This is a genomic window from Chryseobacterium sp. Marseille-Q3244 (assembly GCF_940807095.1).
GTDB lineage: Bacteria > Bacteroidota > Bacteroidia > Flavobacteriales > Weeksellaceae > Chryseobacterium.
In genome coordinates this window covers 1-57,671 of the sequence record NZ_CALNWX010000015.1, presented here as the reverse complement: position 1 = coordinate 57,671, position 57,671 = coordinate 1, and the positions used below count along the sequence as shown (strand labels likewise).

Below are 57,671 nucleotides of genomic sequence, written 5' to 3'. Positions count from 1 at the left end.
AGCTGCACCAAAGCTGTTTTTTCCATCGGATAATGTCCACCATTTTCTAATAATTTTACTGTAAAAGGAGCTTTAATGCCTTTCATCGATCGTTGACTCAAATGCAGTGGTGTCCATCGGTCTTTATCAGGTTGTGTCAGCAGAATAGGACATTTGTTAAACTCTGTTACAGGAATAGGCAAATGGTAATTCATATATTCATATAAAAACTGCATCTGAACGTTAGCACCGGCTGATGCATCATCATTCAGAAAGATTTTCAAAGCCTTTTCATTATTGGTAAGAAAATTCATTTTGGAAACTGCTTTCATCGGCAACTGAAATCTTTTAAAACCTATTGTATTCAGGAGATTCATCATGGGAAACATAAACCCATTAGCCCATCCGAACTTTGCTGTTTCTTTTCCAACGGTTTTATCATCATTTTTCAGGAAACACATTCCGATAATGCCATGTACTTCATTCATAAAACATGCCGAGTTATAGCACACCATTCCTCCGGCGCTTAATCCGTAAAGAACAGGCTTTTTATAATCACGCTTCGTTTCAGAATTTACAAAATCTGCGAAACAATGTACCCAATCATTATAAGTAATATCTTTTTGATTAACTTCCGTCATCCCATACCCAAGATTATCAATAGCAACTACTTCATATCCAAGTGCAGCCATCTGGTGACCGAAGATCATATTCATCTGCCGGCCGTTGGTTCCTACCCCGTGATGCAGAAAAATCCTGTATTCAGCAGTAGGATTAGGGTAGCGGTCAAGGTGAATGTTGTTGCCTTTCCATTGCCATACTTCTTCAAGGGGAAGATTGTGGTCTGTAATCTGAAAATCAACAGGAAGCAATTCGTTCAATTGTTTCCAAGCTTTATTGGTTTGATACGTTTTCATTTTTTACTGATTTAAATTAACACCACAAAGTTCAGAATCAGAAAAAAGAATTCGTTTAAAGTAATTTAAAAAGTGATCTTGGCTTTCAGATTGCTGAGCCATACATTCGTGATTCCCATAAAACTGGCGATATTTTGACCTGAAAAGCGAAGAAACAGAAAATTGTAATGCTCATAAAGCCATTTTAGGTACTCCTCACTGGTCAATCCCAATTGGAAATTCCGGAAAAGGTCAATGGCCAGAAAAAGTTCCTCAGTTTTATGAGTATAAAAACGAAGGAGCTCTATATCATTTTGAATAAGATTAAAAAAGAAATCATAGTCCACCGCAATCACTACCGATTTTTCATTCGCTTTTATTTCATAATTGGTTTTTTGATGAAAATACACCGAATCATAAGATTTGAAGAATTCGCAGAAAGATTCAGTATGGAACATAACCGTTTTCTCTTCCCCTCTCGAAGTAATGATATTTCGGATAAAACTTCCCTGTAGAATACAATATATTTTCCTGTTGTTAGACTGAAAAGCAATTAAAGGTTCCCCTTTCTCAAGATTAATAACCTCATATTGGTTTTCTAAGGTATTTAAAATAGCCTTATCATTAATGGGAGGAAGTTTGCTAATCAGGATGTCAAAATATTGATGGGTGTCCATTACAGTGTATTTACTACTAATATACAAACTTCCTTTATGAAAAAATAGTACTTTTATACTTTAAGAAATAGCATATGCCGGATCGTTTAAGAACCCATATCGAAAAAATACTTCCTCTCAGTGAAGAAGAGTTTGAATATATATCTTCCTGTTTTATCTATAAAAAATACAAGAAGCATCAGTTTTTAATACAAGAAGGAGAGTGGGTTTCCTATAATTATTTTGTGTTGAAAGGACTTTTGAAATTAGTCTATACGGATGAAGCCGGAAAGGAGCATATCGTAGGGTTTGCCATGGAAGATTGGTGGGAAACCGATTTCCCTGCCTATTATCTGAGTCAGAAAGCCACCATGTCATTGGAGTGTGTGGAAGATACGGAAATATTGTGCCTTAGCCTTGAAAATTATAGGAAGATCTGTAGTATCCATCCTAAAATGGAGCATTTCTTTCTGGAAAAAGCCTATATGGGATTTATTTCAGCACAACAGCGCATTATTTCTACCATGACAACCGGAATAAAAGAACGATATGAACAACTCCTGGAAAAATATCCGTCTCTTGTTCAGCGTGTTCCCAAATCATTGCTTGCCGCTTATCTGGGCGTTTCCCGCGAAACACTCAGCCGTTTATCTTTATAAGTTGTGATTTCGGTCACTGAATAATCGTGATTCCGGTCACAGAGTTTTGAGATGCCTATTCTGCAATTTTGCAGAGTAATGTATAACAAAATTCAACAATGGAAAAAAGAATTGTAAACCCATGGAAATGGCAGGAAGCACGCAGTTATTCACAAGCTGTGGAAGTCAAAAACACAGCAGCAACTTTATACTGTTCAGGACAGGCTGCTATTGATCCGGATGGTACCTCGAGTAATAAGGATATGAAAAGCCAGCTGGAGCAAGCCATCGCTAATCTTGAACAAGTGATTACCACAGCAGGGTATGCGTGTAAAGGAGTTGTAAGATTAAATATCTATACCACTTCAACCCAGGAATTATGGCCTCATTTTCCTATTCTTCAGGAATGGATTGCAAAACACAATATTGAGCAGGCGGTTACTATGCTTGAGGTGAATGGTTTATTTGAAACCTTAAAAGTAGAGTTAGAAGCCACGGTTGTAAAGTAATTTTCACAACAGGGTTAAAAATGTTGCCTCCAATGTATTTTGGAGGTTTTTTTCTTACCTTTATATAAGATAATTTGTAATCAGATAGAGTGTATGAATATTCAACTTTTTTCAAAAAATGCTCTGGTAGGAGGGGCTACGCAGGGAATAGGAGCAGGAATTGCCATTGAACTGGCAAAATGTGGGGCTAATGTGACTATAATGGCTAGAAATGAAGCAAAACTTAAAGATTTTATGGCTTCATTACCGACTGTTCATCCGGATCAGAAACATGAATATCTGGTTGCTGATTTTTCTGATTTTGAAAGCTATAAACAAATCATCGCAGGATATTTTAAAACCCATTCCATAGATATTTTGGTGAATAATACCAATGGTCCGGAACCGGGGCTTGCCCTTGAAAAAAATGTTGAAGATTATCAGAAAGCTTTTGACCTTCTGTTTAAAACGGTTTGTGAAACAACTTTATTGGCTTTACCTTATATGATTGAGCAGAAAAACGGCCGTATTATCAATGTTTCTTCACTCTCTGTAAAAGAACCCATCGGAAATCTGGCGCTTTCCAATTCTATCCGTTCGGCAGTAATGGCTTGGGCCAAAACCTTATCCATCGAAGTTGCCCAGCATCATATTACAGTGAACAATATCTTAACAGGATATTTTGATACAGCACGCATTCAGAATTTAATCAGTCATGATGCTCAAAAAATGAACTCATCTGTAGAAGAAATTAAAAAGACCAGGGAAAGTAAAATCCCAATGAAACGATTCGGAAAACCGGAAGAGTATGGTCATCTGGTGGCTTTTCTGGCTTCAGAATATGCTTCTTATCTTACCGGGGCTAATATTCCTTTGGATGGGGGATTGAATAATACATATTAAACTATTTTAAGTTTTCATCCTGATTCATCATTTTATGGAAAAATTCACAGGTTGATGTAATATTCCTTTCCTGCCAATTGTCATATTAATATTGGAAAATATTAATATGAAAAACTGGTCTTTTAAAAAATGGAACACCGTACTGGGATGGTTCCTTTTTGCTATTGCATTAATTACTTATTTCTCCACCATGGAGCATTTTCTGAGCTTTTGGGATTGCGGGGAATATATCTCTTCAGCGGCGAAACTTGAAGTAACACATGCTCCTGGAGCTGCTTTATTCCAAATTGTAGGAGCTGTGGCGAGTATTTTTGCATTGGGAAACAGCAGCAATTATTCTATTGTGATTAATGCGATGTCAGCGCTTTTCAGTGCATTGACGATTTTGTTTCTGTTTTGGACTATTACCCATTTTTTAAGAAGACTTTTACATAAGGATTTTGAAGATATTACGAAGCATCAGGAAATTTCCATTCTGTTTGCCGGAACTATAGGTGCTTTATGTTTTATGTTTTCAGATACGTTTTGGTTTTCAGCGGTAGAAGGAGAAGTCTATTCAATGGCTTCTTTATTTATCGCAATTTTAGTATGGCTGATTACCAAATGGGAAAACGAATATAAAGCAGCAGATAATGAAAGATGGATTGTTCTTATCTTCTTTATTGTAGGGCTTTCAGTAGGAGTTCATATGATGTGTATGCTGGCCATTCCTGCAATATGCCTGGTGTATTATGCCAGAACCTATACGTTTACCTGGAAGAGTTTTATTTTGGCCAATCTGATAACGCTTGGAGTGTTAGCATTTGTCTTTAAAATTATTTTTCCGTTGATTATGACGATGTTCGGACAGCTGGAAATCTTCTTTGTCAATGGGTTAGGGCTTCCTTTTCATTCCGGGACGATCGTCGCTTTTATTTTGATGGCAGTACTTTGTTATCTGATGATTACGTATGCGAGAAAAACAAAAAAAAATATCTATCAGACCATCGTTTTATCTGTAGTGTATATGGTAATAGGCTTTTCATGCTGGCTGGTAATTCCCATCAGGGCAAATGCCAATCCGCCTATGAATCTTAATGATCCTGATACAGCTATCGGGATGAAGGATTATTACAACAGGGAACAGTATGGGGATTGGCCTACAGTCTACGGACAAAATTACACTGCAGCTCTTGATAAAAAAGGGCTTGAAAAGAATGAAGACGGAAGCTATAAAAGGAAAATAACCGGAGATATCTACGAAAAAGATGAAAAAACTAAGACTTATAGAAAAACAGGGGAAAGGTTTAATTATGTATACAATAAATCTCATATAAGCTTTATGCCCAGAATGTTTAGTGAGGACAAGGAGGTGATGGCCAATTACATTTCGATGTACGGAGCTCCTGATTTTACATTCAACTATGATAATGAGGATGTGGCAGATAATCCGCAGGCTAAACAGATTTTTGATGAACTAAGAGCCAAATATGAAGATGATTCCATTACGGTTGAAGATTATATGAAGGTAAAACCCTATGATCTTATTAATGTGCAAAGACCTTCATTGGGCCAGAATATGAATTATTTCTTTTCTTTTCAGAACGGATATTATTTTGTAAGATATCTGATGTGGAACTTTGTAGGAAGACAGAATGATTTTCAGGGTCACCTGGAAAATACTCATGGAAACTGGATTTCAGGTTTTTCTTTTATTGACAAAGCTTTATTGGGGAATCAGGATAATATTCCTGCAAAATTTAAAAATGAGAGCACTGTGAAATTCTTTTTCCTGCCATTGATCTTGGGATTGATTGGTTTCTTCTTTCAGTTAAACAGAGATTTTGGAAGGTTCTATGCTCTTCTTTCCCTGTTTATTGTCACCAGTATCGGAATTGTTTTCTATACAGGCGTTAAACCGTTTGAACCCAGAGAAAGAGATTATGCAATGGTAGGGTCATTCTATGCCTTTGCCATCTGGATTGGGTTGGGAGCCGGATCTGTTCTATGGTTTATTCAGTCCAAAGTAAAATCTAATGCAGTAAATATGATATTCGGGATAGTTTTGTTAGGAATTCCTTTTATGATGGGGTTTCAGAATTATGTTCCACATGATCGGAGCCAGAAGTCAGCGGCTTATGATTCGGCCTATTCCTTCCTGGTGTCATTGCCTAAAAACGGAATTATTTTTACCTATGCTGATAATGATACGTATCCGGTTTGGGGAATTCAGGAAACAGAAAGGGTAAGGGATGATGTGAAAACCGTGAATTTCACTATGCTTGCCACTCCGTGGAATATCGATCAGGTAAAAAGAAAAACTTATAATGCCATGGGAGTTCCGGGTGAATTAACCCATGAGGATTACAGAGACGGCGTCAACGATCAGGTTTATCTGATGAAAAAAGAAGACTGGGAAGGATTGTTTGCTATGTTAAAAGAGCAGGCAGCTCCTGAAACTGAATTTCAGGAATTCAGAAAATTTCTGACTCAGGATTCAATGACCTTAAAAGATGCGATTAAATTTCTGAAATATAAATCTCCGGCAAAAGATGAGTTACTGAAAATGTATTTCGGGGAAAAAGAATATGAAAAATACAATATCATTCCGGTACATCAATTCATTCTTCCTGTCAATAAGGAAAATGCAGTGAAGTCTGGAATTATTAATCAGGCTGATCTCCCAAATACAGTAGATCAGATTATGATTAAATATGAAGCCAATACTCTTTATAAAAGCCATCTTATTATGCTGGATATTCTGGCTAATTTTGATTGGAAGCGTCCGATCAACTTCTCTTCAGGAGGAATATATGATAGCGAAAATATTTTTTACCTTGATGATTACCTGCAGTTCGATGGTTTTAGTTACAGGCTGATTCCTATCCATACTCCTCAAAGCCCGGATGGGGATAAAGGCAGAGTGGATGCTGATTCTCTTTATCAAGTGGTGAAAAATTATAAATGGGGTAACTTTAAGGACCTGAATGTTTATTATGATGAAACGGCTACTTCCAATATTATAAATTACAGGACGTCTGTAAGCAGAGCTGTTTTAGCTTTAGCAGCAAATGGACAGAAAGAAAAAGCATTGGAATTACTGAATCTGGCAGCCAAAGAAATACCTGCGGAGAAATACAATGATCCACGTTCATTAAGTGCTCTTGTTACAGCTTATATCGTGGCAGGGCAGGAACAGAAAGGAATTCAATTGGCAGAAAATCTGAAAAAAGAAATTTTTAGTGAATATGATTATTATCTGAATCTTTCTTCTAAGTTTAGGGCTGTCGCCAGAAGACAAATGAGATCCAAACCTATGGAATATGCTTTTGTTGTTTCCGGAGTAACAGAAGCCTACAGAACATTAGGCCAAAATGGAAAAGCTCAGAACTATCTGTTGAAATCGGTGGAACCGGTGGATAAAAAGTTTAATGTTTTTGTGAAAAATTTGCAACAGATGGATAAAGAAAGAGCGATGAAAGAATCTGAAAACGTTCAGCAGATCACTCCTTTTTATCAGTATTTATTCAATGTCATGGAGCCTTTTGATTCTACTTATGCAAAAAAGAAAGAGGAACAGATTACTGCAGCAATCATTAAAGCAACACAATAGTAAAAATATAACCATTAAGATGAGGTAAGGCTTTCAGAATAAAGGGATTTGTTTTTATAGTTTCGTTTTTAAAATCTTTGATTTTACCTGTACATTCTGAAAACTTATCTCCTTAATGGGTTTTATTAAAAAATACTGTTTCAAAAGTGCTGTTTCTTCGAATGTTGAAACAGTATTTTTGTTTTGATATGTATAGAAACTATTTCCAGAATTCATCATGATACATTTCTTTTTTCTCAACATGAATATGATCCAGGTCTTTTCCAATCTTATTCAGGTCGGAACTCTCTAGCTTTTTTTCTAAATGAGGAAACCAATTCCGTTCTTCAAAGCGGATATGCTGCTCAAGAAGGTCTGCAAAATCAGAAAATAAATAAGGCGCTCCTGAATCTTTAATTTGAGAAATCAATATCTTTATCTGTTGGTGTTCTGATCGGATACGCTCTGTATATTCATCCTCAAAAGAAGGACAAAGAATTTCTTCTTCCTCTCTGAAATGATCTTCCAGATGATGTTCAAAAAAATAAATAATGTACTTTTTAATTCGCTCAGATTCAATTTCTTTCTTTATTCCTTGCCTGATCTTCCAGCTGCAAAGCAGTCCGGAATGATGATCTCTTGAAAGGAGTACTATATTTTCATTGCGTTTCATGACTTTTTAATTTGAGAAGAAATAAAAATATTAAACCTTATAGATTTTCAGGTCCATAAGGTTTAATGAAGATGGGTTAACGTTTTTCTTTCAATGACCATCCAAATTTTAACCCGATGATGAAAATAACAAGTAACAGCTCTCCGGCAGCTAATAAAATATCGCCCGGAACTCTCATCCATCGTAAGAAATGCATAATATCTGTTTGCATAAACTCTGCGGAACGCGCATACCAATATCCTTCTTTAATAGAAGCTACAGATTGCATAATTCCTATAGGAAGAAGACTAATGGTAACCATCACCAGCAATCCGATATTGGTTAACCAGAAAGCCCAGCCTATTAATTTGTCATTCCATTCACGATCAGGATAAAGCCCCCGGAGTACAAACATCATCAATCCGATTCCTAAAATTCCATATACTCCAAACAGAGCGGCATGACCGTGCACAGCAGTAGTGTTTAATCCCTGAATATAATATAAGGCAATAGGAGGGTTGATGGCGAATCCAAAGATTCCGGCTCCCAGAAAATTCCAGAAACACATGGCAATAAAACAGTAGATGGGCCATTTGTAAGCTTTGATCCATTGGGTAGATTTACTCAGCTGGTAGTTCTGATAAGCTTCATACCCAATCAATACAAGAGGTACAATTTCCAACGCACTGAAAGTAGCTCCTAATGCAAGTACAGCGGTAGGCGTTGCACTGAAATACAAGTGATGGAATGTTCCCAGAATACCTCCTGCCAGGAAAATAATAGTGGAAAATAACACTGCATTAGTTGCCGATTTTAATCGTAATAAACCTAATCTGGTAAACAGGAAAGCAGCAACTACTGTGGCAAAAACTTCAAAGAACCCTTCTACCCAAAGGTGAACTACCCACCATCTCCAATATTCTGCAATCGCCATGTGGGTTTGTCTTCCATACATAAGTCCGGCACCATAAAACATAGCAATAGCAACAGAAGAAAGCGTAAATAAAAGCAATAAATGACGATCACCATCTTTACGTTTTAAGGCAGGAAGGAGGGCTCTTACCATTAAAACCAACCAAAGGATCAATCCGATAAGCAATAAAATCTGCCAGATTCTTCCCAGTTCTACATATTCATATCCCTGATGGCCCCATAGGAAGTTATTTACCAGTCCCAATTTTTGCATGACCCCAAGCCATTGCCCGGTTAAAGATCCTAATACAACAATTAATAATGCTCCAAACAAGAGATTGACCCCTAATTTTTGATATTTCGGTTCATGTCCGGATACCGCTGGAGCTATGTAAAGTCCTGTAGCCAACCAGGAGGTAGCAATCCAGAATATGGCTAATTGTACATGCCAGCTTCTGGAAACCGACTGGGGAAGAAACTCATCCAGAGGAATTCCATAGAATCCGCTTCCTTCAACTCCATAATGAGCGGTAATGACTCCGGCAAGCATCTGCACCAGTATCAGTAATGCGACTACCCAGATATATTTCAGCGTAGCTTTCATAGAGGGAGTGGGTTTCATATTTCGTAATGGGTCTTCAAGAGGAAGAGCCTCACTGATTTCTTCTTCTTTATTTCTGGCATGATAGAATACCAACAACCCCACGGAAGCCAGTAGTAATAATACACTGAATCCTGACCATAAGTGTAAAGAAGGTGGTGGAACATTGCCTACAGACTCATCGTGCGGCCAGTTATTGGTATAGGTAACAGTATCCCCGGGACGCTCTGTAATGCATACCCATGTACTCCAGGCGAAAAAAGCACTCATTTGAGACATTCTTCCACTATCTTTGACTGTATTTTTGGGAATAGCATACTGATCACGAAGCTGCGCCATGGAAGGATCATTCATGAATAATTTTGAGTAATATTGAGAAAGCTGCTTCTGTACTTTTGCTCTTTCCGGGGAGAATATGATTGCATTTTTTCCTTCATCAAAAGTATTGGTGCGAAGTTCCTTTTTCAGCAATACCTGATATTTTGCCTGTTCGTCATCAGATAATTCTTTATAGATTTTATTATCTTTTTTAGCCAACTCATCAAGCAGAAGAAGAGATTCTCTGTGGAGGTAATCAGCAGTCCAGTCAGGGGCAATATAGGCACCATGTCCCCATATACTTCCCACGGTTTGACCTCCAATAGACTGCCAAACATTCTGACCGTCTTTAATGTCCTGTCCGGTAGCAAGCACGGTACCATCGGTACTTACGACCTGATTAGGAATAGGAGGGATTTTCCTGTAAATTTCAGTTCCGTAAAATATAAGGACAGCAAACGAAGCAACCATTACTACAGCAAGCCATCTCCAAAGTTTTTTAGGTGTCATTTGGAATCAGTTTTTAAGGTTCAAGACTAAATTCTTTTTCCAATTGGATGGCTTTCGGGAAAAGAATATTATTTTCAAGATGAATATGTTTGTGAAGGTCATTTTCAAAATCCTGGAGCATAGCAAAAGCCACTTTATACGTATTGCACGCATCAGCAGGAGGAGTGTATTCATGTGTAATCTCTGCTATTTTTCTGAAACGGTCTCCTTCTACTGTATGTTCATGCTGCATCATATGCACCGGATTTTCTACTGTTCCGAATGGCGGTTGTAGCAGGGTGTTTTCGGATGTTTTGGATTTTTTTATATTTTTTACAAAAGGAAACAGGATCAGTTTTTCTTTTTTTATGTGAGCTGCCAGATCGTGAGCAGATTCATTAAATATGGCGTTGATCTCAAATAATTCCGGATGTCTGCCTCCGTGAACTTTGCATAATTTATCAAGAAAAGCCTGTAAAACGGAAGTTTTTTCCTCCACATACCGATGGTGTGTTTTCTCGATATAATCTGCCAGAAGATCCAGTGACCAGCTATTGAAGTCGATAGAAGTGCCTTCATTTTTTGGGAGAGCTTCCAGCTCTTCATAAATTTTTTCCGGATCAAGTTTTTTATTGTTACATGCTTCTTCTATTGTTCTTCCGCCTTTACAGCAGAAATCGATTCCGTGTCTTTTAAAAATAGCAGCAGTTCTGAAGTCTTCAGCTACCATATTTCCTATAAAATCTGTTTTTGTGTTCATAATATAATACTTTTTTGTCTTTTATTATTTTAAATTTTTTTTACTTCTTTAATGAAAGAATATACTTCACCATAAGTTTTGCGTTGTCTTTACTCAAGCCATTATGAGGAGCCATTGGGATATCACCCCAATTTCCTTTTCCGCCTTCAATGATTTTCTGAGCCAGCCTATCAATATCTGCTTCAGTATATTTTGCAGCGACTTCCTGATAGGATGGACCTATTAATTTTGAATCTGTTTTATGACAGGTAAGACAATCCATTCCTTCAATTAGTTTCAGACCTTCCTCTACAGAAACTGTACTTGCAATGGGTGGTGCCGGGGCTGTCTCTACAGGTTGGGAAGATTGCTGTGCAGAATATGGATCTGCTTGTGGAATCGGTGTGGTTTCAGGCTTTGAGCAGGATAAGAGAATAGAGGCTAAGGTCAGAATGATTCCGGTATTAAAAAGTTGTATTTTCATAATGCATATCATTTAAAATTATTTTTTCTGAGCAAGAATAGCTACGGCACAGAGGTAGTCATCATATTTTTTAAAAGCCTTCCTGATCTGTTTGATCCGGGATCGGATTTTAGGCTGCGTTATGATATTCCCTGCAATTTTCAGGATTCCGGAAAATCCTTCATCACTGATGATTCTTTGAGGCTTTAAAAGATGCATGGGAGCAGTTTCTATTTTTATCACCTGGAAGCCTTTCTTTTCTAGTAAACAGGTCCATTCCGAGACAGTTAATGGTCTTGTGTTTACTTTTAGGGGTAAGGCAAGTTCTTTCTGTATCTGTAATTTTACATTTTCATCGAGGTTGTCAGGAGTTAAAGCAAGTTCATGAATCGCATAAAATCCCTGAGGTACTAAAATCCTGGAAGCTTCCTGAATAATTTCAGATTTTCTGTGATCCGCATGCATGCTCAGCATGGCTTCTCCGTATACTTTATCTGCAGACTGTTCAGGTAGAGCGCTTAGTGCTGCGTTTCCCAATCGGAATACTGCAGGACTTTGTTCAAACTTACTGTTCAAATAACTTATGGCATTTTCGTCTGCATCAATCCCTGTGTAAGATTTTGGTCTTTTTTTCAAAGTTATTTCTGCTGTCAGCCCAAGGCCGGGAGCAAATTCCACTACATCATCATTGATTGTTATATTTAACATTGATAACATTTTATGAGTAAGAGCAATACCCCCTGGGCGAAGTACTTTTTTGCCAATTTTAGCTAATAGCCAATGGGCGGACATTTTTTCAATAGGATCTGTTTTCATGAGACTGAATTTTAAATTGTAATATAATGGCAAGCATCAGAAGGGCAGCTTTTCCTGCTTCAGCATAAATAAAATAATCATGCAGTGGAGTAGGTGATAAAGGTTTGCCGGATGAAAGTAAATCAACTCTTGAATTCAGAACCGGTAACATCCAAAGATGTTCTGAAGCAAGTATAGTGACTAAGGCTATGAGAATCATAAAGTCGGTTTTGGTGTAGTTCTTATAGCTAACTATCATAAGTATCAGAATTAAGATCAGAAATATCCATTGTATGTTAGTAGAGATTCCAAACATAATTTTTCCCAACCCTAAAGCTGTTGTTAAGGTCATTCCCTGTACCTGAAACTTCAATGGAGTTTCTAAAAAACTGACCGTTATAAACATTCCTGCCATAAGGCTGAATAACATCAGTACGAAAGGGTTTTTGAGATGAATCTTCATTTTTTTTAATTTAAATATATTAAGACCTTTTTATCTTTTATTATTTTAAAATTTTTTTTACGTTTTAAGATAAGTCAATTCTAAATCAAGGTTATCTACAAACATCTGTATTTTAGAGGTTTCAAGCATAATGCGAAGGTTCTGTCTGATGCTTTTGAATTGTTCATGAAGCGGACAGGGATGAGTTTCTGAGCATTGCTTAAGTCCAAGCCCACAGCCTGAAAATAATTTATCACCATCTATTTCCCTTACAATATCTGCAATGCTGGTATTCAGATTTCTAGAATCCATATAAAATCCTCCGTTTGGACCTTTTGCAGATTGTACAAATCCTTTTCTGCTCAGATCCTGTAGAATTTTTGCAATAAAATGTTCGGGGGAATTGATGCTTTTGGCAATATCCTTAATACCGACCCTGCTGTCATTTTTAGATTGCTGGGCAATGTAAATTAGTGCTCTTAAGGCATATTCGCAGGTTTTTGAAAACATTTTAGCTGAATTTTATAGGACAAAGGTATAAATTTATTTTTAATAAAAGATAAAATAGTCTTTTATTTTAAGTGGGTTTGATAAAGATCATAAATTGAGGTTTTCTTTAACAGCAAAAGACACAAAAGATTTTTACTTCATAAATTTCTGAAAACACATAATTTTCATATGTATTACTGACGAAGTGCTACATATTTCAATTCTTCAGAGTGGTGGTGAAAATTCAAAAAAATTGAGGAGCGGTTTTAGCAACTCTTAAATTTTATTTGTCATTGAACCCAAATTTATTTTATTCAATAGTTAGTGATTAAATTTTAAATTGTCGTAGTTTTACTACAATGTATTTCAAAAAACTTTTCTATTTTTATTATAATAAAAATACAACATAATGAAAAATAGAAATAAGAAAAAATATTCTTTATTCCAGTTTCGGAACATTGATAGTCTATGTAATATTTCTAAAAATCACATCATAGCATTATTTAGAATGGTAATTATTAGATGTAATATGCAAATCAATGAGGAAAAGAATACGATATGAGTAGGACAAGAATTGTAAAAGGAGTTTACACTAAAATTTCTGGGGAAGGTCACAGTATGTACTCGAAAGGAAGTATCATTACTACTGCCGAAAAAGCTATTACAGAAAATGGTGAGAAAGACGGAGTTAGTTATGGTAATCCGAAAGCAGCACCTATAATAAAGGTTAAGTTAACTAACACCTTTAAAGGAGAAGCAATTTTTAAATTAATAAATCCTCTTCCTACATTGGTTGCTCAGGATTATAATAAAGCATCTAAAACTTTTTCTAACGTAAATAGGCAATATCTGCCTTATGGATTTGATTGGTATAGAGATGATTGGGGGGATTTTGTGAAGGCTGAATTAGAAACTGCAAATTTAAACGTTGCTGATTTTACAAGAACTTTGGTTTCTGGCCATTCAGCCTCAGATCCTAAGCCACAATATAATGTAATATCTCCTAGTCATGTAAAAGTAAATTTTAAAATTACACATAGAATCATTGATGGAGTAGAAAAACTCATAGAATATTCGATATGGGTTAAAATATCAGGGACAGTATCCATATCTCCATCAGATATTTTTTTTGATGATCCCGAAGCATCTTTATTACCCATTGCTGGAGAATCGCAACGACATCAATTTGAAGAACTTGATCTAATCACTGGTCGTGGAATAGGTGTTGTGTATAAATCTGACGATGTAGACTTGACAAACTTTAATCGTATTAAAAGTGCTTTAGGTAGTTTTGGCTCATTGCAAACAATGAAGCTGCTTTCCAGTTTACAAGAAATGAAAAAGGAATATTCTCCAGTATTTCTGTATTCTTCTGTAAGCGAGAAAGGAAGCGTGAAATCTATGGTGAACTCAACAAAAAAACTTTTAGAGATTAATGAAAAAGAATATTTAACAACATGGTATGCTGCTTTTAATACTACTGAAAATGAAGTATTATTAGACATTGTTTTAGATGCAGATCATTCTGCTACAGGAAGAGTGAAAGTAATGCTTCTTACAGAAGATATGGATAAGATTTTACTTTCGGGAGATGTTGAAACACAGGTGAGTGAAATCAATAAAGGTACGACACTTAATAAAAAAATCAAAATTAAGTTTGTTAAGCCTATTAGTAACCATTCGGTGATTGAGGTTCGTTTTTTTGACGACACCAAAACAACTACTACTAATTATGTTGGAGAGATTATTGGATTGTTGAATATTTATAAAAATGATATTGAATACAAATTGAATGTTCAATATATAAATGTGAAATTTAAAGGAAAAATAGATAATTTACCTTGCAACATGACATTGAGTACTGGAATTACAAAACTAAATACATTAATAAATTTTAATACTAAATCCGTAACATTAACAAACCCTAATGTCGTCAATGGAATTGCAACGATAAATAAAACAAATATTTTGAGTAACACTTTTTTAGAAACATATGTAAAAGGGAATATAGGGCTGTTTAATAATACATTAAATCAGAGTCTTATTAAAACAAATATTTTACCTAGCAATAAAACTTTAGAAATTGATTTTCTTAATTATAATTTTAATAGTCCACCTTCTTCAATAACAAATGGGGTAGATCTAATTAAGAGATCACTACTTCAATATAGTGAATATAATGATTTTACTTTAAGAGTGAATTCTGATGAGCTTATCAATGGTTTAATAAGAGAATATATTAGATCAAACGGGCAAGATGAAAGAGGAATTTTGATTTTTTTAATTCCTTTTACTATAGTTGAATATAATGGTTTAGATAGTTCAGGAATGGAAATTTACAATAATTTTAAAGGAAGAGTAGATCAAGTTTCTTATGATAGTAAATATTTAATTTTAGCAAGGTCATTACTGGAAGAAAATGCAAAAGAAGTCCCTGCTCATGAGGTAGGACATTCATTAGCTTTGCATCATCCATTTGTAGACTTTACTGAAAATAGTAATAGGCATCATTTTATTAAAAGTGAAACTCTTAATGTAATGGATTACCCAAAAGATTCTAGTATTGTAACTATTCCTGTAGATTTTGGAATATATTTGTATAAATATCAGTGGGATATTATGCTTGGAGATGTAAGAACATCTTCTCAAAGAGGAGATTTAATTAAAATAAACGCAACTAATGGTACAGAGATTTCTTAATTATATTCTTTTATTAGCATTATTTGTTTCGTGTAAAGCAAACTCAAACATTAATGTTAAAGTAGATTCAATCCCTCAATTGAGTTCCTCTGAAATATATTGGGGAAATTGTATGCGTTATAATGAATCATTTTCTGATGGAGTGACTGTAATTAAAGCAGTAAAGGATAAAAAATCATTCAATTTTGAAGGTCCAATTTATATTAAACCTAATTGTAATGATAAATTACTGCTAAGGAGTAATCAGACGCCCATAAATGGAACTTATAAGATCGTAAATATTAATGAATCATGGAGCGAGTATAGTCCATATAGCATAGTTGCAGTATTTAAAAATGGAATGAAAGATGGAGTTTGGAAATATTATAGGAATGAAGATTTCTATTCTACAGAAAACATGGACGCTATAAAATCGTTGTCAGGAGATAAAAAATATAAACAAACTATTAATCCCATTAAAATAGAAATATATGAGAATGGTCTACCTCATGGGGAATGGTGGCAGAAGTCAGGAAGCAGAATTGATTATTTTATCTATAAAAATGGAGAATTAATTCACAGCAGAACAGAGTTCGTTAAAAACTAAAAAAGGTGGAAATTCATATGGAAGGATATCAAAAATTTTTTGAATTTTTGATATGGTGGTTCTATCCTACTATTCAAAAGATTAAAAAGTCTTACTGCTTTTTCTAAGATCAGAAGGTCTGGATTGGGTAAACTCATGAAAGGTATCACTAAATGCACTAATTGAGCTGTAACCAACATCATCAGCAATTTCGTTAATAGGTTTATCTGTATTGAGAAGCAGTTCAATAGCTTTAATGATTCTTAATGTTTTCAGGTATTGAAGAAAAGAAATATCGATATCTGCTTTAAACAATCGGGACATAGAACGCTCACTCAATCCAAATCGGGCGCTTACATTAGCAAGAGTCAATTTTTCTCCCATATTCCATTCAAGATAAGAGACTATTTTCATCATTTGTTTATTGTGGGTCGCTGGAAGAATTATAGGTAGAGGCTGTTTATGAGTTTTAGGCAGGATCTTTTTTAATGCGACCAAGAACTCAAAATTTTCATCTTTATCAGTGACATGTTTCTCATCCCACATCTCCGTATATTTAATCATCTGGATCAAAAGTTCCGAAGCAGGATATATTCCCAGTCTGCTATAAAAAGCATCTGAAACATCATCATGAGCATAAAAATAAAGAGAACGCAGAACAGTGGCAGTATGCCCAATTTCCAGAATATGTTCCATACCCTGTGGAATCCAAAAGAAATGTCTTGCAGGTACCACATATGTCCTGTTATCAATGGTGATATAAGCAATACCGCCTTCTACATAGCTTAATTGCCCTTTTGTATGTTTATGAAACGGAATCAGTTTCTCTGATTTTTCATGCATGACGAATACACTTTTCTCATGTTTGTCGATGTCCGGAAGTGCTGCAATTAATCCCATATCAAAACTAAAATACTGATGAAAATGCAAATATAATCATTTGGCCGGAATCATGTAAAAGTTGACTATTTTAGATAAAAATAATTTCAGGATTGCCAATAAATTTGCAGTGCAATAATTCGAAAAATTCAAATGAAAATTTATGTCACCGGACTGCTGATGTTGGGAGCTTCCTACACTTTATCAGCTCAGACAGGCAGTCCACGAAATGATACCATCCGAATCTCCCTAAAAGACGCATGGCAAAGAGCTGAAGAAAACAGCCGTCATATTAAAATCAATACCATCAGTGTAGACATTGCCGAAACAGAAGTAAAAGATGCCAAACGAGAACGGCTCCCGGAAATACAAGTCAAAGGATCTGCTGAAAAAGCTTCCAACATCCCTATCTATGAAAACGGAATTTTTTCCAAACCTACCCAACACGAGGTGATCCACACCCTTTACAGAGTCGGAGCCGATTTTTATCTGAATATTTACAACGGAAATAAGCTCAATCTTAAAATCAAGGAAAACCAAACTTTGCAGAAAGTCAAAGAAATTAAGAAAGAACAGGCGATTTCCGATATCCATTACAAAACAGCAACCCTTTATCTTGAACTTCAGAAAACATTAATCTTCAGGGATCTTATCAAACAGGATATAAAAGATCAGGAGGTACAGCTTAAAGAAATTAAGTCTTTATATAAAAACGGAGTAGTTCTAAAAAGTGATGTTTTAAGAATAGAACTTGAACTTTCGAAACGTAAAATGACCTTGGTGACTATTGAAAATGATATTCTGATTGCCATGCAGAAACTGAATATTATTTTAGGAGTTCCTGATGAGGAGATCGTTATTCCGGAAAACCCTTCTAATCAATGGGATGCCAATACTACCTATGCAGATTATCTGAAATTGGCGCTGGATCATTCATTCGATTATCATGTTTCTGAAAAGCAGACTGAATTAAGCAAGCTCAGACTGAAACAGGTTAAAGCCAATGTAAGCCCTAAAGTCGGGATGTATGGTGAGTTTTATTACGCCAATCCGCAGATCTTCCTTTACCCATACAATCCATATTGGTATTCATTGGGAATTGTTGGGATAAAGGCTTCATTTTCGATCTCATCACTGTATCACAATACTAATAAAGTAAAGGCGGCTAAGCTTGAATTTGAAAAAGAAGAGGAAGTTCATAAAGATACTGAAGACAAGGTAAGACAACAGGTAAAAGAAGCTTATTTGAGATATCAGGAAGCGCTTGAACAGATCAAGGTTGCTGAAACCAATGTTGCGCAGGCTAAGGAGAATGCACGTATTATTAAAAATACTTACTTCAATCAGACTTCCCTTATTACAGAACTTTTAGATGCGGATATCCAGCTACTTCAGACAAAATTTGAATTGGAAGCGGCAAAAATCATGGCACAGAACAATTATTATTTACTACAAAATATTACAGGCGTTTTATAATACAATGAAAAAAAAATATACCCCTACCGATAGGTTGATCACAAAGATCACAGGATGGATTTCAGTTTTAATCGTTGCCGCACTTGCTGTTTGGGGCGGTTTTACCCTAAAAAATTATTACAGATATGAGCAGACCAATGACGCTCAGATTCAGGAATATGTGAATCCGGTTATTTCAAGGGCTGGCGGTTTCATCGTGGCTGTAAAATTTGAGGAAAATCAGGAAGTTAAAAAAGGAGATACTCTTTTATTGATTGATAACCGTGAGTATGTTCTTCAGCAAAAACAAACTCAGGCAGCTCTTCAGAAAGCCCGTGCACAGCTAAAAGTTTTACAGAGTAATACGGGTACCACAGAGAAAGAAGCTGCAGCTGCACAGGCACAGGTAGATGCCAGTAAGGCAAAAGTCTGGAAACAACAGCTTGATTACAACCGTTATAAAAAGCTTTACGATGAAGAATCGGCTACAAAACAGAGACTTGAAGATGTGAAATCAACCCTGGATGTGAATGAAAGTGATTATCAATCGTCTAAGGATAATTATGCGGCTTCTGTATCTAAAATTAATGATATTCAGGCTGAAAAAACAGTGGTACAGGCTGAAATTGCAAGACTGGAAGCTTTATTAGACCGTCATAAATTAGATGTAAGCTATACCGCAGTAGTTGCTTCTTATGATGGAAGAATGGGAAGACGAACCGTTGAAGTAGGGCAGATGATTGATGCGGGAGAAACGCTGGCATTCATTGTTAATAATGAAACCGATAAATGGGTGGTTGCGAATTACAAGGAAACCCAAATCAAGGATATGAAAATTGGAGATCAGGTGAAAATTGTTGCAGACTCTTATCCTGACAAAGAATTTCAAGGAACTATTATTTCATTATCACCGGCTACAGGCTCCAGTTTTTCATTATTGCCGCCTGATAACTCCACGGGGAACTATGTGAAAATTGTGCAGCGTATTCCTGTGAGAATCAGAGTAGATGGGAAAAGAAGAGATATAGATATTCTCAAAATGGGAATGAATGTGAACGTGTATGCCCATAAAAAGCATTCCTAATGACTAAAAGACAAATGCCTTTTTTTAAAAGATGGGTGCCGGAATGGCTGGTGAAAATTATTCTTTTCTCTATGACTTTACCGGGAATTATCATCTTCTTCCTACCGCTGACCAATATTAATGCCGCAGCAGGATATTACGGAAGCGAACCTGCTGATATTCAGTTTTCAGTGGCATTATTCTATGCCGGATATGTTGGGTTTTACTGTCTGGAAAGAAGATTTTTTAGTTTTCTGGCGGCGAAGGAGTATTTTCTTTTATTTACCACTTTACAGATTATAGCTTGTCTTATATGTTACTTTACCCGCGAAGTTTACGTTCTTTTTCCTACACGTTTTATCCAGGGAATGTTGTTTGCGGGGAATGTCAACCTTTCATTAACTCTCATTTTTACGCGATTGAGCGGTGAAAGAGGGCGGGAAATCAGTTTTTCCGTATTTTTTGGAATTCTGATCTGTGCTTTACCCTTTAATAATCTGATTACAACAGACCTTATAGACTCTTATAATTTTAATATCGTTTATAAAACTGCCATCTTTTCATATCTGCCAGGTCTTATTTTTCTAACATTGGCCATGACGAATTACAGACCTAATGTGAGATTCCATTTGTATAAACTGGATTGGCAGAGCTTTGTGGTTTTCAGTATTATTTTGGTGTTGGTAGGATATATAACCATTTTCGGACAGGAATATTATTGGCTGGAAGATAGCCGGATTTTAGGAAGTATAATAGGCATCATTGTATTGGTAGGAATATCGATTTTCCGTCAGCGTTCGATTAAAAGACCTTATATAGACCTCCGGATTTTCAAATACAGAAATTTTAAAGTAGGATTGTTGATTCTCTTCGTCATGTACATTTGCCGTTTCGCATCAGGAATTACAAACAGCTTTTTTGCATCAGAACTGCATTTGGATCCGTTTTATATCTCTTATATTAATGTTTTTAATCTTTCTGGATTAATCGTTGGAGTTATCATTGCCTGTTGTATGGTTTTACAGAAAAAAAGAATACAATATATCTGGGGACCGGGCTTTTTGATGTTGCTTCTGTTTCATGCATTGATGTATTATTCCTTTGATGTACAGGCTGATGAATTCAATTATTATATACCATTATTTCTTCAAGGATTAGGGGTAGGATTAATTATGGTTCCAACGATTATTTTCATTATATCATCAGTTCCTGCTTCTATTGGCCCATCTGCTGCTGCAACAGCATTAGCGATCCGTTATTTTGGCTTCTGTGCCAGTATCGCATTGATCAATTTTTTTGAACTTTTCGAAAAAAGCCGTCACTACAATGCCTTTCAGGATCATGTAACGGCGGTTGATCCTTTTGTAAAAGACTTCCTTCATAAACAAACCTCTAAACTTACTGCGAAAGGTATGCTTGAGGACCATGCGGTAAAAGCTTCCAATAAATTATTGGTAGGAAGATTAAATGTTCAGAATCATGTACGTTTTGCTATGGATTATTACGAAATGATGGTCTGGCTGTTAGCAGGTGTTTTACTGTTGATTATTCTTTTTCCCTATCTGAACCGTACCGCACTTTATTTGAAATCCCGCAGGTTATCTCCTGCATAAATATTTAGTTTAAAAGTATAGCTTATTAGCTAATTTTATAGTGAGAGTGCTGAGACTGTCTTTTAAGGCAGTCTCTTTTTTTGTTCAGGAAGGTAAAAACATAAAATGGCCGAAATTGTCTGTTATTTGTCATTGCAGCCATGTATCATTCTCAGTACATTTGTAATATACAGATTGATACATGGAAAATACAGGAAAATATTCAGGAATAAAAAATATAGCAATTTTGGTCTTGCCCCAGGTCCAGTTGTTGGATGTTGCCGGTCCCTGCGATGTATTCACAGCTGCCAATTTCTTTTTGACGGATACCCAATATGGTTTGAAATATCAGGTCCATCTGATATCCGGCACTTCAGATAAAATAATTTATTCTGGTTCGGGAATTCCTTTAATCTGCAGTTATACCATTTATGATATAGATTTTCTGATAGATACTTTGTTGGTTGCGGGTACTGATTTGAGCACATTAGATGCCGTTAATCCTGAAATTTATGGTTATTTACAAAATATAATGGGAGAAGTAAGACGGTTAGGATCAGTATGTGTAGGTGCATTTATTTTAGCGAAAGCTGGGTTGCTGACGGGAAAACAAGTGACAACCCACTGGAAATATGCTGATATTCTACAGCGGACTTATCCTGATCTGAACGTCAATATCAATCCTTTTTTTATCTGTGATCAGGGAATATACACTTCAGGAGGCGTTTCTTCCGGAATAGATCTGGCACTAGCTTTATTGGAAGAAGATTTTGGAAAACCAATAGCTTCTGAGGTGGCAAAACATCTCGTTTTGCATTTAAAAAGACCTGGAGTGCAGTCTCAGTTTGGAAATGCTATTTCCGATTATGGAATATTGTCTCCGTTCACCAAGGAAATCATGGATTTGCTTAAAGATAAGCTCGGGCAGGTCATCAGTATAGAATTTATGGCAGAATCTGTACATATGAGTGTCCGTAATTTCTCCAGAGTATTTTTGAAAGAATCAGGAATGACTCCCGGTAAGTTTCTTGAAAAAATGAGACTGGATCAGGCTAAAAATATGTTGGAATATACAGAAATGAGTATCGATATGATTGCTGAAAAGTGTGGTTTTGGTACTGTAGTTTCTCTTCGGCGGTTATTTTTGAAATACCTCTTTATTTCTCCGTCACAATACCGGAAAACATCTAAAGGAACAATATAATTCTTTTACTTTTTTAATTTTTAAAGCTGATAATCAATGGTCAGCGAGGAAAACTATGCCCTTATTTAAACTATTAATTTTTTAGAATATTATATGAATCAACAAAAGAACAAGACAATGAATGTAGCATTTCTGATTTATGATCAGGTAGAAGCCCTTGATCTGAATGGTCCATTGGATGTATTTATTAAGGCGAATGTAATCGCTGAAGGAAGCTATAACTGTTATACTGTTGGAAAAACTAAAGACGCTGTATTTATGGAAGCAAATACGATGGCGATCATTCCAACATATACTATACAAACAGCTCTTCAACCGGATATGATTGTCATACCGGGTGCCAATCCGGACCGTGTGATGGAATATCTGCAGGATGATGGCTTTCAGAAAACGGTGATGCAATGGGTAAAAGATTTGTATCATCAGGGAACTACTGTTTTCACTGTCTGTACAGGGAGTATGCATTTATCTAAAACGGGCATTTTAGATCATCATGAAATTACGACCCATTCTATGTTGCTGGATACTTTAGAGCAACATAATCCGAAGAGTACGGTGAAAAGAAATGTACGTTTTGTAGATCAGGGCCAGTTGATTACTACAGCGGGAATAACAGCAGGAATAGACACGGCTTTATATTTGGTTGAAAAACATCATGGAAAAGAATTGGCAGATACTATTGTGTCGCTTTTTGAATATCAGCAGAAGGAGTTTAGGCACTAATGTTACAAATTATTAGGTATTTTATTATTTAAAAATGATTTGGATAATAATAGAATATAAACCTATCATGTAATGAAGATTAAAAATCTGCGTAATCTGTGAAATCTGCGTGAGATTTTAGATTAAGAAGTTTCGGCGGGCCTTTGGCCCGCCGAAACTGTTTTATAAAAAATAAGCCTTTACAGAACTCCGCTTTCCAATATAGAAAAAGTCTTATCTACACAATTAATTTCTGCCAATCTTCCATAAGGAATGGTAAAAGTAGGGCAGGTGTGGCCAAAATCCATTTGTGTAATGACGGGTAAATCATATAAGCCCTCTTCATCTAATACTTTTAATAATTCTATTTCATATTCTTCAGCATACAGATTGTCATAAGGTCTTCCGAAAATAATTCCTTTGGCATTTTTCAGAATTCCGGTTGCGGCATAATTCCGAAGCCAGTATCTGAAATAATCAGGGTGTGGTTTCCCTTCTGATGTTTCAAAAAACAGGATGCAGTTTTTCCAGACTTCGACATCTGGCCAATATTCGGTTCCTTTAAGCATTTCCAGTACTTCCATACAACCACCAATCAATGGTCCCTGAACGATAGAATTTCCTCTGATAAAACGCCAGCCTGATGGTGGGGTCAGTTTTCTTTTTATATCCTGTAAGGAAACATCAAACCAATCGAGGAATTCAGTAGTCCAGCCTTCTGGGTTCGGATGAATTTGTCCAATAATAGAAGGAGAGAACAGTGTTTGTCTGATATCATTGATTTGGTAATCATGCATCACTACATTTTCTGCAAAACCAACCAATAGGGAAGTGCCGTAAAATGAACTTAGACCTGCTTTGAGGCATATAAAATGGGTAATAGTACTGTCGGAAAACCCAAGAAATATTTTAGGATTATTTTTAATGATATCAAGATCAATGTATTTCAGCATCCGGATACTGTCATCTCCACCAATATTTGAGATAATGGCTTTTATGGCAGGATCTGAAAATGCTTCCATAAGGTCATTAGCTCTCGCTTCCGGATTTTTATAGATCCATTGTGCAGATTGTAGTGCATGTTTAGTTTCGGTAACTTCCAGATTAAAAACCTGATTCAGTCGTTTTTTACCTTTTGAATATCGGTGTGGCAGTTCGCCGGCAGCACCCCATGACATGGAAATGCTTGCCACTTTATCACCATCAACTAATCTTTTGGGAGTAATTAATTTCATAAATATTGACTTATAAAGCAGAAAGCTATGATTGATAAAGGTTTATTTTGTTGGAAAACTAAACCCATCATGAATCTATATGACCATTTTGTTCAAAAATAGAACATCTTTATAAGAAATCCAATGAACAGTAATAGAAAAGAGAATAAAGTGGATTTTATTAGGGGCTTAATCGATACAGATCCTAAGAGAAATTGCCTGCGATTTCAATAAGCAGTACCATATTGTATTTTTTTGAAAAAAAATAATTTTCATAATTAATTTATAAACAGATATTTGCCGATTAGGAGCGAAATTTTATGATAAAAAAGCGTTATAAATCTTGGATTTAAAAGAGATTTTTCTATCTTTGCAGTCCCTTAAACAAAGGGATTTACTTAAAAAAGTAAGTGGCCGACTCGGTAGCTCAGCTGGTAGAGCAATACACTTTTAATGTATGGGTCCTGGGTTCGAATCCCAGCCGGGTCACAAACAAAAAAACTTCTGTTTTAGTGGTTTTTATTTAAGAAAAATATTTACTTGAAAAAGTAAGTGGCCGACTCGGTAGCTCAGCTGGTAGAGCAATACACTTTTAATGTATGGGTCCTGGGTTCGAATCCCAGCCGGGTCACAAACAAAAGAACTACTGTTTTAGTAGTTTTTATTTAAGAAAAATATTTACTTGAAAAAGTAAGTGACCGACTCGGTAGCTCAGCTGGTAGAGCAATACACTTTTAATGTATGGGTCCTGGGTTCGAATCCCAGCCGGGTCACCAATACAAAGAACTACTGTTTCAGTAGTTCTTTTTTTGTTTGGTCAATTATTTTTGGTGAACATATACATTCTTACTCCCTCTTATTATTTGTTTTTATCTCTTTATATGTACCATCCTGAATACAGACAGATGCTTTGGAGCATATTTCAAGAGTTTAGAGTGCTATTTTCAATAAGAATTCCTATTCATTAATATCTACAATTAATACTAGTATATTTATATCCATAAAAATTACTAGAAGTCCATGAAAATAAGTTTGTGCTTAATTGTTAAAAATGAGGAAAAAGTTTTAAGCAGATGTTTGGAAAATGCAGTAAGATTTGCAGATGAAATTATTGTTGTAGATACGGGATCTACTGATAAAACTAAAGAAATTGCTGGAAAATTTACAGATAAAATTTTTGATTTTGAGTGGATTAATGATTTTTCGGCTGCACGTAATTTTGCATTCTCTAAAGCGGTTATGGACTATCAGATGTGGCTAGACGCAGATGATGTTATACCTGAAAAATCAGTTAAGGAAATTAATGAATTGAAGAAAAGACTGAATGGTGATGTTGAGATTGTTACTATGAAATACGTTTTGTCATTTGATCAAAATGGTCATCCAGCTTTTTATTCCACCCGTGAAAGATTATTCAAAAAAAACAAAAATTATCAATGGATTGACCCTGTTCACGAATGCATACCTTTAGTGGGCAATATACACTATACTGATATTGAAATTTGGCATAAAAAAGCAGAATTCGGAGTCATATCAACAAGAAATATTGATATATATAGAGCTTTAGAGCAGAGTGGAAAAGAGTTTTCTGCAAGACAGCTGTATTACTATGCAAGAGAATTGAAAGACCACAATGAAACAGCTAAAGCAATAACTTTTTTTGAAAAATTTTTAGCATCCGGAGCAGGCTGGATAGAAGATATGATTAGCTGTTGCCATCAATTAGCCATTGAATATAAAAATAATAACATCAAAGAAAAAGTTCTGCCCACTTTACTAAAAAGTTTTGAATATGATATTCCTAGACCGGAAATCTGTTGTGAATTAGACTATTATTATAAAGATAAGCAAGATTATCATCAGGCTTTTAAATGGTTTGATATGGCGACAAGATTACCAATATCTCATTCAGTAGGTTTTGTATTTTCTGATTACTTTGGATATATTCCTAATGTTGAAGCTTGTGTCTGTTTATCTTTTTTAGGAGAATATAAAAAAGCTAATGAATACAATGAAAAAGCAGCTCTTTCAAGACCAGACTGTCCTTCTGTAAGGCAAAATAGAGATTATTTAAAAGAACTTATATAGCTGTTTTAAGAACTAAAAATAAAATGTAGAAACTATAAATGATAGAATGAGTAAAGAATAGGCTATATCACTATTGGTATATTTATATTTTTAATCATATATTAATATAGTTGTCATAATATAGTTATATATTTGAATAATTAATAAACATATACATCAATGTGATATGAAAACTACATTTTTTACACTTTCATTATTTCTTATTAGCTTCTCTATTCAGATTTCTGCACAGGAAACTTTAAATACCAGTGGTAATAATATGTCTGGTGGTACGGGCAATGTCACAGCTACTGTTGGTCAAAACTTTTATGAAACAATATCTTCTCCTGCAGGAAGTATTGCCGCTGGTGTTCAGCAGTCTTATGAAATTGTGCCTACATTAGGAGTTGATATTACTGAAATCAATTTGAGTCTCAATATTTTCCCCAATCCGACAACAGATATTCTTAATTTGAAAGTAGGATTTAAAGATTACAATAAATATCGCTATGAGCTTTTTGATAGCAGTGGTAAATTACTGACAAGTCAGCCTATCACTCAACCACAAACTCAAATTACAATGACGTCTTATCCTGCTTCGGTTTATTTATTAAAAATATCAAGAGAGGGAAAAAATATCAAAATTTTTAAGGTTATAAAAAACAAATAAACTATAAAACTAATTACCTATGAAAAAGCTTTCCATTCTAGCAGCCTCTTTAGCTTCTGCTGTAATGTTCTCGCAAGTGCAGGATGCAATGAGCTACCAGGCTATTATTAGAAATTCAAGTAATCAATTGGTAAGTAACCAGAATGTAGGAATGAAGTTTTCTATATTGAAAGGCTCAACAACTGGAACTGTAGTATACTCAGAAACTCAAACTCAATCTACCAATATTAATGGTTTAGTAACTGTAAAAATTGGTGCAGGTACCTTGGTTAGTGGCTCGTATTCCACAATTAATTGGGGATCCGATATTTACTTTATAAAAATAGAAACAGATCCTAATGGGGCAAATAATTATACCATAACAGGAATATCTCAATTATTAAGTGTTCCTTATGCTTTATATGCGAAAACTTCAGGAAGTTCTATTCCTGGCCCTCAAGGTATTCAGGGAGTTACCGGTCCAACAGGACCTGTAGGTGCTCAAGGATTAATAGGTGCTACTGGTGCCACAGGTGCTCAGGGAATACAAGGTATTCAGGGAGTTACCGGCCCAACGGGTCCTGTAGGTGCTCAAGGATTAATAGGTGCTACTGGTGCCACAGGTGCTCAGGGGATACAAGGTATTCAGGGAGTTACCGGCCCAACGGGTCCTGTAGGTGCTCAGGGATTAATAGGTGCTACTGGTGCCACAGGTACTCAGGGGATACAAGGTATTCAGGGAATTACGGGTCCAGCAGGAGCTGTAGGAGCCCAGGGATTAATTGGAGTTACCGGCCCAACAGGACCTGTAGGTGCTCAGGGATTAATAGGTGCTACTGGTGCTACAGGTACTCAGGGGATACAAGGTATTCAGGGAATTACGGGTCCAACAGGAGCTGTAGGAGCCCAGGGATTAATAGGAGTTACTGGGGCTGGTTTTTCTAATGGAACAGCCGGCGGACAAATTATTTTGACTAATTCAGCTGCACCTTTTGCACCGGGAACTCCTGTAAATATGAGTGGGGACGCCACAATAAATACTTCCGGAGTATTAACTATTGGAGCTAATAAAATAACTACAACTAAGATTGCAGATGCCTCTGTTACAGTCGCCAAGATATCTACAACTTCAGGTACTGCAAGTTCTTCGACTTATCTTAGAGGTGATGGAACCTGGGCTGCACCAAGTAGTGGCGGGGCACAACTGTTAACAGGAACTGCGACTGCAACAATGCCGGCTGCGGGTAATGCTGGGTCATTTACAATTACAGTCAATGGAGCTGCGGTAGGAGATGCTGTTATTGTAACCCCAACAGGTAATATTCCAGCAGGAGATTATCCGCCAATCTTTACCCCTAAAGTAACTTCTGCAAATACCATAACAGTTTATGTATATGACGCCGGCTCTGCTGGGGGTTCTTCTTTTTCTTTCAAAGCTACAGTGATTAAATAATGTGATATTAAATCTTTTATCAATAATAAAGAACTATTGTTTCAGTAGTTCTTTATTGTTTTATTCCAATCTTGTAGTCCCGTATATTTGTATAACATTATAAATTGAACGCGGATATGAAATTCATTCATCAGATCGATCCATCGAAATTTACCTTTTTTGAATTCCAAAACTGCCCGGATACCTATATGGAGAGTTCTCAACGGACCCATCTTTTTGAAATGATGTGGTTTAGAAATGATCGCAATTCGATAAATAATGGTCACTGTATATATCTTATTCCTCTATATCGTTCTGAAAAAATAAATTTTGAAGGAAAGAAGGGATGTGTGATTGCTTTCAAAAGGGACTATCTGGAAGAAGACAATAAAGAATTTGCACTGGATGTTTTCAATCTTTTCAATATACATGGGCAGTATACCAGCCTTCATTTGGATGAGGATGTTGTAGAAATACTTCAGTACCTCAGTATATTGATTGAAAAAGAATACCAGAATTCAATGGGTAGTTATTTGGTTTTAAAATCCTTACTGAAAGTCTTTCTCCTGAATTTAATCCGTGCCAGTCAACACTATTTTTTAAACCAGGATATCCATCAGAAAAGAGTTTATCAGTTCATTATGCTGATGGATGAACATTACAAAATTGAACGGAAGGCAGAATTTTACGCTTCAAAAATAGGGGTGAGCGAAAAAAGAATCAACCAGATTCTAAAGGAAAAAATGAATAAGACCCTTACTCAACTACTGCATGAACGAGTAGTTGTAGAGGCAGATAGGATGTTGATTTCCGGAGAGCTCACAATAAAAGAAATTGCATTTGATCTTCATTTTGATGATCCGGCTTATTTTTCCCGATTTTATAAAAAACAAACAGGACAAACTCCTGAGGAATTCAAGAAACGTAATGCCTGTCTGTAAAAGCAGTTAGATTTTCATCTTTTTAAATTCATTTTATACTTTATACTTTATACTTTATACATGAGATAGGTAATCTTATGACAAAACATTTCCAAATTGTACAGATCGATTAGAAAATAGTACAATAACCTGAGAATCTTACTGAGTTAAATTTGTACAACAATCAAAGGGTTAAGAAGTGCATGGTGAAAGAATCAAAATAATTTCAACCTGCTTCCCGGCTGTTCGATTGAAAGTTCAGATAATGTAATTAAAATATCAAGTATGAAACCAACAAAGGAAACTGAAGAATTAATGTTCAGGGATATTAATACACTTTTATCTCCTAAACCCATAGCCCTTGAAGCTGGGATCAGGAGACTCGAGAACGGAATGCTCCATATTGCAATGAGAAATGTTCTGCATAACTGCAAAGGAAAAATGCTGGATTGGTGGTTCAAGTATTTTGAAACAACAGCAGATCTTAAACTATGGCATCCTCATGACCATGTGGAACATGGCGGTTGGGACAGTAAATGGATCAAAAATGAAAATTATATTGGGGCTACCATACATGCTACAGAATCTTTGGGGGATATTCCACCTGTACCTGCGACGATAAAATTCCACGATCCGGCAGAGATTTTTGATGCTGATATTTTAAAGCAAGCCTATGCTGATAAAGCAGTGAGTGCGGTGGTTTATGCTAGAATAGGTTTTGGTAAAGATACTCTTATAAATACCAATGGTGATCCTATTGATGGTTATATGTTCCATGTAGTCAGAGATACGGGACAAGGATGTACATTGAGAAGTCATTTTTATCTTGGAGCATTAATAGCAGACAGTGAAAACCCGTTATCGGATGAAGTAGGATTCGGACTGATGGAACATTGCTATAGTGAATTTACCTATCTTGCTCAGGTTCTTCCTTCTCTTTATTACGCTGAAAATAAAAATGGAGACAAAGCCCCGCTTCTTTGGTAATCATGGTAAAAACATGTTCCTAATATGTTAAAACAGTAAAATTATTAAAATGCGACATGAAAAATTTTCATGTCGCATTTTATTGATAAACATTTATTTATCAGTCTCTTGTATGGTAGGCTTTATTTAAGACAGTACAAACAGTATTGGTCCTTCTAATGGAGAATAGCGAAATTTTAGATAAAAAAGCTTTAGAAGACTTGGATTCAAAGGATATTTTTCTATCTTTGCAGTCCCTTAAATAAAGGGATTTACTTGAAAAAGTAAGGGGCCGACTCGGTAGCTCAGCTGGTAGAGCAATACACTTTTAATGTATGGGTCCTGGGTTCGAATCCCAGCCGGGTCACCAATAAAAAGAACTACATTTTTGTAGTTCTTTTTTGTTTTATACAATGTATTTCATGACAATAATATGAGAAGTGTTCGTATCATTTTTATCATTAATTTCTTTAAACCCATTCTTTTTGTATAGCTGGTAAGCAGAGTGATTTTTAGGAGCGACTTCTAAGGCTATTTCAGTGATGGTAAATTTCTTTTTGGCTTCCTGAATAACTGATTGTACTAAGCCGGAACCTATGCTTTTTCCCTGAAACCCCTTTTTTACATACATCTGGTAGATATTTCCGGAATTGTCTTCATTTTTAACAAAAGTACAAAGGCCAATAAGGGTATGATCTGCAAAAGCTCCAAAGACAAACTTTTCAGGAGTTTGATTTTCAATATCAATTTCCATTCTGAGTTTCTTTGTATTCAGCGCTTCCTGATAACTGGTTTCAAAAGAGTCGGGGAACTGTTCTAGGCTTTCCAGCCGGATGTTTCGGTATAGGGTGCTCTCATGGGATAAAAGTTTTCGATATATTATATTCATGATTAATTTTTTGGATGATAAAGGTAGAGTTAATTTTCTTTAACTGCATAAATTGATTAGAGTGAGATTATATTGGTTTTAAATAAAAATGGAATAAAATTCATCATTTAAGTGGAATTAAAGTGTAAAATATTTCGTTTTAACCTGTCTTATAGTAAGAAATAAATCGGTATTATTTTTCACCTTAGGATCTGTAGGAGATTATGATTTTATATGAAAATTGATGATATAAATTATGTATATTTATAAAATGGATTGGTAAAAATATCAATTTGAAGATCGTTTTATGAATCCATTAAGTGATGGGTAAATATGGGAATTGAAGTGGGCAGAAAGAGAGAAATTAAAAATCGATCGTTATTAAAAAAAATAAAACATATACAATAATCTTACGAAAGATGATGATTTGTGTTATAAGCATAAGTCTGCTGTTGTATATGGTTTCCTGTAGTACAGATCCGCAGGATAAAGAGAAGGAAGCCTTTGATGTGGCTTTGATCAATAAAAGTTCAGATCTGCAGCTTTCTGGAGAATATGAAGCACTTATTGAACTCAATATTGAATATTTGAAAAAGGCCACCAAAATGGGGTATAAAGAAGGAATAGGCCTTTGTTACCTTAATATGGCAGAGGTAAATGTATCTGCAGGAAACTATGAAAATGCACTGTTTTTTTTTAATAAAGCGAAAAAAGACCTGGAAAATTCCCCCAATAGTTTCCATAAAGCTGCATTTTATGATGATTATAGCCAATATTATTCTCATCTTAAATTATATGATAAAGCTATAGCATGTAATAACAAAGCATTCTTATACCTGAAAGAAGCAAAGGATTCTGAGCTTAAAAAAAAGCTTTTTTCCAGACTATTCATCAATAAAGGGATTCAATATGCATGGAAAGGCTGGTATGGAACATCACTGAAATCTTTTCTGAAAGGGAATGAATTAGAAAACTCAGCATATAGCAACTGTATGGTAGCTCAGTATTATCTGTTCAGACATCAGCCGGATTCTGCGGGAGTTTATATTATAAGGTCAGAAGAAAAAATGTTCAGTCAAAAAACAAGCGATGCAGAATCTCTCTGGGTATACTATACCATGGGATATTATTATAATGAAATTAATAATAATGACCAGGCAGAAAAAGCGCTTAAAAAAGCACTGGAAATTAATATAAAAACACGACGTACTTATTCTTCGCATATCAATAATGTGTACAAATCTCTCGCAGAACTTTATAAAAAGAAAGATGATGGCGGTAAAGCTTATTATTACCTTAAAAAGTATATGGAAGAGGAGGGACGTCTGGATGTAGCCCGATTAAATACCATGAATAAAGCAACAGAAAGCTTCATCTCGGAAATGAAGCCAGAAACCGACTGGCATAGAAGTGATTTACCTTTAGCCATTGCCTTATCCATCACGATACTTACAGTCTCAGGAATATTTGTTCAGAAAACTATTCAGTCACAGAAATTAAAAAAGAAAGCTTTAAAGGAAGAAACCGAGGAATTGAAAAACCATGTTAAAATAAAAATGCTGGAAGATGTTAATGAGCTTGCCAGAAGAAATGATTCCTCATTTCTGATGAAGTTTAAAGAACTGTATCCGGATTTTATAAACACCCTTTTAAAGATCAATCCAGATCTTGAGAATTCTGAACTGTCATTTTGTGCCATGCTGAAACTTCATTTTTCATCTAAAGAAATTGCAGATTATACCTTTGTTCAACACAGATCTGTTCAACAAAAAAAATACAGGATTAGGAAAAGACTGAATATTCCGGGAGAAGAGGATATTTATGATTTTTTCGATAAAATAGGTAATTAAAGAATCATGATGAGTTTATATTGAAAGATGATTTAAAGAAAATGTAATATTGTAAATTCGGGAAGCTCCGTTTTAAATCTTACTTTATACAAAAATTCAGTTAAAGGGAAAAAGCATTATGATACGCGCTCTTCTTTTTATGTTTTTGCTTCTTTTCATTTCCTGTAGCCCTGATTCCAGTAAATATGAAAAGAGTTTTGATATTCCCCTGATGAAGCAGAATGAAGAATTTCGGCTTGCGGGTGAATATGACTCCTTGGTTAACCTCAATAAAAAATACTACAAAAAAGCACAGGAAATAGGATATGAAGACGGTAAGGCGTTATGTTATATTAACTTAGCCAGAGTTAATATGTCGCTGGAGAATTACCGGAAATCCAATATTCTTTTTAATAGTGCTAAAGAAATTTTGAAAGACTCAGACAATCCTTTACACAAGGCTATGTTTTATAATATTTATAGCAGATTCAATGCAGAACTGAGAAGAGTAGATAAAGCATTTGAGTACAATAATGAGGCATTAAGTAATATTGAAAAAAGCAAAAAGTCTGAATTAAAAAAGACGGTTCTTTATTATATTTATCTACAGCAGGGAGACTATTATATACAAAAAAAGAAGCCTAAAGAAGCTTTGGAATATTTTCATAAAGCAAGAATGCTGGATAACACCGGAATTGCAGATTGTGTAATAAGTGATTATGTTTACAATCATAAGAATAAAGACTCGGCTTATAAGTACATAACAAGAGCTTATCATACCATGAGTATGAACAAAAAAGATGATGCTATAGCGCTTAATATTCACACGGTTATGGGTGAGTATTATGTTGCTTATGGTGAATATGATAAGGCAGAAAAAGAATTTTTGAAGGCTTTGGAAATCGATAAGAAGACCCGGCGCATTTTTGCACAGTATACCAAATATATTTACAATGATCTTAGGTCTTTATATGCATCTACAGGAGATCAAGAAAAAGCTTATTTTTATCTGAAAGCCTATACAGAGGCTAAAAATAAGACCAATACAGCTTTGCTAGCTAGCATTAACCACGATATGAAATCTTTTATTTCAGAGGACAAAAATGATACTGAAAATCATAGAAGTAAGATGCAGTGGGTTGTTTTTCTGTCTTTTGCCGGACTCTCGTTGTTGGCTATGTATGCATGGAGAATCATCAATACATTAAGAAAAAGAAAAGCGGATCTGAAATCAGAGGCTGAAAATCTGAAGATCAGGATTAATGATAACAGACAGGAGGAAATTATGGAGATGGCCAAGAGGAATGATCCTGAGTTTCTTTCTTGTTTTAAAGAAGTTTATCCGGGATATATAGATCAGCTTTTAGCTATTAATCCCAACCTTGAAAACTCAGAATTGATTTTTTGTGCTATGTTGAAACTGCATTTCAGTTCTAAAGAAATTGCGAATTATACCCTTGTTCAGCATAGAACTATTCAGCAGAAGAAATACAGAATCCGAAAAAAAATGAATATCCCTACAGAAACAGATATTTATGTTTTCTTTGATAATATCAAATGATCGCTAAATGTTCCCTTATTTATAAGGTATTTCAGTAGTAAGAAAGTATTTATCCTGACCTTGAAGATTTTGAGGTGGAGTTCTATGTTCTGTTTAAGCTATTTCTTACGAGGTAATTATATTTTTATTCAGTGTCCTACAATTTGGCGAAAAATATAAAATCCGGAAAAGATTCAATATTATCATCAGTACTTAATACTTACCTTTTTTGATCATGTTAATGCATAAAAAACTGCCTGATTCATCATATCAGACAGTATTCGAAATATTTTTTTTCGCCACTCAGGTTTCTTTGTGGTCTCTTGATTCAAATTTGAATAAATTTCGTTAAATAATAAAAAATAGGTCTACTACATGAATACTACAGTTAATTATTTTGAATTTAATGCGTTGATAATTAATGTTTTGTATTTTATCGCTAATATTTGTGAATTTGAATACCATCAGCAACATGTAGTCTTATATAGACCCTATATTGAGAGTATTTAAGAAATGTTTTATATGTATTTTTTACACTTTTTTTCTGCATATTCTGATTTTAAGCAATAGACTTCTTTTTTCTGGGTGTATTTAATTTATTGATTTTTAATATTTTGTTTTGGTGATGTATTTGTGTAGTAGGTTAATTTTTTACTTTTTTAGATTTAAAATATAGATTTGTAGGTAAGTTAGATAAGAGATTATTTCATCTCAATTGATGAGGGAAGAACGTGAATAACATTTACAGTGTAGAGGTACAAATTTTTTATAAAATTCTTAAATCATTTCTTTACTCTGTGAACATGACAATCATAATGAATACTAAAAAATAAACACCAATATATGAATCCAAAAAACACAGATGAATCTCCGAAATCAGGATCTTAAGGAGAGAGAAAATATTTATTTTTTAGAGGGAAAAATGGCTGTTTCAAATGAAGCAGCCTTTTTCATTACTATAAATGAAATAATAGAATCAAGAAGCAGGAATATGTCCGTTAAAGAACTCCAACATGGTTGCTAATGATGTTTCAGAATGCATCCGCTCTCCGTTTTCAAGAGATTCCTTTGTTGCAGCGGCAGCTCGGTTACGCATATTGGTTTCATAATGGAAAATAGCTTCCTGCAAAGTAGTATAGTGGTGATCTGTTAGATGTTCACTCAGTTCCAGAGCATCAAGCATTGCCATGTTGGCGCCTTCTCCTGCAAAGGGAGGCATAACATGAGCGGCATCACCCATTAAGGTTATATTGGATTTTGTTTCCCAAGACTGATCCAAAGGCATGAAGTAAATAGGACGGGGAATGAAAGGAACAGTAGCTTTTTCAAATAGTTCATACCATATTGCATTCCATTCCGGATATTCTGTCTTAAACCATTGAAGAACCGCAGTATTATCGGAGAGATTCAGCCCGGTAATAGCTGCCCAGTTTTCATCAGCTTTAAAGCTTGCGTAAAAACCGAGATCACCGTTCCCTTTCTGACCCATCAATATATTTTTGGAGTTCCCAAAAGCCATTATTTTTCCACCGTTAATCAATGCATTGATGCGAGGGGCATGCTCTTTCGAAATAATTCCTTCCAGCATAATCACTCCTGAATAAACAGGTTTGTTATTGGTGAGATAAGGCCGGATTTTGGAATGAGCTCCGTCCGCTGCAATCACCAGATCAGCATAGGCAGAGGTTCCGTTTTTAAAATGAAGCAGCCACCCTTCATTTTTAGGTTCCATTGATATAAAATGACTGTCCCATACTACGGTGTTCGGCTGAAGAGATTCCAGCAGCATATTTCTCAATGGACCACGGTCTATTTCGGGACGGAAATGCTCAGCTCCGAAATCCTCTTCCGGCTTGGTATCATGATCACTGAAAAGGATTTCTGCCTGTTCATTCACAATAAGCATTTTATCGGCACCCGGACGGTATGTGTTTTTAAATTCTTCTAACAGCTCAGCTTTACGTAAGGCCGCCAACCCCGAATCTTCGTGCATATCAAGTGGCGAACCCTGTACACGGGCTTCTTTATTAAAATCTCTTTCATATACTTTTACATTGGCATTTTTCAGCTGTAAAAGTCTGGCCAGTGTAAGTCCTGCAGGACCACCACCAACGATAGCTATTGATATATTGTCTATCAGCATTGTATTTGAATTTTACAGGACAAAATTACAGTCCTTTCAGCACGGATAATAGTATAAATCGGTCGTTTTTATTTTTTGATAATTCTTTCGGAGCCACACCTGAAAATTTTTTGACTTCTTTAATAAAATGATTTTGATCCGCATAATTAAGTTCCGGAAATAATTGACCTTGTGCAATATGTTCCAAAGAAGCTCTGAAACGTAAAATCGTAGAATAGGCCTTTAGGGATAATCCCAGTTGTTTCGTAAAATAACGATTGATCTGTCTGCTGCTCCAACCCACTTTTTCAGAAAGTTCATTCACACTCATTTCGCCTTTTGATGTATAGATCAGCTCAAAAAGTTTATGTTTTCTCTCGTCCGTTTTTTGAGGAATCAGCTCCTGTATTTTTTGTATGGCTTTGGTGCAGCAAAGTTCAAAATCCTGTAAGTCATCAGCTTTAAAGCCCCAGAAATCATTAGGAAGTTCTTTTGCTGTATTTAATACGTCAGCAATGGTTGTATTTAAAATATATTCCACAGCGATAGGTCTAAAACTCACTACAAAAGCCTGGGTATGTGGCTGGATCTGTCTTTGTTCAGGATAAGTTTCCAATCCGATGAGAGCAACGTGAAAGGGCTCTGAAGGCGATTGCATAAAAAATAAATCAACCCTTCCATCCGGAATGATAACGACTTCTTTTGCTTCATCCGACTGGTTATGGAATGTTCCCAGATTTTCTACAAAATCTACGATGCTTAGATCTGGCTCAATGAAATGAAACTGGAAATCATTATCCATATCTTGATTTTTAATGAATTAAATTACAAAAATAGTCCTAATCTCTGATAAACTATTTGAAGAATAGTTTTTTTAATGTTGAAAAGAAGAGTTATTATAAAAGTATATTGTATTGATAAGAGTTGGTAGTTGTTTTATCAATATTATTTTATTAGATATATGTGTTTTTTAATTAAAATTTAAAATTTTCTTTAAGAAATAACCTGTTAAAATCTTATTTTTATATATATGAAATAAAACAGGAATGTCCCTCTTATTCCCGTTTTAGCCAATTACATCAATATGAAAAAAAGCTGCTATATCCTTTTTATTCTGGTTATACTGTTGTCTTGTAGTAAAAAGAAACTCCAGAAAACCCCGGAGATACAAAGTTATCAGGTATTGACTTTAACCCCTGGAGAAGTTACTGTTTATAATGATTTTCCAACATCTATACAGGGACAGAATGTCGTGGAGATCAAACCTATGGTGTCCGGATATCTTCAGGATATTTATGTTCCGGAAGGAGCTTCCGTCACCAAGGGGCAATTATTGTTTCGAATTAAAAACCCTCAGTATGAGCAGGATATTATTACTGCAAAGGCTGCTATAAAAATTGCTGAAGCCAATGTGAATGCTGCAAGGATGAACGTAGAAAAGGCCAAACCTCTGGTACAGCAGGAAATTGTAAGTAAGTATGAACTGAGTTCGGCACAGTATACTCTGCAATCCCAAGAAGCTGGGCTCTCGCAGGCAAAGGCTACTCTTGCCAATGCTCAAACCAATCAGGGATATACCTACATCAGAAGTCCCCAAAGTGGAACAATTGGTCTGATTCCTTATAAAATTGGAGCTTTGGTAAGCAGTACTACAGCAGATCCACTGACCACACTTTCCAACACCTCAAACATATTTGCTTATTTTTCATTAAGTGAAAAGCAGCTGCTGAGTTTTATGAATAGCATGAAAGGCAGTACCACAGCAGAAAAGCTCAATAATATGCCGCTTATTACCTTAGTGTTGGCAGATGGAACGATATATCCGGAAAAAGGAAAGATGGAAACAGCCAGTGGCGGAATCGATAGCAGTACCGGAACCGCTACTTTTAAAGTGATATTTAATAATAAACTGGGAATTATTCAGAATGGAGCGAGTGCTACGATCAGGATACCTGTTAATTTGGATAATGCTTTATTGATTCCACAGACTGCAGTGTATCAGATGCAGGATAAATCTTTTGTTTATAAAGTAATGAGTGGGAATAGGGTCATGAGTGAAGCTGTAACTACTTCACCTACAGATGATGGTAATTTTGTTGTGATTAACAGTGGGGTAAAAGCAGGAGATAAGCTTGTTCTTAACGGGCTTAATATCAGTGATAGTACAGTAATTAAACCTACACCTGCCAATGCCGCTGAAATCTACCGTACTATGAAACTCAAATCAAACTGATTGCCATGCTGAAATTATTTATACGAAGACCGGTACTCAGTACGGTGATTTCTGTAATCATCGTTGTATTAGGGGTTTTAGGGATCAGTGGTTTACCGGTAGCTCAATATCCCAATATTGCACCTCCTACCATCCAGGTTTCGGCATCTTACCCCGGAGCCAATACTACTACACTTATTAATAGTGTGGTTTTTCCACTTGAACAGCAGATTAATGGGGTAGAGGGAATGACCTATATGACTTCTTCTGCCAGTAACACAGGTTCTGCCAGCATCAGCGTTTATTTTGCGGTAGGGGTGGATCCTAACCAGGCTGCGGTGGATGTGCAGAACAGGATCAGTACCATTCTTTCCAAATTGCCTCAGGCAGTAACACAGGCTGGAGTTACGGTTAGAAAACAACAGAGCAGTAATGTGTTGATATTAGGGCTGTTCAGTGAAAGGGCACAATACGATCAGAAATTTCTGCAGAATTATGCGGCAATTAACCTCGTTCCCCAATTACAGAGAGCCAATAGTGTAGCAGGAGCCAATGTTTTTGGTGGAGCCATGACGTATGCTATGCGGATCTGGTTACAGCCGGATAAGATGGCCGCTTACGGATTGGTTCCTTCTGATGTAACAACTGCCTTGAATGCTCAGAACTTTAATGCTGCACCGGGTAAGATAGGAGACAACCTGGCGCAGGCATTTCAATATGATATTACCTATTCAGGGACTTTGTCTTCTTTAGAACAGTTTCAGAATGTTATCGTTAAATCTATAGGAAACGGACAGTATCTTTATCTGAAAGATATTGCACGTATTGATTTGGGTACACAAACTTATACCAGTGCTACTGCCATTAATGGTAAACCTGCTGTTGCTATTGCTATCAGCCAGACTCCGGGCTCCAATGCACAGGAGGTTATTATAGGGGCTCAGAAGGTAATGGCAGATGCCGCTAAGAGTTTTCCGTCAGGAATCAAAACAATAGAACTTGTAAATATTAATAATTTCCTTAGTGAAAGTATTTCCAAGGTACTGCATACGCTGGTAGAATGTTTTTTATTGGTATTTCTTGTGATTCTTATTTTTTTACAGGATGTACGCTCTACAATTATCCATGGTGTATCGGTTCCGGTATCTATTATAGGAACATTCTTTTTTCTGTATTTATTCGGATATAGTCTTAATCTACTTACTCTGTTTGCCCTTGTTTTGGCAATTGGGATTGTGGTGGACGATGCTGTGGTAGTTGTAGAAGCGGTTCATAGTAAACTTGAGCATGGCTATACTTCTCCACGTAAAGCGGCAATTGATGCTATGGGAGAAATTGCTCCGGCTATTGTTTCCATTACCTTGGTGATGGCATCCGTATTTTTACCAGTAACTTTCCTTGGAGGATCGGCAGGGGTTTTCTATAAACAATTTGGAATTACCCTGGCAGTAGCGATTATGATTTCAGCCGTAAATGCACTTACTTTAAGTCCTGCTTTGGCGGCTATGTTTCTTCGTCCACCCAAACACAATGAAAAAGAAGAAAAGAAAAGCTTCCTACAAAAAGCTAAGACTGGTTTTAATTCAAATTATGATAAGCTGATCAATAAGTACATGAAAGCGGTCGGTTTTCTGATCAGAAGAAAATGGCTGACTATTGGACTCGTGATATGTTTTGGAGGTCTTTTTTACTTTACGATTAAAAGTGTCGCTTCCAGTTTTGTTCCTTCGGAGGATATGGGAACTGTGTTTGTGAATGTTACCCTTCCGGCAGCTGCTACTAAAGAACGAGTGCAGGGAATTAATAGTCAGATAGACCGTATTGCTCATACCATTCCTCAGATCCAGGCATCGATGACTACTTTAGGACAAAATCAGCTGGGCGGAAGCGGTAGTTCTTATGGAATGCTGATTCTAAGGCTTACACCCTGGAGTGAACGTCCTGGAGTTACGGATAAAGATGTCATACAGCAGTTGACTGAGAAAACAAAACATATACAGGGAGCTTCCATCAATTTTATGCAGCAGCCTACGATAAGTGGTTTTGGAACAAGTGGTGGATTTACTTTCCAGATTGAAGACCGTGGTGGACATAGCATCAATGATTTTTTTGGAGTGGCTCAAAAATTTCTGGCAGAACTTAATAAAAGAAGTGAAATTCAATATGCTGCTACAGCATTTAATCCGAATTTTCCGCAGTATGAAGTGGATGTGAATGTAGCCAAATGTGAAGATAATGGAATACAGCCATCAGACATTCTGAATCTTATGAATGTATACTACGGAAGTTCCTATATCAGCAATTTCACCGAATTCGGGCAACAGTATCAGATCATTCTTCAGGCGGATAATCCTTATAGAGGAACCGTTGAACAGATGAACAATATCAAAATAAGAACGAAAAGCGGAACGATGAGCCCTATTTCTGAGTACATCACCATGAAAAAAGTATATGGACCTTCTTCTGTATCAAGGTTTAATATGTATAATGCCATTTCCGTGAGTGGTTCACCCAATAACGGCTACAGCACTGGGCAGGCTATGGAAGCCATCAATCAGGTGGCTGAGCAAAGTCTCCCTCCGGGGTATAGTTTTGAATACAGTGGAATTAGTAAGGAAGAGCAAAGTTCAGGATCACAGGCCGTTGTTATATTTCTGTTAAGCCTTTGCTTTGTTTACCTTCTTTTAAGTGCGCTATATGAAAGTTATATTCTGCCGTTGGCTGTTATTCTTTCTTTACCTGTAGGATTAAGCGGAATTTTTGTATTTGCCAAATTATTTGGAATTGATAATAATATTTATGTGCAGATCAGTATGATTATGTTGATCGGGCTTTTGGCTAAAAATGCCATTTTAATGGTAGAACTTTCACTGGAAAAAAGACATGAAGGAATGAGTTTGTTTGATAGTGCGCTGGCAGGAGCAAAAATAAGAATCCGGCCTATTTTAATGACTTCACTGGCTTTTATTTTTGGATTAATGCCTTTGATGTTTTCAACAGGAGTGGGAGCCAATGGAAACAAGTCCATAGGAATAGGTTCCATTGGCGGAATGCTGTTCGGAACCTTGTTGGGAATATTTGTAATTCCCGGATTGTATGTGATTTTCCAGGGATTGCAGGAGAAAGCAGGAACGAATAAGTATGATGAAAACGATGAGCTGATTGTTGAAAATAAAAATAATCTATCGTAAAGTATGATACATTGGTCAAAACAATATAACCTTTTTGTGCAGGCTGCATTTTTATCAGTGACGCTTTTTAGTTGTGATGTTACTAAGCCATATGCTAACAATCAGGTTGTTCCGGATGGTCTATACGGAGATGCAGTAACAGATTCCAGCAACAATATGGCAACACTGTCATGGAAAGAAATTTTTAAAGATCCTTTGTTGCAAGAGCTTATTGCTGAGGGGATTTCTAATAATCTGGATCTGAAAACAGCAGCTGCTAATCTTAAAGCGGCAGAAGCGAATTTTGTACAAAGTAAACAGGCATTTTTGCCATCTTTGTCAGGGAATGCTTCTGCCGGAGCTTATGATCCGGCCAGTGCTCAGGCTTCTGCTTCCCAGGTGTATCAGCTATATGCGCTTTCATCCTGGCAGGTAGATGTTTGGGGTAAGTTGAGAAGTACAAAAAGATCTATGTATGCTGCTTATCTTGGCAGTGAAGCTTACCGGCAGGCAGTGCAGACACAGCTTGTAGCTAACATAGCAGCCACATATTATCAGTTGCTGGCTTATGATGAACAGTTGAACATTGTACAACAGTCTCTGGAGGTATATTCCAAAGACACGGAAACAATGAAGATTCTGAAAAACAGTAATGTAGTAACAGGAGCGGCTGTAGTACAAAGTGCAGCTAATTATTATGCGGTAAAATCTACAGTACCTGATATTAAAAATAATATTCGTCAGGCAGAAAATACACTTTGTTTACTACTGGGAAGAACACCCGGACCTATAAAGAGAGATTCATTGTTTAGTGAACAGGTTTATAGTGAACTCTCAATTGGAGTTCCTGCTCAATTATTGGCTAACAGACCTGATGTGAAGGAGGCTGAGCTGCAGTTGAGAAGCAATTTCGAACAGGTTAATGTGGCAAGAACAGCTTTTTATCCTGCATTGACCATAACAGGACAGTCCGGGTTATATGCGACACAGCTAAAATCATTTTTCAATGCCGGTGCTTTCTTTGCCAATATTGTAGGTGGATTAACTCAGCCTATTTTTAATAACGGACTGAATAAACAGAAATTAAAAGTTGCTCAGGCTAATTATGAAGCTTCAGAATACAATTACAGGAAAGTGTTATTAACAGCAGGGCAGGAAGTTTCGAATGCTCTTTATCAGTATCAGATGGTGGATGAAAAAGCAATCTCCAGAAAGGAGCAGATTGCCAACCTTGAAAAGGCAGTATATTTTACAAAAGAATTATTGAAATATACAAGTGCAACCAATTATACAGATGTTCTTACTTCAGAGCAAAGCCTTTTAAGTGCAAGACAAAATGCTGTTACAGATAAGTTGCAACAGCTTCAGGCAGTGGTTAATCTTTACGCAGCTTTAGGCGGAGGCTGGAAATAATTGGACATTCATAAAACTACATAGATACATAGGTTTTAAGAATTTTAAATTAATTTATTCGTGCATTCGTGGCTATTAAAAGTAACCTCACTCAATCATCTTCGTAATCAGCAAAATCTGCGTGAGAATATCTTTCCGATTCAATGTATAAAACGTGAAATCCTTGCGATATACCGCACAATAAAAAGCCCGGACTGTAAAAAACAGCCCAGGCTTTATCAAGATTAAAAATAAGTTTAAAAAGAATACCCCACAGAAACCATTACATTTCTTGGAGCTCCCGGAAAGGCTCGTGTATAATCAAACCCGCCAAGGAAATAATATGTATCGAAAATATTGTTGACATTCACTGCCATTTTCATTTTTCCGATATGATAATATACGGCTGCATTTACAGTGGTGTAAGACGGCCATTCTCCCCAAAGGGCAGTTCCATTGCTGTCTTTTCCAATGCTGTTATCCATACGTCTGGTGTCTACATAATACACCCCGGCTCCGAAACCAAGCCCTTTTAAGGCAGAGGTTGAGAAAACATATTTCAACCACATGCTGGCCATGTTTTTAGGAGCTCCCGGCAAGGCTTGTCCTACTTCAGAGGCAATGGAGGAAGATTTTACTTCTGTATCATTATAAGTATAATTCGCCATGATCTGAAACTCCTTTGTCAGCTGTCCACGGATATCCAATTCCACTCCTTTAGATATGGCTTCTCCTGATTGTCTGTAGACAGGAAATCCTGTTGTACTGATTTCACCTGTTGCAATCAGCATATTTTTGCGCTCAATCTGGAAAAGAGATAAGTCCATTTGTAATTGGTTCTTAAAAAATCCGGTTTTAAGACCTGTTTCCACCTGGAAGCTATGTTCAGCGGTGAATGGTTTATCAGCACCATAATCCTGATAGTTCTGGATAAAGTTGGCCCCAACAGGAGCAAATCCCTGTGAATAACTTGCAAAATAATTGATCTGATCATTGATCTGGTATGTTAATCCAATACGAGGCAACCAAGCATTTTGAGTAGCACTAAAACGGTCTTTACCACTTACAGTTTCAGAATAATAATGCTCATGACGCAGTCCGACAATAAGTTTTAATCTGTCTGCAAATGAAATCTGATCCTGTACATAGATTCCGGTTGTTTTATAAGGACTTAAAAAGGGATAATTTCCCTGAGATAACCATACGTAATTACTCAGATCATGAGTGGTATAAGTCGGATTATTAAGATCAAATGTCAGAGGAACTATTTTTCCATCTATTCTTTGTTGCCTTGCCTCTCTTTGCTGATTATTGCTGTCTCCTTCATATTGGGCATAATCTACTCCTGTTACGATATGATTTTCGATTTTATGACCGGTAAGATCCCATTTCAGATACACTACAGAGTTATCCGTATAATCTTTTCCATGACGGTCAAAAAAACGCATATTCATGATCGTATTATTGGGAGCGTCCGCATAGCTGTTCAGGGTACGGTGCTCATTCACATCTTCCTGATAGATAGACTTCATATAGCTTGCATTCAATGAGAGGTTGTGCGTAAGACGCTGGCTTAGTCTTGCACTGAATGACAACGTTTTGGTATTATAAAAATCCGATGGCTGACTTAAAGTAAAGGAACGGTCCAGGGCATAAAAATCATTGTTTCTCAAACCCATTCCGCGGTCAAGATATCCATGAAACTGGTCATATACCAGATCAATATCTACCTGAGTTCCGTCAAATGGTTTAAAAGTAAAGGAAGGAGCAATCATAAAGTTTTTCTGCTGATTGACATTTCGAAAGGTTTTGCTGTCTTCATACCCTGCATTCAGACGGTACAGGATTTTCTTTTCTTTATCCAATGGCCCTGTCAAATCAATGCTGGTACGGATAGTCTGAAAACTCCCAACGGAGAAATTGATAGAACCTTTTTGCTTATCCAACGGCTTTTTAGTCACCATATTAATCGTTCCTCCGGGAGTCACATCTCCGAATAATGAGGCGCCAGGGCCTTTTAAAACAGAAACACTTTCCAGATTGATAGTTAAGGGAGAACGATAGTAACTGTTTCCGTAACTATATCCTGATCGGAGTCCATTCACAAGTCGGATTCCGGTTTCGTAGCCGCTTTTAAAACCACGAATGATAAGATCATCATAAGAAGAGGCTGTGGTTACCCCGGCCAAATCCTGAGCCACATCGCGGGTAGTATAGGCTTGTTTGTCTTCCATAAACTCACTGCTGACAATAGAAACGGATTGTGGAAGGTCTTTTAAATTCCCCGAAAATTTTCCACCCAATTCCAAATTATTGGTAAGGTAAGAATTGTTTCTTCTGGCAGTAATTAAAACCTCCTGAAGAGCCGTTTGATTTTCTACCAGGCGAATGGTAATTCCGTTTTTATCATCATAAGAAAGGGAATCTAATGTGATATTGGATCCGGAATACCCTTGGGCATCAATCATTAATTGAGCGGGATATTGAACCGGAGTTTCAAACTGAAATTTACCGTCTTTACTCGTTGTGGTCATGGTTCCCTGGTTGATGGAAACCGTGGCATTAGAAATTATTTTCCCTCCCTGATTCAGGATTTTTCCAAAAATAGGATGGGTTTCCTGTGCCGATAGGGCAAAAGGAAGTAAGAGCATTATACCATTGATGTATAATACTTTTTTAGTGATGTGCTTCATTGTATCTTTCTACGCTGTTGTAGTATTTATTATTCTGCGGTAATCATTAATTCCATGTGAAGAGTTGGGTAGGTACCTTCATAACATGATTTTAGAAGTTTAAAATCCTGTTTGAGCCAATAATCATACGCTCCCTGCAGAAAAGGATGGGTATGCAGGTATAATCGTTTTATATTTTTCTGTTGTGCAGTTTTAATCAGTTCCTGAAACAGTTGGGTAGCAATTCCTGCTCTTCGGTACTCCGGGTTGACGAATAATCTAGCCACTTCTACGGTTGTTTTTTCATCAATGTCCAGATGAGGAAAACGATAATCATAGGGCATCATACCAATAACACCTATCAGTTTTCCGGTTGCGGTTCGGGCTTGTAAAAAAGCTCCGGTAGGAGAGAGTAAATAATTCTGTTCAAAATTGACAAGATCTTTAGGGACGATCAAGGGATCTAATAAAGGGTACAATTGACGTCTGAATTCCATGACATAAGGAAGAACTTCAAATACCTGGTAATCCTGTACCAACGAAATCGTTATTTCTTCATGATTTTTCATATATTTTATTTTAGTTGTGGGGCAAACATGGGAGTTCCCTGATTATTCAGGGCAAGTAAAGGAACCTGATATGTCTCTTCAAGAAGCCGTTTCAATTCATCTGTTTCCAATGACTTAACAGCTACCAGTTCATGATGGCGCATGACAAAAAAATCATCGCCAAACTGAAAAGCAAGATTAGGATCATGCATTACACATAAAACGGTAGTTCCTTCACGGACTAACTGACGAATAACTTCTAATACAGCTACCTGATAATGAAGATCCAGATGGTTGGTAGGTTCATCCAGCATCAAAATATCCGGCTTCTGAACCAATACCCGGCATAACAGTACCAATTGGCGCTCGCCGCCGGAAAGAGAAGTATAAGGTTTATCTTTTAAGTGGGTTAAATTAAATTTTTGAAGAATGGCTTCTACTTCCTGATGGTCCGATTGTTTGGGTGAAAACCTGGAAAAAGAAGCTCTACCTGTTAAGACCACATCAAACACTTTAAATGGAAATGTAGTCTGATGAAATTGGGTTAAAAACCCTATGCGAACTGGAGTAGATGTCCCTATTTTTATTTTTCGGCGTTCCTTATCGGCAATCCATACGCTTCCTTTGTAATTTTTTTCTAACCCGGCAATAATCTTAAACAAAGTAGATTTACCACTTCCGTTTCTTCCTAAAATAACCGACAGTTTTCCTTTTGCAAATTTTGCATTAACATTATTCAGCACCTGATCTTTTCCATAATCAAAAGAAAGCTGTTCTATACTAATCATAGTGTTCATGAGTTCCAGTTTATTACATTTTTACGCATTAAATAGATGAAAATAGGCGCTCCGATAATCATGGTAAATACTCCGATCGGAATTTCAAAAGGCATTACAGTACGTGAGAAATCATCGATCAATAATAAAAATGCACCACCAATACTAATATTAGCCCAAACGGTAATGCTGTTGTTCGGGCCAAAAATCATTCTGCTGATATGAGGAACGATTAATCCGAACAGGCTGATGACTCCAACAGCGGCAACAGATGATGCTGTAATCATCGTGGCTACTGCCATCAGAATCAGTTTCAGAACTGTAGGATTGACTCCAACAGCCATGGCTTCATGATCTCCCAAGGCTAAAAGGTTGAGTTTCCATCGAAGTACAACAATTATGGTTAAACCAATAAGAATTGGGAATACAGCAGTATGAACTTTCTGCCATGAAGCAGTATGCAGATTCCCCATGGTCCATTGTACAATAGCCTGTAATTTATAAGGATCACTCAGATATTGTAAGACGGTAAGAAATGCTGTAAATACTCCCGATACGATCATTCCGGCTAGAACCATACTGACAATGGATGTTTTGGCCCCGGCATACGAAACCAGATAAGTGATAACCACTGCCACAACTCCGAAGATAAAAGCAGAAATATTAACCGCCATTATGGGAAATAACATGGCTAATGCAGCTCCAAATGCGGAACCAGATGAAATTCCCAATGTAAATGGGTCAACGATAGGATTTCTGAAAACAGCCTGCAAAACTCCTCCGGAAGAAGCCAGAGAAGCACCTACGAGAAAAGTAAGGATGATGCGCGGTAGACGAACCTGCCATAAAATCGTATGCAGACTTCCCTGCAAAACGGCTTCATCTTTGGAAATCCCAAACTCCAGGGCGATATGATGAAACAGTTCTCCCATTCCAATATTCTGGCTGGAACCTATAACCAGTGAAACAAACACCAAAAGTATAGGAAGCAGGATGAGTAAGGAAGATGTTTTAATGCTTTTTATCATCAGATCAATCCTTTTTTGCCATAGATTATCTCGAAAGCTTTTTTTACATCCTGATCCAGCTGTTCCTGTGTATATTCAGGCATACACCAATGGCGAAGCTGTTTGGCAAACAACATGAACTTCACCGTATGCGGGTCGTACGGAAACGATGGAGACATTACAAATACCTGCTTATTTTTAACGGCAGGAAGTGCTTCCAATTCCTTAAGGCTGTAAACATCCGATAACTTTGAATTCCACAGAATGATAAGATCAGGATTCCACTTATACATGGTTTCAGCACTGATATTGGGGGCTTCTACCGGAACAGGACAGGCATTCTGAGCTCCGGAAAGGGTAATGGCCATATCAATCAGGCTTCCTTTTCCTGAAGTAGACATGATACGTCCTTTTGACCATGCATAGTAGATCTTTTTAGGAGAAGTGGCTTGCGATGCTCTCATTTTTTTTACTTCATCAGCAACATATCCTGTAATTTCCTCAGCTCGTTTCTGTTTTCCAAGCAGTTTCCCAACATTTTTTAATTCATCAAGAATCTTTTCATCATTTAAAGAAGAAAAAGTAAATACCGGAATTCCAAGGTTTTCAATTTGATTGATATTATCCTCATCTGTATTGAAGGTGAGCACCAAATCAGGCTTCAATCCTACAATACTTTCTGCATTACTGGATTGGCCACCAAAAGTAGGTGTGGCAATGCTTTTATTTTTAATACGGTCATCAAGCTTGGAAAGGAAGCTGTAAGTATCTTCCATTTCGTAGATCTGTTGGGGTATTCCTACAATTTTTTCGCCTGCCTGAAGCATATAAACATCATCCACCAATGCATTGTATAAAACAACAACGCGCATCGCTTCATGAGGAAGAGTGATCTTTTTACCTCTGCTGTCTGTTGCAGATACTTCTGTATTTGCTGAGGTTTCTGTATTATTTGAATTTTTGGAATTATTACAGCTTTGCAATACGAGTATGAGTGTTGAAAATACTGTAATAAATAGACTTTTAATTTTCATAGATTCTATTTTTTGCCAGGTAACGTAAGGATTGATGGGATAAAAGCTGAGCATCCATCAGTTCAATACGTTTACCATATCTTAAAGAAAGTTGCTCATACAGACGGCCATCATAAGGAACAGCGAACTTTTTATGGGAGATTAGAAATACCGGCAGATGCTGATTTCCGATAAAATAACAGAAGTCTGCTGCTTCACCATCATTTTCAGTGGAAAAGCATATGGTAAGGCAGGTTTTGATGACAATGGTTGCCATCAGCTGCCCGTCGTTGTATAATCTGTCTCCCTGCCGCCATTCTTTTCTATTTTTTAATCTTAGTTCTAAAACCACCCCGGATTTGGTGATCCGGGTTAGTTTTTGCTTTTTGTTTTCAAACCATTCGAGTTCCAGAACGTCAGAGCATTGATGGTTCAGATCAATTCCTGTTTTTATTTCATCAATTACGATTGGTTGTACTGTATTCATATTAAGCTTCTTTAGCGCTTTCTTTTTTCAGTTTTACTTTTTCCTTCAGCCAGTTGCACCATTCTTCAATTCCGTCACCGTTGAGTGTACTGATCGTTATGACTTCAAGATTAGGGTTTACTTCATGGGCATCTTTTGTTACCGCTTCTACAGAGAATGGAACATAAGGAAGCAAGTCTGCTTTAGAAACAAGCATCAGTTCACTGGTTAAGAACATACGGGGATACTTTTTAGGTTTATCATCGCCTTCAGTAGAAGCCAGAAGAGTGACACGATAATCTTCTCCAAGGTCAAATGCTGATGGGCAAAGAAGATTTCCTACGTTTTCGATGAATAATAAATCAACACCTTCTAAATCGATGTGATCCAGTGCCTGCAAAATCATCTGAGCCTCAATGTGACACATGCCACCCGTTACAATCTGTAAGGCATTGATTCCTACCTCACGCATTCTGATCGCATCACGCTCTGTTTCCGGGTCGCCTACAAGAATTGAAATATTAAGATCCTGCGCCAGTCTTTTTCCGGTTTCCTGCATTAATGTTGTTTTCCCGGATCCCGGAGAGGAACATACATTGATAACGCAGACATCTTTCAGACGGTCTCTGATGGCTTTGGCTACAAAATCATTAGCCTTTAATAAATGAAGAGTGGTATTATCACATTGAACCGATCCTACGCGGTTTCCTAGACTTTTTGGATTAGCTGTTGACATATTAATGATTTTTTTGTTTAAAAATTACTTTTGAAATAAAGAGTTCGTTTCCCTGAACAATATGAGCAGAGGGAGTTCCGCAGTCGTCGCACACAAATTTGTGGTACCTGACCGGAAAATCTTTGTGGCACCGGTCACAGTGAGCTATAATATCGTTGACGCGCACTTCAAGTTCCATTTCCTGGTAGTACGGATGGTCGGTAATGAATGCATCAAACGCATTCTGAATCAGGACAGGCTGCACATTGGATAATAGTCCTGCCGTTACCTGAATCTGTTGGATATCTTCTACTTTAGCATGATAATGCTCTTGCAAAGTGTCAAAGATATCCTTCACTATACTCAATTCATGCATAGCTTATATTTTTATAGGTGAAACTGATTACCTGAATTTTTCGGATAACCTTAATAAGAATAATAGATGTGAAACCCAATATTGGCGGGTGTTTAAATGTAGATTAAAGCATGAAGCTTATATTCTGATCTTTAGATTATGAAATAAAAGATATTTGGGAAGGTGATAATGATGTGCCCATTCTGTTTCAGAACTCATTATCGTAGTAGAGTTTAAGGGAGATCCCCATGAAAACATTTCTTTTTCAAAAAGGATAAAAGGCAGATCAAAAAAAGTTTTGTCAACATCAAAATCATTTTCAACAATCGATGCGATGAATAAAAGATCATGCTGCTGAACGGAATTAGATACTTTAAAACTTATTTGATTCTCTGAAGAATGAACAGAAATATTACTTTTTTTGTGGTGAGCGAATCCCAGTAGTAATGTAAAAAACAGGACAAGCATAAAAGTAATTGATATGTAAAGAGACTTCTTCATTGAGTATAGCAAATTTACATCATTTTAGCGCCTGCATTCTTACCAAAAACCTTTTAAAAATGTTCAAAATCAGGACGGAATAGACTTCTTTATAGAATACTTGTTTTATGCTTTTTTTATGTATTTTAATTATTATGTTTTTGTAAATCAATATATTAGTTGGATGTTGCTTGGCTTTTAAGGTTTAATGAGAATGTTGAAAAAAATGACTTTTTGATTTTGAATATAAAAAAGTAGTAATTTTGAGTAAAGCACCTGTATGATGGGCTAATTTTAATTTAAAAATGATCACAAAATGAATATATTCAACTATCAGTTTATCCTGTTTTTTATATTGATTTCCATCGTTGTACCTGCTCAGAAAAAGAAAAATAAAGAGGCTTCACCACCGCCTAAAAAAGTGGAGTATATGCATCCTGAACCTAAAGCAAAAGAAGCGGCTCTCAATGCTGAAATGGAGGGTAACACAGCATTCAGATGGAAGAATGAGCCCGAAATATTAACCACTTTCACTCCTGATGACCTTGTGGAAAAGATCTATGATTTCAGTGGAATGTATGCTGTACGTATTATGTCTCATTATCCATTGGAGACCGTAAGCTATAAAAAACCGGATAAAGGAGATGATCGTGTTGTTCTTCTAGGATATACTGTAAGATATGAAGATTACGATACCATTGAACTAAAAGGAAGTAAAATGACAATTTCTGATAAAAAAGATCCTAAAAAGGAAAAAATAATCCTTGAGGTGATAAAAAAAGGAAATAAAATTATTAAGATCAAGGAAGTAAAGACAGGAAGAGTATTTAGTAAATCGGAATATTCTCCCTCTCCATCCATATAAAGTTTCACCATATTTTCTATGTGCTTCTATTTTTTTTACCGTAAAAGCACATAGATTTTGACCTGGATGAAAGTTATTTATTAATTTTATACAGGCCGGCTTTTATGATTGTTTATTGAAGATATAGACAGAACCATTTTACTATTGGAAAAGAAGTTTTATAATTCACATTTATAATTCACAAAGGTAATTATATACAATTTTACACTAATGCGGTTATCTTATTACTATGGCTCTGTCATTGTGAATACAGACTGGAGGTCTGCGAACGTAGTTCAGAAGTGAAATGAAGAATCTAAGCGATATTATGAGATTCTTCCTTTGTCAGAAATCGAAGATTCGACGTAGTCAATGACAGTGATGTATAATATAGTCACTTTCACAAATATTTGGTTTTTATTAGTTTACGCTTTCGAAAAATAGTCTTCTTCAAGAATAGCATATTCGTAATTATCACTCCATCCGCTTTTTAAGGGGAGTAGTTTTCTGCGATGTGCCTCTCTTATCATACCACACTTTTCCATGACTTTATAGGAAGCAATATTGTCAACAGCACAACCGGCTTCAATCCTATGCAGTTTTAAATCTTCAAAACCAAATTGAATGATTCTTTCTAACGCTTCCGTTCCATATCCTTTTCCCCAGACTTCAGGGCTAAGCTTATACCATGTTTCTGCATTTTTGTAATGAAGCTTAATAAGATCAATACCGATAATGCCTGCAAAAGTTTGGTCAATGGCCGTTTCTATTAAAAAAGTAAACTTTTTCCGGTCTTCACCATATTTTGCTTCTGATTGCCATGTGTTTATCAATTTTTGGGTTTCTTTTTCGTCATCGGCGTAAGAAGTAGGATTAAATGCTGTACTTTCTGGTTTTAAAAGCATTTCATGCACACTTGAAACATCACTTTCTTTGAATGGACGCAGGGTTAACTGTTTTGATTTTAATATTAGGTCGCTCATTGAATAATGCATTTTTTATCGAATATAAAAATAGTCAGAATTCAGGGGATCAGAAAATGTTCTAAAAAATAAATAAAACTAGATAGATTACGGTTTCCCATACATCAAGGCTCATGATTTTGCCTATTATTGTACCCTAATCTCTAATTAACCATGGAAATCGTATTAATTATTATTTTGCTTCTGTTAGTGTTTTATGCATTTGGAAAATCTGGAACATTAAAAAAAGAATCTCTTAAAAAAGATACTAAGATTGCAAACCTGAACCGTGAAAATAGTCAATTAAAGACTGATGTATTAAAATTACAGACAGATAAAGGTGTTTTAAGCAAAAAAAATGCAGAGTTATTACAACACAATGATGCTTTAAGAAAATATCAGGATATCATTGATGTTAAATTAGAGTGTGAATATCTATTGCAAAAAGCACAGAGAGATGGTTTGAAGATAAAGGCAAGGGCAGAACTGGAACTTTCTGATGCACAGGGACAGGCACGAGAAATGCGTAGAAATGTAAAGGAACTCACAGATAAAAGATCGAGGGAAATTGAATTACTGTATGAAAATGCTGTAAATGAGGCTAAGCGTATTGTTGATAATGCAGAAATAAGGGCCGAATCAATTGGCGGTGACGCGTACCGAAGCTTAAGAGAAGCCGATCAGATTGCAGAGAGGGTTAAAGCCATGAAAAATGTCATCAAAGGCTATGGAAATGAATATTTAATACCAACCTATACTTTACTGGATGAGCTGGCTGAAGATTTTGGACATAAAGAAGCTGGAGAAAATTTGAAGAAACTGCGTCAGAATAATAAGCTTATGATTGTAAGCAGACAAGCTGGAATTTGTGATTATATGGATGAATCAAGAAGGAACACAGCTATTGATTTTGTTATTGATGCTTATAACGGAAAAGCAGACTCTATTTTATCTTCCGTAAAAAAAGACAATTTTGGAACATTGAAACAAAAGATGGATGATGCTTTCCAATTGGTTAATTTTAACGGGCAGGCCTTTAGATATGCAAGAATCTCAGAGGTATATCACAGCGCTAGAGTTGAAGAATTAAAATGGGCAGTTGTTGCTCAGGAACTGAAGTGGCAGGAGCAGGAAGAGCAAAGACAAATTCGGGAACAGATCCGTGAAGAGGAGAGAGCCCGTAAGGAATATGAAAAAGCTATTAAAGAAGCTGAAAAAGAAGAATTGACTTTAAAAAGATTGATTGAAAAAGCAGAATCTCAGGTCGCAAGAGCAAATGAAGAGCAAAAGCTGCAATTTCAACAGAAATTGGAAGAGCTACAGCAGAAGCTTACTCAGGCAGAAGAAAAAAATCAAAGAGCTATATCCATGGCTCAACAGACCAGAACAGGAAATGTGTATATTATTTCCAATATTGGGTCATTTGGAGAAGATGTTTATAAAATTGGTATGACAAGACGTCTGGAACCTTTAGACCGTGTCCGGGAATTAGGAGATGCCAGTGTTCCATTTGAATTTGATGTTCACGCGATGATCTATTGTGATGATGCACCGGCATTGGAAAAACAATTGCACCGGAAGTTCTTGAAAAGGCAGCTTAATAAAATAAATCCAAGAAAAGAGTTTTTTAAATTAAATATCCATGAGGTAAGAAGTTATCTGGAATCTATGGGGATTAGCTGTAAATGGACCCTATCTGCGGAAGCCAAACAATATCGTGAAACTTTGAAGCTTGAAGAAGAAATGAAAACGAATAAACAACTTGAGGCTGAATGGGAACAATATCAGGAAATTGAAGATCCTGTTACGTATGATGAAGTAATGAGTGAGGAATAAGATTCTTTTTTCAATACACCAGAGAAGATTGTGAATGTCATCTATAAAGTCTTTAAACATATGGTTTAAAGACTTTTTCTGTAATAAAATAATCTAATACAGCCAAAATACAATCATTTATCAGTCTTTTTCGCGAAAATAGACAGCCTTTTCAGCGTTGTTGGGTATTAAAGTCTCTATATTTGGATACTGTAATGCATTGTAAGTGTTTTATAATGCCAATGAAAAAGATAATAATATGCAAGAAGAAAAAATTGACTTTTTACACCACAATGAGTCAGCGCCTGGGACAAACAGGCATTGGAACAGAATGAATGGTCTCAGGCAGTAAGTTCAGAATTAATTAATGAGGCAAAGGAAGGGAAATGGGAAGTACATCTTACCCCAAAACCTTTAAATAAAGCCTGGTTGGGAGATATAAAAGGAAAGAAAATTTTGTGTCTGGCATCTGCAGGTGGACAGCAGGCTCCGGTGCTGGCTGCTGTGGGAGCAGAGGTTGTTGTGTTTGATATTTCGGAAGAGCAGCTGAGACAGGATGACAAGGTAGCAGAACGCGACGGATTATCCCTGAAAACGGTTCAGGGAGATATGAGAGACCTCAGTGCTTTTGAAAATGAATCTTTTGATATCGTTTTTCATCCCATCTCCAATCATTATGTGGAAGACGTAAATCCTGTCTGGAAAGAAGCTTACAGAATCTTAAAAAAGGGTGGTTCTTTATTGTCCAGTTTTTTCAATCCGGTTGTTTTTGTAGCGGACCGTAATCCACAGGATATGGCAGAAGGAATCATCAGACCTAAATATACTTTGCCTTATGCAGATATCAGAGACCTGAATCAAGAGCAGATTGCCAGAAAAATGGAGAATCAGGAAGCACTGGTTTTTGGACATTCTCTTTCTGATCTGATTGGTGGCCAATTAAAGGCCGGCTTTGTGATTGCCGATTTTACAGAAGAAATGCAGCCCCATCCAAGATTTTTAATTGATAAATACCTGCCGACCTTTATAGCAACAAAAGCGGTAAAACTAAATTAGATGTAATCATAAAAACTGTAACTTTTTAAATTAAAGTTTTTCATCATTACTGATATCACAGTTGAAGACGTAATCATTCCCTTCCACCGGAAGGGTGCTAAATCGTAGAATTGATGGAGGGTTTCTTATCTGTTCAATTTATATTTTCACTGAAAATTCACAGAATTATCCCTATTTTAGACAGCTAAAAATAGATAGCCTTGTACTTTGCAATGGATAAATCATCGATCAATAATTATTTTCATTCCCTGTTCAGTATTAAAGATGAAGTGGTTGAGAAAATTACAGAAACCTTCAAACCGTTTGAGCTGAAAGCTAATGATATTGTGTTGGGTCAGAATACCATCAGCACTAAAACCTATTTTCTGGAAAAAGGTTACGTTCGTTCTTATCTGCTGAATGAAGATAATGAAGAAATTACCACAAATATTTATGCTGCCCCTTGTTTTGTGAATGATTTTTTATCCTTTTTCAGGCAGCAGCCCACCAAAGAGATCTATCAGGCTGTTACAGACTGTATGTTATGGGAAACCGGTTTGGAGAATGTACAGTATAATTTCCATAATATTCCTGAATTCCGGGAATTCAGCAGGCTGCTTTTTGTCCTGAACTATCACAACATTCACGACAGACTGATTGAGATGGCGAGCCAGAAGGCTTCTACCCGGTATTCTAATCTGATGAAGAAAGATCCCAATATTTTTCAACATGTTCCGCTTAAAGTAATTGCTTCCTATCTTGGAATTAAGGACAGCTCATTAAGCAGAATCAGAAGAGATATTCATAAATAAAGAGGGAAGCTGGAGGCTGGAAGGTATTGCAGACGAATAATTTCTGATATTTTTTACTTAATTAAGCACTTATGAAATCTACAGCATGCAATTTTATCGGAGATAAAATCCTTGCACCTTAAAAAATTCTCCGCATCCAAAATCTCTTGCACCTTCGCGATTTCCAACAAACCTACCCCTATAACAAGAGAAAATCTGTAAAAATAGAATGAATTTTGTTTTGGAATCTCCATAGCTTCCTACCTCCGGCTCCCAGCTTCCATCCCGTCAAAACCCCATTATTTCCTCAAAATCCACCATTTCTTTTCATTTGTCAAGTGATAGATTAAAATTTGTCATTCATCTTTGCTAAAAATAATTTCATGAACAAAAAACATATTGTAGTTGTAGGATTAGGAGGCGTAGGGGGATACTTTGGTTTTAAAATCAATCAGATTAACGAAACTTCCGGGAAATATACTGTTTCTTTTGTGGCTTTGAAACTGATTCACCTTCTCTGTGCAAAGGTTCAAATAAAAAGATAAAAAAAGGGTTCAACTTTAAGTTAAACCCTTTTATATTTATTAAAACTTTAATGACCTTTACAATATGGTCTTTAG

The 57,671-nt window shown here is 36.2% G+C and carries 50 protein-coding genes and 4 tRNA genes (1 of these 54 running past the window's edge); 30 read left to right on the top strand and 24 right to left on the bottom strand.

Features of this window, described 5'->3' with window-relative positions; genetic code table 11:
• Both NBX25_RS20125 and NBX25_RS20120 read right to left on the bottom strand, forming a co-directional pair.
• On the bottom strand, window positions 1-896 hold the 5' portion of the coding sequence (locus NBX25_RS20125) for an alpha/beta hydrolase (protein WP_250255180.1). Its footprint begins 40 nt before the window's first position; only the first 896 of its 936 coding nucleotides appear in the window; it begins with the start codon at window positions 894-896; its stop codon lies off the left edge, out of view.
• 65 nt (window positions 897-961) lie between these two features.
• Window positions 962-1,552: a Crp/Fnr family transcriptional regulator gene (locus NBX25_RS20120; protein ID WP_250255179.1), complete on the bottom strand. Its 591-nt coding sequence runs from the start codon at window positions 1,550-1,552 to the stop codon at window positions 962-964.
• A 74-nt stretch (window positions 1,553-1,626) separates the two neighbouring features.
• Between NBX25_RS20120 and NBX25_RS20115 the strand changes: the two genes are divergently transcribed.
• The 4 genes from NBX25_RS20115 (at window position 1,627) to NBX25_RS20100 (ending at window position 7,152) form a co-directional block, all read left to right on the top strand.
• Window positions 1,627-2,190, top strand: a complete 564-nt coding sequence (locus NBX25_RS20115; RefSeq protein ID WP_250255178.1) for a Crp/Fnr family transcriptional regulator — start codon at window positions 1,627-1,629, stop codon at window positions 2,188-2,190.
• A gap of 98 nt (window positions 2,191-2,288) precedes the next feature.
• Window positions 2,289-2,678, top strand: coding sequence for a RidA family protein (locus tag NBX25_RS20110; RefSeq protein WP_250255177.1), 390 nt, complete (start codon window positions 2,289-2,291; stop codon window positions 2,676-2,678).
• Between the two features lie 93 nt (window positions 2,679-2,771).
• Window positions 2,772-3,560, top strand: coding sequence for an SDR family oxidoreductase (locus NBX25_RS20105; RefSeq protein ID WP_250255176.1), 789 nt, complete (start codon window positions 2,772-2,774; stop codon window positions 3,558-3,560).
• 106 nt (window positions 3,561-3,666) lie between these two features.
• Complete coding sequence (locus NBX25_RS20100; RefSeq protein WP_250255175.1) at window positions 3,667-7,152, top strand: glycosyltransferase family 117 protein; 3,486 nt, start codon at window positions 3,667-3,669, stop codon at window positions 7,150-7,152.
• 199 nt (window positions 7,153-7,351) lie between these two features.
• Here NBX25_RS20100 and NBX25_RS20095 read toward each other — a convergent pair whose 3' ends face one another.
• From NBX25_RS20095 to NBX25_RS20065, 7 genes are all read right to left on the bottom strand, one after another.
• The gene (locus NBX25_RS20095) at window positions 7,352-7,804 is read right to left on the bottom strand and encodes a hemerythrin domain-containing protein (RefSeq protein ID WP_250255174.1); all 453 of its coding nucleotides are present in this window, start codon (window positions 7,802-7,804) and stop codon (window positions 7,352-7,354) included.
• 76 nt (window positions 7,805-7,880) lie between these two features.
• Entirely contained in the window at window positions 7,881-10,124 is a 2,244-nt protein-coding gene (locus NBX25_RS20090; protein WP_250255173.1) for a nitric-oxide reductase large subunit, read from the bottom strand.
• 13 nt (window positions 10,125-10,137) lie between these two features.
• On the bottom strand, window positions 10,138-10,863 hold the full coding sequence (gene ric / locus NBX25_RS20085) for an iron-sulfur cluster repair di-iron protein (protein ID WP_250255172.1): 726 nt from the start codon (window positions 10,861-10,863) through the stop codon (window positions 10,138-10,140).
• 40 nt (window positions 10,864-10,903) lie between these two features.
• Entirely contained in the window at window positions 10,904-11,326 is a 423-nt protein-coding gene (locus NBX25_RS20080) for a c-type cytochrome (protein ID WP_123908100.1), read from the bottom strand.
• 18 nt (window positions 11,327-11,344) lie between these two features.
• Window positions 11,345-12,121 (bottom strand): class I SAM-dependent methyltransferase, encoded by a 777-nt coding sequence (locus NBX25_RS20075; protein WP_250255171.1) that lies wholly within the window; start codon window positions 12,119-12,121, stop codon window positions 11,345-11,347.
• A complete protein-coding gene (locus NBX25_RS20070) occupies window positions 12,102-12,563 on the bottom strand; it encodes a hypothetical protein (RefSeq protein ID WP_123908098.1) in 462 nt (153 codons plus the stop codon). The genes NBX25_RS20075 and NBX25_RS20070 overlap by 20 nt, the downstream gene beginning before the upstream one ends.
• Before the next feature lie 57 nt (window positions 12,564-12,620).
• A complete protein-coding gene (locus tag NBX25_RS20065; RefSeq protein ID WP_250255170.1) occupies window positions 12,621-13,052 on the bottom strand; it encodes an RrF2 family transcriptional regulator in 432 nt (143 codons plus the stop codon).
• 537 nt (window positions 13,053-13,589) lie between these two features.
• Between NBX25_RS20065 and NBX25_RS20060 the strand changes: the two genes are divergently transcribed.
• A complete protein-coding gene (locus NBX25_RS20060; protein ID WP_250255169.1) occupies window positions 13,590-15,731 on the top strand; it encodes a zinc metalloprotease in 2,142 nt (713 codons plus the stop codon).
• The gene (locus NBX25_RS20055) at window positions 15,712-16,317 is read left to right on the top strand and encodes a toxin-antitoxin system YwqK family antitoxin (protein ID WP_250255168.1); all 606 of its coding nucleotides are present in this window, start codon (window positions 15,712-15,714) and stop codon (window positions 16,315-16,317) included. The genes NBX25_RS20060 and NBX25_RS20055 overlap by 20 nt, the downstream gene beginning before the upstream one ends.
• A gap of 81 nt (window positions 16,318-16,398) precedes the next feature.
• On the opposite strand, the gene NBX25_RS20050 is transcribed toward NBX25_RS20055, so the two are convergent.
• Window positions 16,399-17,196, bottom strand: a complete 798-nt coding sequence (locus NBX25_RS20050; protein WP_349815593.1) for a helix-turn-helix domain-containing protein — start codon at window positions 17,194-17,196, stop codon at window positions 16,399-16,401.
• A gap of 132 nt (window positions 17,197-17,328) precedes the next feature.
• On the opposite strand from NBX25_RS20050, the gene NBX25_RS20045 reads away from it, so the two are divergent.
• From NBX25_RS20045 to NBX25_RS20025, 5 genes are all read left to right on the top strand, one after another.
• Window positions 17,329-18,651: a TolC family protein gene (locus NBX25_RS20045; RefSeq protein WP_250255166.1), complete on the top strand. Its 1,323-nt coding sequence runs from the start codon at window positions 17,329-17,331 to the stop codon at window positions 18,649-18,651.
• Window positions 18,652-18,655: 4 nt separating this feature from the next.
• Window positions 18,656-19,714, top strand: a complete 1,059-nt coding sequence (locus NBX25_RS20040) for an HlyD family secretion protein (RefSeq protein ID WP_250255165.1) — start codon at window positions 18,656-18,658, stop codon at window positions 19,712-19,714.
• Window positions 19,714-21,306 carry an efflux MFS transporter permease gene (locus NBX25_RS20035; RefSeq protein WP_250255164.1) on the top strand — a complete coding sequence of 531 codons (1,593 nt, stop codon included), beginning with the start codon at window positions 19,714-19,716 and terminating at the stop codon, window positions 21,304-21,306. Before NBX25_RS20040 ends, NBX25_RS20035 begins: the two co-directional genes overlap by 1 nt.
• A gap of 181 nt (window positions 21,307-21,487) precedes the next feature.
• Complete coding sequence (locus NBX25_RS20030; protein ID WP_250255163.1) at window positions 21,488-22,489, top strand: GlxA family transcriptional regulator; 1,002 nt, start codon at window positions 21,488-21,490, stop codon at window positions 22,487-22,489.
• Between the two features lie 117 nt (window positions 22,490-22,606).
• On the top strand, window positions 22,607-23,212 hold the full coding sequence (locus NBX25_RS20025) for a DJ-1/PfpI family protein (protein WP_250255162.1): 606 nt from the start codon (window positions 22,607-22,609) through the stop codon (window positions 23,210-23,212).
• A gap of 179 nt (window positions 23,213-23,391) precedes the next feature.
• Here the strand turns inward: NBX25_RS20025 and NBX25_RS20020 are convergent, their stop codons facing one another.
• The gene (locus tag NBX25_RS20020) at window positions 23,392-24,426 is read right to left on the bottom strand and encodes a S66 family peptidase (RefSeq protein WP_250255161.1); all 1,035 of its coding nucleotides are present in this window, start codon (window positions 24,424-24,426) and stop codon (window positions 23,392-23,394) included.
• A 395-nt stretch (window positions 24,427-24,821) separates the two neighbouring features.
• On the opposite strand from NBX25_RS20020, the gene NBX25_RS20015 reads away from it, so the two are divergent.
• From NBX25_RS20015 to NBX25_RS19975, 9 genes are all read left to right on the top strand, one after another.
• Window positions 24,822-24,894, top strand: a tRNA-Lys gene (locus tag NBX25_RS20015).
• A gap of 69 nt (window positions 24,895-24,963) precedes the next feature.
• A tRNA-Lys gene (locus NBX25_RS20010) sits at window positions 24,964-25,036 on the top strand.
• A 69-nt stretch (window positions 25,037-25,105) separates the two neighbouring features.
• Window positions 25,106-25,181 (top strand) — tRNA-Lys (locus NBX25_RS20005).
• Window positions 25,182-25,425: 244 nt separating this feature from the next.
• Entirely contained in the window at window positions 25,426-26,493 is a 1,068-nt protein-coding gene (locus NBX25_RS20000) for a glycosyltransferase family 2 protein (protein ID WP_250255160.1), read from the top strand.
• Between the two features lie 166 nt (window positions 26,494-26,659).
• Entirely contained in the window at window positions 26,660-27,142 is a 483-nt protein-coding gene (locus NBX25_RS19995; RefSeq protein WP_250255159.1) for a T9SS type A sorting domain-containing protein, read from the top strand.
• Window positions 27,143-27,161: 19 nt separating this feature from the next.
• Window positions 27,162-28,574, top strand: a complete 1,413-nt coding sequence (locus NBX25_RS24740) for a DUF8740 domain-containing protein (RefSeq protein ID WP_284346242.1) — start codon at window positions 27,162-27,164, stop codon at window positions 28,572-28,574.
• A gap of 116 nt (window positions 28,575-28,690) precedes the next feature.
• The gene (locus tag NBX25_RS19985) at window positions 28,691-29,494 is read left to right on the top strand and encodes a helix-turn-helix domain-containing protein (protein ID WP_250255158.1); all 804 of its coding nucleotides are present in this window, start codon (window positions 28,691-28,693) and stop codon (window positions 29,492-29,494) included.
• A gap of 264 nt (window positions 29,495-29,758) precedes the next feature.
• Complete coding sequence (locus tag NBX25_RS19980; RefSeq protein WP_250255157.1) at window positions 29,759-30,460, top strand: DAPG hydrolase family protein; 702 nt, start codon at window positions 29,759-29,761, stop codon at window positions 30,458-30,460.
• Window positions 30,461-30,733: 273 nt separating this feature from the next.
• Window positions 30,734-30,809, top strand: a tRNA-Lys gene (locus tag NBX25_RS19975).
• Window positions 30,810-30,845: 36 nt separating this feature from the next.
• On the opposite strand, the gene NBX25_RS19970 is transcribed toward NBX25_RS19975, so the two are convergent.
• Window positions 30,846-31,328 carry a GNAT family N-acetyltransferase gene (locus NBX25_RS19970; protein WP_123908084.1) on the bottom strand — a complete coding sequence of 161 codons (483 nt, stop codon included), beginning with the start codon at window positions 31,326-31,328 and terminating at the stop codon, window positions 30,846-30,848.
• A 398-nt stretch (window positions 31,329-31,726) separates the two neighbouring features.
• Here NBX25_RS19970 and NBX25_RS19965 point away from each other — a divergent pair, with 398 nt between their 5' ends.
• Both NBX25_RS19965 and NBX25_RS19960 read left to right on the top strand, forming a co-directional pair.
• Window positions 31,727-33,157, top strand: coding sequence for a tetratricopeptide repeat protein (locus NBX25_RS19965; RefSeq protein ID WP_123908083.1), 1,431 nt, complete (start codon window positions 31,727-31,729; stop codon window positions 33,155-33,157).
• 118 nt (window positions 33,158-33,275) lie between these two features.
• Window positions 33,276-34,697 carry a tetratricopeptide repeat protein gene (locus tag NBX25_RS19960; RefSeq protein WP_250255156.1) on the top strand — a complete coding sequence of 474 codons (1,422 nt, stop codon included), beginning with the start codon at window positions 33,276-33,278 and terminating at the stop codon, window positions 34,695-34,697.
• Window positions 34,698-35,652: 955 nt separating this feature from the next.
• On the opposite strand, the gene NBX25_RS19955 is transcribed toward NBX25_RS19960, so the two are convergent.
• Together NBX25_RS19955 and NBX25_RS19950 are read right to left on the bottom strand one after the other, a co-directional pair.
• The gene (locus NBX25_RS19955; RefSeq protein ID WP_250255155.1) at window positions 35,653-36,819 is read right to left on the bottom strand and encodes an FAD-dependent oxidoreductase; all 1,167 of its coding nucleotides are present in this window, start codon (window positions 36,817-36,819) and stop codon (window positions 35,653-35,655) included.
• Between the two features lie 25 nt (window positions 36,820-36,844).
• Window positions 36,845-37,600, bottom strand: coding sequence for a helix-turn-helix domain-containing protein (locus NBX25_RS19950; protein ID WP_250255154.1), 756 nt, complete (start codon window positions 37,598-37,600; stop codon window positions 36,845-36,847).
• Between the two features lie 282 nt (window positions 37,601-37,882).
• Between NBX25_RS19950 and NBX25_RS19945 the strand changes: the two genes are divergently transcribed.
• Genes NBX25_RS19945 through NBX25_RS19935 form a run of 3 tightly spaced genes read left to right on the top strand, consistent with a single transcriptional unit; the run spans window position 37,883 to window position 43,593 of the window.
• Complete coding sequence (locus NBX25_RS19945; protein WP_250255153.1) at window positions 37,883-39,031, top strand: efflux RND transporter periplasmic adaptor subunit; 1,149 nt, start codon at window positions 37,883-37,885, stop codon at window positions 39,029-39,031.
• Window positions 39,032-39,036: 5 nt separating this feature from the next.
• Complete coding sequence (locus tag NBX25_RS19940) at window positions 39,037-42,201, top strand: efflux RND transporter permease subunit (protein WP_250255152.1); 3,165 nt, start codon at window positions 39,037-39,039, stop codon at window positions 42,199-42,201.
• 3 nt (window positions 42,202-42,204) lie between these two features.
• Window positions 42,205-43,593 carry a TolC family protein gene (locus NBX25_RS19935; protein ID WP_250255151.1) on the top strand — a complete coding sequence of 463 codons (1,389 nt, stop codon included), beginning with the start codon at window positions 42,205-42,207 and terminating at the stop codon, window positions 43,591-43,593.
• A gap of 236 nt (window positions 43,594-43,829) precedes the next feature.
• Here the strand turns inward: NBX25_RS19935 and NBX25_RS19930 are convergent, their stop codons facing one another.
• The 9 genes from NBX25_RS19930 to NBX25_RS19890 all read right to left on the bottom strand — a co-directional run bounded on the left by NBX25_RS19930 (window position 43,830) and on the right by NBX25_RS19890 (window position 51,625).
• Window positions 43,830-46,265, bottom strand: coding sequence for a TonB-dependent receptor (locus tag NBX25_RS19930; protein ID WP_250255150.1), 2,436 nt, complete (start codon window positions 46,263-46,265; stop codon window positions 43,830-43,832).
• Between the two features lie 29 nt (window positions 46,266-46,294).
• Window positions 46,295-46,813 (bottom strand): GNAT family N-acetyltransferase, encoded by a 519-nt coding sequence (locus tag NBX25_RS19925; RefSeq protein WP_123860325.1) that lies wholly within the window; start codon window positions 46,811-46,813, stop codon window positions 46,295-46,297.
• Window positions 46,814-46,818: 5 nt separating this feature from the next.
• Complete coding sequence (locus NBX25_RS19920; protein WP_123908075.1) at window positions 46,819-47,589, bottom strand: ABC transporter ATP-binding protein; 771 nt, start codon at window positions 47,587-47,589, stop codon at window positions 46,819-46,821.
• A complete protein-coding gene (locus NBX25_RS19915; RefSeq protein ID WP_250255149.1) occupies window positions 47,586-48,596 on the bottom strand; it encodes a FecCD family ABC transporter permease in 1,011 nt (336 codons plus the stop codon). Before NBX25_RS19915 ends, NBX25_RS19920 begins: the two co-directional genes overlap by 4 nt.
• Complete coding sequence (locus tag NBX25_RS19910) at window positions 48,596-49,609, bottom strand: ABC transporter substrate-binding protein (protein WP_250255148.1); 1,014 nt, start codon at window positions 49,607-49,609, stop codon at window positions 48,596-48,598. The genes NBX25_RS19915 and NBX25_RS19910 overlap by 1 nt, the downstream gene beginning before the upstream one ends.
• Window positions 49,599-50,075, bottom strand: a complete 477-nt coding sequence (locus NBX25_RS19905; RefSeq protein WP_250255147.1) for an urease accessory protein UreE — start codon at window positions 50,073-50,075, stop codon at window positions 49,599-49,601. Before NBX25_RS19905 ends, NBX25_RS19910 begins: the two co-directional genes overlap by 11 nt.
• Before the next feature lies 1 nt (window position 50,076).
• Entirely contained in the window at window positions 50,077-50,790 is a 714-nt protein-coding gene (gene hypB, locus NBX25_RS19900; protein ID WP_250255146.1) for a hydrogenase nickel incorporation protein HypB, read from the bottom strand.
• A 1-nt stretch (window position 50,791) separates the two neighbouring features.
• Window positions 50,792-51,145: a hydrogenase maturation nickel metallochaperone HypA/HybF gene (locus tag NBX25_RS19895; protein ID WP_250255145.1), complete on the bottom strand. Its 354-nt coding sequence runs from the start codon at window positions 51,143-51,145 to the stop codon at window positions 50,792-50,794.
• Window positions 51,146-51,262: 117 nt separating this feature from the next.
• On the bottom strand, window positions 51,263-51,625 hold the full coding sequence (locus tag NBX25_RS19890) for a hypothetical protein (protein ID WP_250255144.1): 363 nt from the start codon (window positions 51,623-51,625) through the stop codon (window positions 51,263-51,265).
• A gap of 295 nt (window positions 51,626-51,920) precedes the next feature.
• Between NBX25_RS19890 and NBX25_RS19885 the strand changes: the two genes are divergently transcribed.
• Window positions 51,921-52,469 (top strand): hypothetical protein, encoded by a 549-nt coding sequence (locus tag NBX25_RS19885; RefSeq protein ID WP_250255143.1) that lies wholly within the window; start codon window positions 51,921-51,923, stop codon window positions 52,467-52,469.
• A 404-nt stretch (window positions 52,470-52,873) separates the two neighbouring features.
• Here the strand turns inward: NBX25_RS19885 and NBX25_RS19880 are convergent, their stop codons facing one another.
• Window positions 52,874-53,431 (bottom strand): GNAT family N-acetyltransferase, encoded by a 558-nt coding sequence (locus NBX25_RS19880; RefSeq protein ID WP_123908067.1) that lies wholly within the window; start codon window positions 53,429-53,431, stop codon window positions 52,874-52,876.
• Window positions 53,432-53,584: 153 nt separating this feature from the next.
• Between NBX25_RS19880 and NBX25_RS19875 the strand changes: the two genes are divergently transcribed.
• From NBX25_RS19875 to NBX25_RS19860, 4 genes are all read left to right on the top strand, one after another.
• Complete coding sequence (locus tag NBX25_RS19875; RefSeq protein ID WP_250255142.1) at window positions 53,585-55,246, top strand: GIY-YIG nuclease family protein; 1,662 nt, start codon at window positions 53,585-53,587, stop codon at window positions 55,244-55,246.
• 300 nt (window positions 55,247-55,546) lie between these two features.
• Complete coding sequence (locus NBX25_RS19870) at window positions 55,547-56,281, top strand: class I SAM-dependent methyltransferase (protein WP_250255141.1); 735 nt, start codon at window positions 55,547-55,549, stop codon at window positions 56,279-56,281.
• A 212-nt stretch (window positions 56,282-56,493) separates the two neighbouring features.
• Window positions 56,494-57,072, top strand: a complete 579-nt coding sequence (locus NBX25_RS19865; RefSeq protein ID WP_250255140.1) for a Crp/Fnr family transcriptional regulator — start codon at window positions 56,494-56,496, stop codon at window positions 57,070-57,072.
• Between the two features lie 362 nt (window positions 57,073-57,434).
• Window positions 57,435-57,596: a hypothetical protein gene (locus tag NBX25_RS19860; RefSeq protein WP_250255139.1), complete on the top strand. Its 162-nt coding sequence runs from the start codon at window positions 57,435-57,437 to the stop codon at window positions 57,594-57,596.
• Window positions 57,597-57,671: the final 75 nt, after the last annotated feature.

What these genes read in the sequence shown, in the direction of transcription:
- NBX25_RS20120 (WP_250255179.1), bottom strand. Translation starts at nt 1,552, where the DNA reads ATGGACACCCATCAATATTTTGACATCCTGATTAGCAAACTTCCTCCC.
- NBX25_RS20115 (WP_250255178.1), top strand. Translation starts at nt 1,627, where the DNA reads ATGCCGGATCGTTTAAGAACCCATATCGAAAAAATACTTCCTCTCAGT.
- NBX25_RS20110 (WP_250255177.1), top strand. Translation starts at nt 2,289, where the DNA reads ATGGAAAAAAGAATTGTAAACCCATGGAAATGGCAGGAAGCACGCAGT.
- NBX25_RS20105 (WP_250255176.1), top strand. Translation starts at nt 2,772, where the DNA reads ATGAATATTCAACTTTTTTCAAAAAATGCTCTGGTAGGAGGGGCTACG.
- NBX25_RS20100 (WP_250255175.1), top strand. Translation starts at nt 3,667, where the DNA reads ATGAAAAACTGGTCTTTTAAAAAATGGAACACCGTACTGGGATGGTTC.
- NBX25_RS20095 (WP_250255174.1), bottom strand. Translation starts at nt 7,804, where the DNA reads ATGAAACGCAATGAAAATATAGTACTCCTTTCAAGAGATCATCATTCC.
- NBX25_RS20090 (WP_250255173.1), bottom strand. Translation starts at nt 10,124, where the DNA reads ATGACACCTAAAAAACTTTGGAGATGGCTTGCTGTAGTAATGGTTGCT.
- ric (WP_250255172.1), bottom strand. Translation starts at nt 10,863, where the DNA reads ATGAACACAAAAACAGATTTTATAGGAAATATGGTAGCTGAAGACTTC.
- NBX25_RS20080 (WP_123908100.1), bottom strand. Translation starts at nt 11,326, where the DNA reads ATGAAAATACAACTTTTTAATACCGGAATCATTCTGACCTTAGCCTCT.
- NBX25_RS20075 (WP_250255171.1), bottom strand. Translation starts at nt 12,121, where the DNA reads ATGAAAACAGATCCTATTGAAAAAATGTCCGCCCATTGGCTATTAGCT.
- NBX25_RS20070 (WP_123908098.1), bottom strand. Translation starts at nt 12,563, where the DNA reads ATGAAGATTCATCTCAAAAACCCTTTCGTACTGATGTTATTCAGCCTT.
- NBX25_RS20065 (WP_250255170.1), bottom strand. Translation starts at nt 13,052, where the DNA reads ATGTTTTCAAAAACCTGCGAATATGCCTTAAGAGCACTAATTTACATT.
- NBX25_RS20060 (WP_250255169.1), top strand. Translation starts at nt 13,590, where the DNA reads ATGAGTAGGACAAGAATTGTAAAAGGAGTTTACACTAAAATTTCTGGG.
- NBX25_RS20055 (WP_250255168.1), top strand. Translation starts at nt 15,712, where the DNA reads ATGGTACAGAGATTTCTTAATTATATTCTTTTATTAGCATTATTTGTT.
- NBX25_RS20050 (WP_349815593.1), bottom strand. Translation starts at nt 17,196, where the DNA reads ATGGGATTAATTGCAGCACTTCCGGACATCGACAAACATGAGAAAAGT.
- NBX25_RS20045 (WP_250255166.1), top strand. Translation starts at nt 17,329, where the DNA reads ATGAAAATTTATGTCACCGGACTGCTGATGTTGGGAGCTTCCTACACT.
- NBX25_RS20040 (WP_250255165.1), top strand. Translation starts at nt 18,656, where the DNA reads ATGAAAAAAAAATATACCCCTACCGATAGGTTGATCACAAAGATCACA.
- NBX25_RS20035 (WP_250255164.1), top strand. Translation starts at nt 19,714, where the DNA reads ATGACTAAAAGACAAATGCCTTTTTTTAAAAGATGGGTGCCGGAATGG.
- NBX25_RS20030 (WP_250255163.1), top strand. Translation starts at nt 21,488, where the DNA reads ATGGAAAATACAGGAAAATATTCAGGAATAAAAAATATAGCAATTTTG.
- NBX25_RS20025 (WP_250255162.1), top strand. Translation starts at nt 22,607, where the DNA reads ATGAATGTAGCATTTCTGATTTATGATCAGGTAGAAGCCCTTGATCTG.
- NBX25_RS20020 (WP_250255161.1), bottom strand. Translation starts at nt 24,426, where the DNA reads ATGAAATTAATTACTCCCAAAAGATTAGTTGATGGTGATAAAGTGGCA.
- NBX25_RS20000 (WP_250255160.1), top strand. Translation starts at nt 25,426, where the DNA reads ATGAAAATAAGTTTGTGCTTAATTGTTAAAAATGAGGAAAAAGTTTTA.
- NBX25_RS19995 (WP_250255159.1), top strand. Translation starts at nt 26,660, where the DNA reads ATGAAAACTACATTTTTTACACTTTCATTATTTCTTATTAGCTTCTCT.
- NBX25_RS24740 (WP_284346242.1), top strand. Translation starts at nt 27,162, where the DNA reads ATGAAAAAGCTTTCCATTCTAGCAGCCTCTTTAGCTTCTGCTGTAATG.
- NBX25_RS19985 (WP_250255158.1), top strand. Translation starts at nt 28,691, where the DNA reads ATGAAATTCATTCATCAGATCGATCCATCGAAATTTACCTTTTTTGAA.
- NBX25_RS19980 (WP_250255157.1), top strand. Translation starts at nt 29,759, where the DNA reads ATGAAACCAACAAAGGAAACTGAAGAATTAATGTTCAGGGATATTAAT.
- NBX25_RS19970 (WP_123908084.1), bottom strand. Translation starts at nt 31,328, where the DNA reads ATGAATATAATATATCGAAAACTTTTATCCCATGAGAGCACCCTATAC.
- NBX25_RS19965 (WP_123908083.1), top strand. Translation starts at nt 31,727, where the DNA reads ATGATGATTTGTGTTATAAGCATAAGTCTGCTGTTGTATATGGTTTCC.
- NBX25_RS19960 (WP_250255156.1), top strand. Translation starts at nt 33,276, where the DNA reads ATGATACGCGCTCTTCTTTTTATGTTTTTGCTTCTTTTCATTTCCTGT.
- NBX25_RS19955 (WP_250255155.1), bottom strand. Translation starts at nt 36,819, where the DNA reads ATGCTGATAGACAATATATCAATAGCTATCGTTGGTGGTGGTCCTGCA.
- NBX25_RS19950 (WP_250255154.1), bottom strand. Translation starts at nt 37,600, where the DNA reads ATGGATAATGATTTCCAGTTTCATTTCATTGAGCCAGATCTAAGCATC.
- NBX25_RS19945 (WP_250255153.1), top strand. Translation starts at nt 37,883, where the DNA reads ATGAAAAAAAGCTGCTATATCCTTTTTATTCTGGTTATACTGTTGTCT.
- NBX25_RS19940 (WP_250255152.1), top strand. Translation starts at nt 39,037, where the DNA reads ATGCTGAAATTATTTATACGAAGACCGGTACTCAGTACGGTGATTTCT.
- NBX25_RS19935 (WP_250255151.1), top strand. Translation starts at nt 42,205, where the DNA reads ATGATACATTGGTCAAAACAATATAACCTTTTTGTGCAGGCTGCATTT.
- NBX25_RS19930 (WP_250255150.1), bottom strand. Translation starts at nt 46,265, where the DNA reads ATGAAGCACATCACTAAAAAAGTATTATACATCAATGGTATAATGCTC.
- NBX25_RS19925 (WP_123860325.1), bottom strand. Translation starts at nt 46,813, where the DNA reads ATGAAAAATCATGAAGAAATAACGATTTCGTTGGTACAGGATTACCAG.
- NBX25_RS19920 (WP_123908075.1), bottom strand. Translation starts at nt 47,589, where the DNA reads ATGAACACTATGATTAGTATAGAACAGCTTTCTTTTGATTATGGAAAA.
- NBX25_RS19915 (WP_250255149.1), bottom strand. Translation starts at nt 48,596, where the DNA reads ATGATAAAAAGCATTAAAACATCTTCCTTACTCATCCTGCTTCCTATA.
- NBX25_RS19910 (WP_250255148.1), bottom strand. Translation starts at nt 49,609, where the DNA reads ATGAAAATTAAAAGTCTATTTATTACAGTATTTTCAACACTCATACTC.
- NBX25_RS19905 (WP_250255147.1), bottom strand. Translation starts at nt 50,075, where the DNA reads ATGAATACAGTACAACCAATCGTAATTGATGAAATAAAAACAGGAATT.
- hypB (WP_250255146.1), bottom strand. Translation starts at nt 50,790, where the DNA reads ATGTCAACAGCTAATCCAAAAAGTCTAGGAAACCGCGTAGGATCGGTT.
- NBX25_RS19895 (WP_250255145.1), bottom strand. Translation starts at nt 51,145, where the DNA reads ATGCATGAATTGAGTATAGTGAAGGATATCTTTGACACTTTGCAAGAG.
- NBX25_RS19890 (WP_250255144.1), bottom strand. Translation starts at nt 51,625, where the DNA reads ATGAAGAAGTCTCTTTACATATCAATTACTTTTATGCTTGTCCTGTTT.
- NBX25_RS19885 (WP_250255143.1), top strand. Translation starts at nt 51,921, where the DNA reads ATGAATATATTCAACTATCAGTTTATCCTGTTTTTTATATTGATTTCC.
- NBX25_RS19880 (WP_123908067.1), bottom strand. Translation starts at nt 53,431, where the DNA reads ATGAGCGACCTAATATTAAAATCAAAACAGTTAACCCTGCGTCCATTC.
- NBX25_RS19875 (WP_250255142.1), top strand. Translation starts at nt 53,585, where the DNA reads ATGGAAATCGTATTAATTATTATTTTGCTTCTGTTAGTGTTTTATGCA.
- NBX25_RS19865 (WP_250255140.1), top strand. Translation starts at nt 56,494, where the DNA reads ATGGATAAATCATCGATCAATAATTATTTTCATTCCCTGTTCAGTATT.
- NBX25_RS19860 (WP_250255139.1), top strand. Translation starts at nt 57,435, where the DNA reads ATGAACAAAAAACATATTGTAGTTGTAGGATTAGGAGGCGTAGGGGGA.